This is a genomic window from Kribbella sp. NPDC002412 (genome assembly GCF_053592935.1).
Genome location: NZ_JBSFBL010000025.1, coordinates 55798 through 111867, shown reverse-complemented (window position 1 = coordinate 111867; position 56070 = coordinate 55798). Strand labels below are relative to the sequence as shown.

Sequence of the window (56070 nt, the reverse complement as noted above, 5' to 3'; positions counted from 1 at the left end):
CCGCGCCTGGGCGGTCACACAACGGAGCCGGCCACCTCGGGGGGCGGCTCGTGGTGAGGTGTCACGAGCCACACGGTGTCCTACCGCCCAGGACACTCCCCGCCTGGCCCGAGGTGTCGGCCAGGAGGTGGTTGGAACGGCTGGGCGGCGGCGATACAGGGGCTCAGCCGCCAGGCCCAGCCGGGTCGGTGGGCGGTGTGGTCCGGAGCTGAGGAGTGCTCCGGACCACACCTTGGGTTTCGTCCGGGGCTGAGGAGTGCCCCGGACCTTCCAGGTGCTGCTCCTGGACGTGAGGAGACTCCAGGGGCAGCGGACCGGGTCTGAGGAGGACCCGGAAAACTCAGGTTTTCAGTCGGTGCTGTCGAGTGGACCGAGTACGTCGTTGGTGACCCGGAGGCCGGCGAAACGCCTCCGCATCGCCTGCTCGTAGCGGGCCGCCAGCGGCGCCTCCGCGACGTACTGCGCGATCACATGCTCGCCGAACCAGACCCGCACCCTTCGGCGGTGCTGTCTCGACGTCATCTCCGCGATGGTCACTACCTCTCACCCCGTAACTCTCAGGCCTTGCAACCAGTTGGACTTACTGGTTGTCATGGCAGTAATGGTGCACGAGCCCAACGTGACCGCTCTAGGACCTGGACCGGACCTTTGCCGGACCTCTTCCGGTCCTCTCGCGGACATCTGGGGGACCGCACCTTGTCGTGAGGCATCAGTCGAGACAACGTCTGAACTGACGTGAACGGGAGGAACGATGGCGGGTAGGTACGCGCCAAAGACGGTCCTGGCGCACCTGATCCAGCGCCGGAACCAGACCTACTCCGAGATCGTCGCCGAGTTCGTCGAGCTGGGTGGAACCATCACCGAGCGGCACCTGCGTCGCCTCGCATCGGGCGAGCGCGCAGGGACCACTCCTCAGACCCGGCGCACCCTGCAGCGCATGTTCGGCAAGCCGGTCGAGGAGCTCCTCGCGCCGTACGTCCCCGAGCAGGCCGGCCAGGTGGTGCCGGCACCTGCCGCGAGTGGACGGATCACGACAGGTAATGAGATGGAGGTTCTCGACATGGCTGCCAGCCGAGCGAGGGCGTTTGCCCTCGCGGCCCAGTCCGGTCTCGGAAGCGAGGCCATGGAACAGGTGTACGACGATGTGCGCCACGTCGCGAAGGCATACCCGCAGCGCCCGCTGCCGGAGATCCTCGGCCAGCTGGTCGAAACCCAGGATCTGATCTTCGCCCTGCTGGAGAGCCGGCAACGTCCGGAGCACCTGCGGCAGCTGTACTTCCTCGGCGGTGTGACCGGTGGTCTGCTCGCCAAGGCCTCCCACGACCTCGGAAACCCGCACGCCGCCCTCACCCAGGCGCGGACCGCGTTCCTCTGCGCCGACAACGCCGACCACCACGGCCTGCGCGCCTGGGTGCGCGGCCTGCAGTCGCTGGTCTCCTACTGGGCCGGCAACCCGCACGACTCGGTCCGGTACGCGCAGCTCGGCGCCGGGTACGCCGAGCAGGCCAACAGCACCACCAGCGTCTGGCTCCCGGTGAGCGAGGCCCGCGCCTGGGCGGCGCTGGGCAACCCGGAGGCCACCCGCGCCGCCCTCGAGCGCGCCGAGAACGCCTGGAACACGGTGCGCAACGACGACCTGGACGACATGGGCGGCCTCTGCACCTTCGGCCGCAACCGCCAGCTGTACTACGCGGCCGACGCGCTCGCCTGGCTGCCCGGCGAGGTCGACCAGGCCGAGCGGTACTCCCGCCAGGCCGTCGACGCCTACAACGACCAGAACCACCCCGAGTGGGCCTTCGGCGACGCCGCCGGCAGCCAGGCCGCGATGGCCATCACCCGGATCGTCAGCGGTGAGCTCGACGGCGCCGCGGACGCGATCGCGCCGGTGCTGGGCCTGCCCGCCGAGCGCCGGATCAACGGCGTGGTGCACTCGGCCCGCCGGGTCCACCAGGCGCTGCGCCAGTCCGGCCGCGCCGACGACGCCCGGGAGCTGCAGGAAGAGATCGAGATGTTCACCCGGACGCCGATGCAGGCGTTCCCCCGGTAGTTTCGGCCAGATGGATTCGCTGATCGGTGACCTGACCACGCTGCGCGAGTTCCGGACATCCGATCTCGAGGACTACCTGGCCATCGTCAGCGACGACCGCGTGACGTCGTGGCTGTCGTTCGACAGCCGGGACCGGGCCGCGGCCGAGAAGGCGCTGACCGCGATCGTCGAGCGGGCAGCGCAGGAGGACCGGCCGGACTACTTGCTCGCCGTCACCCGCCGGGACGACGACAAGCTGGTCGGCTTCGCCCGGCTCGGGCCGACCGGAGTGCGGGCGGTGCACCTCGGCTACGCGATCCACGCGGACTACTGGGGCCGCGGCTACGCCACCGACGCGTCCCGGGTGCTGCTCCGGTTCGCGTTCGGCCCGCTCGGCAAGCACCGGGTCAGCGCGGCGATCGGCCCCGAGAACGAGGCCTCGATCGCGGTGGTCAAGCGGCTCGGGTTCAGCTACGAGGGCCGGATCCGGCACCACGTCTTCACCAATGGGGACTGGCGTGACTCGTTGCTCTACTCGCTGCTGGAGCACGAGTACGCCGATCGTTCACCTGGCGGCCGCCCGAAGCCTTGACTTCATTTGTCATGACCAGCAAGGTTGCGCGTCATGTCGAAGCAGCAGGTGCCGGAGTGGGCCGATCCGGAGGTGCCGGAAACGGCACTGGACGCGCAGGGGGTGTCCCGGCGGAACCTGATCCGCGGCGCCGGGCTGCTGGGAGCGGGCTTCGCCGCGACAGCCGTCGGTACGACGGAAGCGGCGGCCACCCCGGCATCGGGCAGTGACCCCGACCTGGTCTACCTGGTCGGCGACCACCATGTGCACAGCCGCTACAGCCATGACGCGAAGTACGACTTCAGCCAACTTGCGCAGCGCGGCGCGCAGTTCGGGCTGGACTGGATGGCGTTCACCGAGCACAGCAACTTCGGCCACGCCGCCAAGGGCGCCGCGGCGGAGAACGCCGAGGTCCTGAAGGCCCGGGCCGAGAACCCGCGGATGCTGATCTTCCAGGGCCTCGAGTGGTACATCCCCGCTGCCGAGCACGGCACCGTCCTGGTCGCACCCGGCCCGAACAACGTGGCCTTGCTGCAGCAGTTCGAGCGCGAGTACGACGGCAAGCTGACCGGGCGCGCGGACAGCAACCCGGCGAACGAGCAGCACGCCGTCAAGGCCCTGCAGTGGCTCGCAGCCCAGAAGCGGAGCGGGTACGTCGACGACGTACTGGTGCTCGCCAACCACCCACTGCGGCTGGGCATCGACGCCCCCTACGAGCTGCGCGACTGGCGTGACACCGGCGTCTGCATCGGCATGGAGGGCGCACCCGGCTCGCAGGGCGACGCTGACCCGGCATGGGTCGCGTACCGCGGAGCGACCAACGCCCAGCGTGGTGAGTACGTCAACGCACCGAGCGCCAACAGCTTCCCGGGCTACCCGGCCGATGCCTACCGCACGTACGGCGGCTTCGACTGGGCGACGGCCACGGTCGGCGGTCTGTGGGACTCCCTGCTCGCCGAGGGCAGGCTGTTCTCGATCACGTCGAACAGCGACAACCACCGGACCATCTGGGACACCTGGAAGGACGGGGAGTTCCCGCCCGGCGAGAACTTCGACAGCCTCGGCTGGAAGCCGTCGCCGACGGACTCCGGTGTGCCGCAGCCGGGCAGCGACTTCTGGCCGGGACAGTTCAGTCGCACGCATGTGGGCGTGACGCGCTACGGCTACCTCGAGGTGATGGCCGCGCTGAGGGCCGGCCGGGTCTGGGTCGACCACGGTCAGCTGGTGGACGGCATCGACGTACGGCTCGCTCCGGTTGGCGCATCACAGCGTGGTGTGACGCTCGGCGGGCGCCTGCGGGTGCACCGGGGTCAGCGGCTGGAGCTGCGCGTCACGGTGACGACTGCGTCCCGGCCGAACTTCCACGGCGTCCTCCCGAAGCTGGCACATGTGGACGTGATTCGTGGCGTCGTGACCGGGCCGACGGCAGCCAGAGACAGCTGGAAGGCGCCGGACACCCGAGTGGTCGAGCAGGTCGACGTACGGCGGAAGTCCGGCACCTACACGCTGCGCATCCCGCTGGGTAAGGCAGAGCGGTCGCACTACGTCCGGGTGCGAGGCAGCGACGGCAAGCGGAACGGGCCCGGGTACCTGGGCAGCCGCATCGACCCGGCCGGGCCGATCCAGCACCCGACCAACGACGGCGACCCGTGGCTGGACACCTGGCTCTACACCAACCCGATCTTTATAGACGTGGTGTGACACTGGGGGTATGGCCGCCACCATCGCAGGACCGCTGGATCCGTTGAGGGACGGGTTGGCGCGGATGATCATGACGAAGGTGGCCGGGCCGAACCCGGCCGCTGAGCGGAGCCGCGTGCACAACACCCCGGGACCACGCTGGTTCGAGCCGGACCGGCCGATCCGCCGGGTGCATGGTGATGCCGCGATGTTCGCCGGCGGGCTCCGGGCATTGCTGCTGCAGTCGCTGCACCCACTGGCAATGGCCGCGGTGTCGGCGCACTCCGGCTACCGAGGCGATCCGTGGGGACGGCTGCGCCGTACCAGCTACTTCCTGGCGATCACGACGTACGGCGCGATCCCGGACGCCGAGGAGGCGATCGCACGGGTCCAGGGCGTCCACGAGCGGGTGCGTGGGACCAGTCCGGACGGTGTGAAGTACCGCGCGTCCGACCCGCATCTCCTGAAGTGGGTGCATGTCGCCGAGGTGGACAGCTTCCTGGCCGCCCACCAAACGTACGGCGCGCAGCCGCTCGACGCAGCCGAGCAGGACCTGTACGTCGAGGACGCGGCACTCGTCGCCCGCAAGCTCGGTGTGATCGACCCACCGACCACAGTGGCCGAGCTGCGCGACGTGCTGGACGCGTACCGCCCGGAGCTGCGAGGGACCACGGAGGCCCGTCAGGCGGCCCGCTTCATGCTGATTCACCCGCCGGTGCCGATGGTCGCGCGACCGGCGTACGGCGTCCTCACAGCGGCCGCGGTCGGCCTGCTGCCGTGGTGGACGCGGTGGCCGCTGCGGCTGCCGTACCTGCCCTTGGCCGAGGCAACCGTCGTCCGCGCGGCCGGCGAAGGGCTCACGCGGACGATTCGATGGGCACTGACGTCGCCCATCCTGGGGAATATCGAGGCTTAGCGGCCGACTCGCCGGTAAGTTGTTCTCGTGCCGCTGCGTCCGCATCGATCACTCCCGTTGGCCACGCCGGCGGGAGTTGAGGTGCTGACCCGGATCCTGACCCAGGGCCCGATCCCGCGGGTGGAGATCGCGCGCCGGACCGGGCTGTCCCAGGCGGCGGTCACGAAGGCGGTCGCGCCGCTCATCGAGGCCGGGTTCGTCACCGATCAACCGGCCACACCGGCGGAGGCGGACAGCCAGCTCGGCATCGGCCGCCCGGTCAGCCCGCTGACCGTGATCCGCAACAGCGTCTCGGTGATCGGGCTGAAGGTCACACCCACAGCGCTGATCGGCGTCACCACCGACTTCACCGCCGGGATCCTGACCGTGCAGCACCGGCCGCTCGACGACACCGCGCCGGAGAGCGTGATCGAACAGCTCGCGGTGCTGGCCAAGGAGCTGATGTCGGACGAGGTCGAGGCCGGTCCGCTGATCGGGATCGGCGTTGCGGTGTCCGGCGACGTCGACGCGCTGCATGGCGTGGTGCGGCACTCGCCGCTGATGGGCTGGCGGGACGTCTCGGTCGCCGACCTGCTCGGCCGGCGGCTCAAGGTCCCGATCCTGGTCACGAACGACGTCCGCGCGCTGACCGTGGCCGAGCAGTGGTTCGGGGTCGGGGTGGACGCCGACTCGTTCGCGGTCGTCACGATCGGGTCCGGGATCGGCTGCGGCCTCTACATCAACGGCGAGGTCGTGTCCGGGGCGTACGGCGTCTCCGGCGAGCTCGGCCACCTTCCGCTGGCCCCGGGTGAGCTGGTCTGCACCTGCGGACGGCGGGGCTGTGTGGAGACAGTTGCCTCGTCGGACGCGATCCTGACCCGGACGCGGGAGACGACCGGTCGGCCGGACCTCGATCTGGCCGGGGCGATCAAGCTCGCGCACGAGGGCGACGAGCATGCCCGGGAAGCATTCGACCGGGCCGGCGAGGTGATCGGCTCGGCCGTGTCCGCGATGGTCAACCTGGTCGGGCCGGAGCTGGTGGTGATCGCCGGCGAGGGCGTCGCCGAGTACGACCTGTACGAGGAGCGGATGCGGCGGGCGTTCGCCGAGCACGCGTTCGGCGCGGCCGGGGACTGCCGGCTGATGCTGCGCTCGCACACCTTCGACGACTGGGCCCGCGGCGCGGCCGCCACCGTGATCCGCTCCTACGTCCGGGGCGAGCCACCCTTGCAGCGCTGACAACGCTGAGGGGTTGGGCCCGCGAGCGAGTACACGGACCCAACCCCGTCGCGGGCGGTCAACTGCGGGCGGCGGCCAGGATCTTGCGCCAGACCTTCTTGTAGGACTCCAGGCCGTCGGCCGCGAGCGGGCCTGCCGGGCCCGCGGTGATGGACACGCGCTCCGGGATGGTGCCCCAGACCGGGATGCCTTCCTCGGCGTACTGCTGCATCGCGTCCTGGTAGCTGCGGGTGTACGTCCGGGCCGAGCAGATCACCAGGCCGACCGGGATGTGGTCCGGCACCAGGTCCAGCACCGCTTTCACCCGCGGTGTCTCGACGCCGCCGATCCGGGTCGGCAGCACCACGATCCGGGCCCGCTCGAGCGCCTTGTTCAGCAGCCGCTCGTGGGACGGCGGCATGTCCACGATGCCGATGCCTTCCGGCGGCACCTTGTCCAGAGCCTTGTTCAGCAGGCGCTCGGTCGGCGCCTCCGCGACCTCGACGCGGGCCAGGTGACTGTCCTCGGAGTCCCCGACCCAGTCGGCGGCGCTGCCTTGCGGATCGGCGTCGACCAGAGTGGATGTGCGACGGTTGGAAGATGCCAGCGCGGCCAAGTACACCGACGTGGTTGTCTTCCCGACCCCGCCCTTCAGTGCAGCTGTCACGATGATCATGGGACCGACGCTACCTGGTTTTGTCCGAAATCCGGCGTGTCGTCGGCGTTGCTCCGCCGATCTCGTGATAGTTGCCCCCGGCTCCGACCAAGTTGAAGGACGCTTCAGGCCGCCGGAATCCTTTCGGCCACCCCGCGCCTCTTACACCTGTCCCCGGCACCCGGCCGGGCCGGACCAGGAGGCCGTCATGACCGTCCCCATTGCCGTCGCCGTCGTTGCCGGAGTAGTGCTGCTGTGCACCTGCAGCTTCGTCGTGCTGCGTCGCCGGGGCCGGGCCCGTGGCTGACCCGGCCTGGCCCGACGACCGGCTGATCGTCGCCGCCCAGGACGGTGACGTCGACGCGCTCACCGCGTTGGTCGCCGGCTCGCACCCGACCGTACGGCGCTTCGCCCGGTCCCTGTGCGCCACCCCCGAGGATGCCGAGGACGCAGCCCAGGAGGCGCTGATCGTCCTGTACCGGAAGATCGGAATGCTCCGGGCCACCGGAGCCTTGGCGTCGTGGATGTTCCGCATCGTTCGCAACGAGTGCCTGCGGCGGGCGCGGCGGATGCTGCGGGACCATCCGCCGGTCCGGGACGTTGCCGTGCAGTCGGCGGAGGACGAAGTACTGCGAAGCCTGGAAGCGGGTGCGATTGCGGCAGTCATCGCGGCGCTGCCCGCGGACCAGCGCAGTGTGCTGATCATGCGCGACGTGCAGGGCTACAGCGGGCGGATGGTTGCCGACTCGCTCGGTCTCAGCTTGGCCGCGATGAAGTCCAGGCTGCACCGCGCCCGCGCGGCGGTCCGGGAGGCTTTGGACACCACCGGAGGACAGCCATGAACGACGGCTTCGCGAGCACATCGCTGCCTCGTCACCTGCTGCGCGGCGCCCTCGGCTTCGGCGGGCTGATCGGATCGGTCGCCCTCCTGCCCGTGGCCGGACCGATCAGCCTGCTGCTTCTGCCGGTCGGTGTCGTCGCGTTGCGCGGATGCCCGATGTGCTGGGCGATCGGCCTGGCCCAGACGATCTCACGCGGCAGGCTGCAGCGCGCCTGCGACGACGGCCAGTGCAGGCTGACCGTCGCCGCTCGCGAGTAGCGCAGTCAGACTGCCGGTCTGCGGATCACCTCGATCAGGGAGCTGAGGCCGTCCGGCCCGTGGCCGGCCGCGTCGGCGCGGGCGAACAGCGCAGCCACCGCGCGCGGCACGCCCGCGTCGAGGCCGAGCTCTTCGAACGCCTGCACGACGTGTTCGGCGCCGACTGCCTGCATGTGCAGGTTGTTCTCGCCGCCTGGGTACTCACCCTTCTCGAGCTCCGCGGTGAGGATGCGGAGGAAACCCATCGGCCCGTCCTCGGCCAGGTCGCGCAGCATGGTCTCGGCGTACGGCCGGACCTGCTCGGCGCCACCGACCAGCGCGGTCGAGTAGAAGTAGCTGACCAGCGTGCTCCAGAAGATGTTGAGCATGGCCTGGTAGTAGAGCATCGCCAGCCCGGGGTCGGTGCCCATGTGGTCGGCCCGGCCCAGCATCTCGAGCGTCTCCCGGTGCGCGTCGACCGGCTCCGACGGGCCGCTGTAGAAGACGTACGCGCCCGGCCGGCCGATGCCCGGCGGCGGGACCATGATGCCGCCCGTCACGAGCGTGCCGCCGCGCTCGGCGACGGACTTGCTCGCCGACCGCAGCCGCTCCGGGCTGTCCGAGCTGAGGTTGACCAGCACCTTCCCGGTGAGGTCCACACCGTCCAGGGACTGGTCCATCGCGGTGTAGTCGACCTGGCTGATCACCACCAGGTTGCTCGCGGCCACCGCTTCCGCCGCGGTCGCCGCCTCCACCGCACCGGCCGCGACCAGCTTGGCGGCCTTGCCCGCGGTCCGGTTCCAGACGGTGGTCGGGTGGCCGGCGGCGAGGAAGACCTCGGCCATGGTGGATCCCATCGCGCCGAGGCCGATCACTGTGACTGCTTCTCGAGAACTCATGCGCCGATCGTGCGCAACCGCGCTACGGGTTTACTACGGTTATGTACTTCGGCGTGCTGGGACCCCTGGTGGTCCGGACGGATGCCGGTGCGCCGGTCGCCGTACCCGACACCAAGGTCCGCACGCTGCTGCTCGACCTGCTGGCCCATCGCGGGCAGCCGGTGTCGGCGGACCGCCTGATCGAGGACCTCTGGGGTGACCGCCCGCCGCGCAACGCCACCGGGACGCTGCAGGCCCGGATCTCCCAGCTCCGTACGGCGCTCGACCGAGCCGAACCGGGCAGCCGCGCCCTCGTCGCCCATGGCCCGGCCGGCTACACCCTGACCGCGGAGGTTGTCGACAGCAACATCTTCGAGGAGCTCGTCGCCGCCGGCCGGCTCCGCGCGGCACTCGACCTCTGGCGCGGTCCCGCGTACGCCGACGTGCCCGACCACGAGTTCGCCCGCGCCACCCGCGACCGCCTCGAAGAGCTCCGCCTCTCCGCGACCGAGGACCTCCTCGAGCAGACCGACGACCCCATCGCCGAGCTCACCGAGCTGGTCAGCCGCCACCCACTCCGTGAGCGGCTCCGCGCCATCTACCTTCGGGCTCTCTACCGGGCAGGACGACAGGACGACGCACTGCGCTCTTACGCCGACCTGCGCGAGCAGCTGGCTGAGGAGCTCGGCGCCGATCCCGGACCCGAGCTGATCGAGCTGCACGCCGCGATGCTGCGCCACGACCCGTCCCTGCAGCCGTCCAGACTTCCCGCCCCACTCAACGACCTGATCGGCCGCGACGAAGCGGTCGAGAACGCGACTGCACTGCTCCGGCGGCACCGCCTGCTCACCTTCGTAGGACCAGGAGGTGTCGGTAAGACCCGGCTTGCGCTGGAACTCGGTCGAAACCACCTCGGCGAGACCCGCTTGGTGGAACTCGCTCCACTTCGCCAGGACGACGTGCTGGACGCGCTGGCAACTGCAGTAGGTCTCCGGGACGAGTCGAACGACCTGCTGTCCCGCCTGATCGAGTCGCTCGGGGCGAGACCGGTCCTACTGATTCTCGACAACTGCGAGCATCTGGACGTCGCAGACCTCGTGCAGCGGCTGCTGAGCGGCATACCGGGTCTGCGCATCCTTGCGACCAGCCGGGAGCCGCTGGGGCTTCCCGGTGAGCGCGTCCTGGATGTCGAGCCGCTGGAGCTGCAGTCGGCGGCCGACCTGTTCACGGCGCGCGCTGGGGTCGAGGACTCGGAGGCGGTCAGAGCGATCTGCCGGCGGCTGGACGGCATACCGCTCGCGTTGGAGCTTGCGGCGACGCGCGTACGGGCGCTCGGTGTGCAAGGACTGGCGGCCCGATTGGACGATCGCTTCCGGCTGCTGTCCGGTGGTCGCGGCGTACCTGAGCGGCAACGGACGCTGCGGGCAACGATCGACTGGAGTTGGGACCTGCTGGACGACAACGAGCGCGTCATGCTGCGCCGACTGGCCGTGCACGCGGGCACCTTCTCGTTGGAGGCGGCTACTGCGGTCAGCCAGCAGGATGTGCTGCTGCCCCTTGTCGACAAATCTCTAGTGGTCGCGAGTGCCGGCCGCTACAGGCTGCTGGAGTCGGTCGCGGCCTACAGCCTCGAGCGACTCACGGAAGCCGGTGAGGTTGAGGCGACCAGGCAACGTCATGCCGAGTACTACCTCCAGCTGGCCCAACGCGCCGAGCTGCGCGGACCAGAACAACGCGACTGGCTCCATCGTCTGGACCTGGAGGCAGCCAACTTCCGGGCCGCCCTGGACGCAGCACCATCACTGAAGCTCGTCAACGCACTCGCTTGGTACTGGTACCTCCGCGGCCGACTGGGTGAGGCAAGACGGTCCATCGCGGCGGCACTCGCCGTACCCGGTCAGGACCCGGTGGACCGAGCGACTGCGACCGTCTGGCAAGTCGGGATGACCGCGACCGATGCCAAGGGCTCCAATCTCGCCGCAGCCGCCGACGATGCGCTGGCGCTGGCCGGCAACGATCCGCACGCGTTGTGGTTCCTGACCACGACGCAGTGGGCGTACGGCGATGCCGCCGTACTGATGCCGCGCATCGACCAGGCCATCGAGGCGTTCACCAAGCAGGGCGACCGGTGGGGACTGGCCGCCGCGCTCAGCACGCGGGCGCAGCTCAACATCGTGCACGCGGACCTCAACGCGATGGTGCGAGACGGTCGTCGCAGCCTGGAGCTCTTCGACGAGCTCGGCGACGCGTGGGGCCGGCTGCAGGCGACGTACTCGTTGATCGTGGCCGCGGAGATCAGCGGCGACTACCCGACGGCCGAGGGCTACCTGACGGACGCTGTGCAGCAGGCGGAGGAGCTCGGCCTGTGGACGGAGGTGTCCTTCCGGACCTCCGGGCTCGGCCGGATCGCCTACCTGACCGGGGACTACGACCGCGCCGACGCGCTGCACGAGCGGGCGCGGCGGCTGGCCGTCGAGCAGTCCAACAGGTCAGCCGAGGAGTACGCCGAGGTCGGCCTCGGACTGTCCGCGCGCCGCCAGGGCCGGCTCGACGAGGCCGAGGCCCGCTTCACCAAGTGGCTCGACTGGCTCACCCAGGTCGGCGGCACCCCGGGCATCGCCTTCGTCCTCGCCCAGCTCGGCTTCATCGCCGAGCAACGCGGCGACTTCACGAAGGCACAAGCCCTCCACCAGCGCGGTTACGAGGCGGCTGTGCAGGTCGGCGACGAGCGAGCGATCGCGCTCGCTCTGGAGGGCCTGGCGGGCGCGGCCGACGATGCCGGCCGCGCCGTACAACTGCTGGCCGAGGCCGAAGCGCTGCGGGCCAAGGTGGGGGCGCCGCTCCCGCCGGCCGAGCGCTTCGACGTCGAGCGGATTACTTCCCGAGCCAGGCGTCGACCTTCGACTGGTTCTCCTTGACCCACTTCTCCGCGGCCGCGTCCGGGGTCAGCTTGTCGACGGCGATCGACCGGGCCACCGCGTTCTGGTCGTCGTTGGTCCACTGGAAGTTCTTCACCAGGTCGTACGCCGGGCTGCCCGAGTCGGCGAACTTCTTCGACACGATCTTGTCCAGGTCGTACGGCGGGTAGTCGCAGGCGACCTTGGCCGGGTCCGCGTCGCACCCGGCCTGGTAGGCGGGCAGGTTGACCTTGACCAGCTTCATCTCGTTGAAGAACCACTGCGGCTCGTAGAAGTAGGCGAGCAGCGGCTTCTTGTTCTTCTCGGCGTCCCGGAAGGCCTGGATCAGCGCGGTCTCGCTGCCGCTCTGCACCACCTTGTAGTTCAGTTTCAGGTTCTTCACCAGCGCCTCGTCGTTGGTCACGTACGACGGGTCGCCGTCCAGCAGCTGGCCCTTGCCGCCGGACTCCGACGTCTTGAACAGGGCGGCGTACTTGTTCAGGTTCTGCCAGTCGGTGATGTCCGGGTGCTGCTGCGCCATCCACGGCGGCACGTACCAGCCGATCACGCCCTTGACGCCGGTGGAGCCGGCCTCGACCGCGACCTTCTGCTCCTCGATGTACTTCTTCTTCAGGTCCTCGTGACCCCAGTTCTCCAGCACGGCGTCCACCTCGCCGGTGCCGAAGCCCTGCCAGGAGATCTCCTCCTTGAGGTTCTTCTTCACCACCTTGCAGCCGAGGTCCTTGGTCGCGATGTAGGCCACCACGGCCGCGTTCGCCTCGTACCCGACCCACGGGCTGACGGCCAGGTTGAAGGTGCCGCACTCCTTCCCGTCGTCGGCGGCCGGCTGCTGCGAGCCGACCTTCTCGCCACCGCACCCGGCCAGCGCGAGTGCCACGGCCGTCAGAACGCCGGCGTACCGGAGCTTCTTCACCGCTTATCTCCTCTACTTTGGAAACTTTGGGTACGGCGGGCCGCCGCCTGCGTCACCCGGTCGAGCAGTACTCCGAGGAGGACGATAGCCAGTCCGGCGGCCAGCCCCTTGCCGTACAGCTCGCTCTGCGCGAAGCCCGCGGCCACGTCGTACCCGAGCGCGCCCGCGCCGACCAGGCCGCCGACGACCACCATCGACAGCACGTAGATCAGGCCCTGGTTGACCGCCAGCGTGATCGCGCGCCGGGCGACCGGCAGCTGCACCTTGCTGATCACCTGCCAGCTGCTCGACCCGACCGAGTTCGCCGCCTCCACGGTCGCCACCGGCACCGCCTTGATGCCGTCCGCAACGATCTTGGTGGTGACGGGTACGGCGAACACGACGGCGGCCGCGATCGCGGTGAACCGGCTGGTGCCGAACAACGCCAGGAACGGCACCAGGTACACGAACGGCGGCATCGTCTGCCCCGCGTCCAGCACCGGCCGGATCCAGGTGTCGACCCGATGGTTGCGTCCGGCCCACACCCCGAGCGCGAGCCCGACCGCGACCACCACGACCGTCGCGAGCAGAGTCGACGCAAGCGTGACCATCGCGTCGTGCCAGACCCCGGTCGCGACCAGCAACAACAGGCAGACCGTGGCAGGGAGGGCTCCACGCCAGCTCCCGAGTACGGCGGCCAGCGCGACGACGACCGCGGCGACGAGCCACCAGGGTGAGCCGGTCAGCAACGCCTCCAGCGGGTTCAGCAACCCGGTGGTGACTGCGTCGCGGACGCCGTACGTGAACCCGCCGAAGGTGTCCTGCACCCAAGCGGTCGCGTCCGACGTGATCACCGCGATCCGCGAGCCGATGTTGACGGACGTCGGGAACTCGGCCGCCCACACGTAGGTCCGGGAGAACCAGACCGCGATCAGGACACCGACCGCTCCCGCGCCGAGCAGGACCTTCCGGCGGACGCTCGCCGTACGCCACGGCCGGTCGCCGGCCGCGGTGGTGACCCGGTCGAGCACGATCGCGATCACGACGATCGCCAGGCCGGCGTTGAACGCGACTCCGACGTCCAGGGTCTGCAGGGCCTTCAGGACGGTCTGGCCGAGGCCGGGCGCGTCGATCAGGGCGGCCACGGTCACCATCGACAGCGCGGCCATGATGGTCTGGTTGATGCCGACGACGACCGTGCTGCGGGACATCGGCAGCAGCACCTTGGTCAGCGTCTGGCCCCGGGTCGACCCGAGCGACCGGGCCGCCTCGACGCTCTCCGCCGGGACGGACCGGATCGCGTGCGCAGTCAGCCGGACCGCCGGCGGCGCCGCGTAGATCAGAGTCGCGATCGTGGCCGCGGCCGGGCCGATCGCGAAGAACAGCGTCAGCGGCGCGAGGTAGACGAACGTCGGCAGCGTCTGCATCAGGTCGAGCACGAGCGTCGCGACCTTGAAGGCCCGGTTCGACAACCCGGCCCAGATCCCCAACGGGATCGCGACCAGCAGGGACAGCAGCACGGCCGCGATCGTCAGCGCGAGCGTGTCCATGCTCTCCTGCCACAACCCCTGCAGCCCGACGAACCCGAGTCCGCCGGCGGTCAGCAGCGCGACCTTCCAGTTGCCGAACGCCCACGCGAGGTACGCCGACACCGCGACCACCCCGAGCCAGCCGATGACCGGGACGGGCCGTCCGTACGACGCCTGCGAGAGGACGTTCTGCAGCAGCACGACGAACTGGTCGACGACCACCCGGATCCCGTCGAAGACCGGGTTGCCCTGCCCGATGTCGTCACGGTGCTCGGTCAGCCAGCGGTGGAACGCGGTCGTCTCCTGACCGCCGAGGGCGAGCGTGTCGATCCCGCGGAGCACGAAGTACGCCGCGACCCAGACGACGAGCAGGACGCCGACGATCACGCTGCGCCGTGGTCGCCGTACCTCGATCTCGACCGAGCCGGTGATCGACGCCATCAGTTCGTGTCCGCGACGACCGCGAGGATTTCCTCGTCGCCGATCACACCGAGCAGCGTGCCGTTCGAGACCACCTTCACCGGGCGGTCCGCCTCCAGCACCAGCCGGGTCGCCTCCCGGACCAGCACGTCCGGACCGAGCTCGGGCCCGTCCAGCGGCTCCTCCGGCCGCGGCGTGCGGACGATCCAGCGCAGGGTCAGCACGTCGGCCCGCGGCACATCGCGGACGAAGTCGCGCACGTAGTCGTCGGCCGGTGCCCCGACCAGCTCGTCGCCGGTGCCGAGCTGGACCGCGCCGCCGTCACGCATCAGCAGGATCCGATCACCCAGACGCAGCGCCTCGGCCAGGTCGTGGGTGATGAACACCATCGTCTTGCCGACCTCGCGGTGCAGCCGGACAACCTCGTTCTGCATCTCGCGCCGGATCAGCGGGTCGAGCGCGGAGAACGGCTCGTCGAACAGCAGCACGTCCGGGTCGTTGGCGAGCGCTCGCGCCAGACCGACCCGCTGCTGCATGCCGCCGGACAGTTGCTCGGGGTAGAGGTGCTCGTTACCGGCCAGGCCGACCAGGTCGATCACTTCCTGGGCACGGCGGCGGCGATCGGGCTTGCTCTCGCCGCGGATCTCCAGGCCGTAGGAGACGTTGTCGATCACCTTGCGGTGCGGGAGCAGGCCGAAGTGCTGGAACACCATCGAGAACTTGCTCCGGCGCAGCGCCCGCAGCCGCTTCTCGTCGGCGGCGCGCAGGTCCTCGCCCTCGAAGATCAGGCTGCCGGCGGTCGGTTCGATCAAACGCGTGAGACAGCGGACCAGGGTGGACTTGCCGGAGCCGGACAGGCCCATCACGACGAACACCTCGCCGGGCGCGACGTCGAAGCTGAGGTCGCGGACGGCCGCCGTACAGCCGGTTCTGGCGTAGAGAGCGGAACGGTCCAGGGCGGCGAGGTCGGGCCGGTGCGGCACCCGCTGCGCCTTCGGGCCGAACACCTTCCACAGCCCCTGGATCGACAACAGCGCGTTGCTGTCCTGCACCTCGGGATACTCGAGCTGAGCGGTCACAGGTTCACCCTCGCATCCCCGCAAGCGGAATCATCGTGAACCGCGACTGTATCCAACCCGCAGGCCCCCGGTGCGGCCGCGGGTGTCTGTTCCGTCAGGAAAGCCCCCAGTAGCCGCGAGACTGGAACGACGCCGCACGCGAGGAGGATGCCCATGCCTGACGTTCCCGCCGAGGATCCGGCCGCCGTGCCTGCACCACCCGCCGTGCGGGCGCAGATCCTGTCCACCGAGCACTGGAGCCTGCTGGCCACCCGCAGCCTGGCCTGGAGCGAGAGCTTCAGCCGCGCGAGCTGGTTCGTCACCGTGGTGTCGGCTGCGGTCGTCGCACTGGCTCTGGTGGCGCAGAGCACCGACTTCGGCGTCGGCTTCCGGGTGTTCGCGCTGCTGATCGTCCCGTTGCTGGTGGTGATCGGGCTGGCCACGGTGATCAGGCTGGTGCAGCTGAACAGCGAGGACGTCGAGCTGGTGGTCGGGATGAACAAGCTGCGACGCGGCTACCTCGACATCGCGCCCGAGCTCGAGCACTACTTCATCACCGGGCATGGCGAGGACGTCGCCGGAATCATGCGGACGTACGGCTCCCGGCGGACGCGGATCCCGGCCACGCAGTACCTGTCGAGCATCGCGCTGCTCGTCGCCGTGATCGTCGCGGCCCTGGTCGGCGCGCTGGCCGGCCTCGTCGCCGATGCGTTCGAGGCCGGCCTCACGGTGTCCGTCGTGATCGGGATCGTCGCCGGGGTCGCCGCCCTCGCGACCATCGTCCTGCTCGTCGTCCGCTACGTCCGCCGGACCTGGGTCGGGCGGCCCTAGGGCTGGTACGGCGGAGCCTCGCCCCAACCCCAGTGCGGAACAGGTGCCTGCGGTGGCGGCGTGGCGCCGGGCTGGGAGTTGGCGAGGGCGATCCGCGTGCCCCACTCGACGTACGCGACGAAGGCGGACCGGAACTCGGGGTCGTCGGGCAGGCCGGCCGGGTCGGCACTGGCGGCGATCAAGGCGGCCCAGCGCGAGCGCTGCTCCTCGGTGAGGCCGAGGTTGAGGTGGTGCTTCAGCATCGCCGGGTAGCCGCCGAGCTCGTCGGTGTAGCGGCTGTGCCCGCGGAAGACCTCGCCGAGCCAGATCGCCACGTGCTCCCGGTGGTTCTCACTCATGTGCGCGAACACCGGCGCCAGCAGCGGGTCGGCCAGGACCTTGTCGTAGAACACCTCGGTCAGGCGGCGCAGGGCCGCGTGTCCGCCGGCCCACTCGTACAGCGTCGGAGTCGTCATGTAATTATGTAATCAGATCCGGAGGGCATCGGCGATGGTTCGCAGCACCGGGTTCATCGCGGTCTCGTCGTCCTCGATGTCCCAGAGCACGTTCTGCAGGATCCGGCCCGCGGTCCAGCCGAGCGCCCGGTCGCGGTCGATCCCCGTCACCTCGAGCATCAGGTCGAACCGGTCTTGGATCGCTTGCTCCAGCTGGCCGGTCGCGACCAGGTCGTCCCACCGGTTCCACAGCACCGGGAAGACCTCGAACCCCGGGTCGCCGGCGAGTGGCTTCGGGTCGATCACCAGCCACGGCTGCCGCTGCGCGGCCATCACGTTGTAGTAGTGCAGGTCCCAGTGCAGCAGCCGGTCACCGGACTCCGGCAGCAACTCGGTCACCTGTGCGACGAATCGCCGTACCAGCTGTCGCTCGGCCGAGTCGCTCAGCAGCGGGATCAGGGCCGGCGCGTCCTCGACCATCTGGTGCGCGACGTCCGCCAGCCGACGGACTCCGGGCGGCGCGGGCACTGCGCTCAGCCGGGTCAGCAGCTCGGCCAGGATCCGGGTCGCCTCGACGTGGTCGGGAACGTCGTCGAGGGTCCGCGGCTCGAGTCGCTCGAGCAGGAGGGTCGACGTCGTCGGGTCGTCCTCGAGCACCTCGACGACGTCGTCGCGGCTCCAGGTCCGCAGCGCGAGCGCCTCACTCTCGCTCTCGTCGTTGACCGGCTGGAGCTTGAGCACCGCCTCGGCGCCGTCCGGCCGTACGACGGGCAGGATCAGCGAGGCCTCGCCGTTCAGCGGCGGCCCGGTGACCGTCAACTGCCACCGATCCACGTACTCCGCCGCGGCAGCCGGCAACCCGGCCAGCCACTCGGGCGACGTCCTGCCGTGGTTCTTCACCAGCTTCGCGGGAATCTCGATCATCACGTGCACAGTAGGTGCTCCGGAGCAGATCTGCTTAGGTTTTCCCTTGACGTCCTCCCCGCCCCGAAGTGCGAGGATTTCAACTACTACGCGGAGGTAGCGTGTTGAGGTACACGCTTCGGCGAGACCCGCGAGGGTGTCTCTCGGCGTGCGCTGACGGCCCGTCCGGCCGCGATGTTGACTGCCGCGTTCACGTCCGCGTTCGCCTGGTGTCCGCAGGTCACGCACCGAAAGACCGCTTGGCTCTCACGGTTTGCCGGTGCGCAGTGCCCGCAGACGCTGCAGGTTTGCGATGTGTACGCAGGATTCACTTTCTCCACCCGTCCCACAGCCTTCTCCTCAAGGCGCCGGACGAGCAGTCCCCAGCCGCTGGCGAGGATGCCGCGGTTGAGCCCGGCTTTGGCCCGGCGACGGTTCGGCAGGTAGGAGCCGGGCCGGTCTGGGTCGGGCTTCGGTTTCGGTCGCCTGGTCATCCGGCCGACCCGCAGGTCCTCCACCCGAATCACGTCGAACCGACGCGCGAGCTCGGTGCTCGTCTTCTCCACCCAGTCCTTGCGACGGTCGCGGGCACGAGCGTGCAGTTTGGCCATCGCAGCCTTGACTCGCTCGCGCCGTTTGGAGCCGCGACGGCAGCGGGACAGGCGGCGTTGCAGGTTCTGCAGCCGTGCCTGCTCGATCTCCGACAGACCGGGACAGGTCCGAAGCTCACCAGTGGACAGCGCGGCCGACACGGTGACGCCGCGGTCGACGCCGACGACCTCACCATTGCTTGGACTGGGTACCGGGGGCGGGGCTGCCGCAAACGCGATGTGCCAGCGCCCGACCCGGTCGCGAGTGATGCGATACGACTTCGCCGCAGGAACGGCGCGGGACAGCCGGATCCGCACCCAGCCGACCTTGGGCACCAGCACCTGCGCCCACTTCCGGCTCAGTCCCGTGACACGTGCGGCCTGGCTACCGACGACGCGGAACCCTTCATGCACTCCAGCTTTGCGCCAGGTCGGACGTCCGTGCGTGCCCGCGTAGAAGCTCTTCGCCGCCTGGCGAAAGTCACGCAGTGCCTGCTGCTGCACCGTCTGCGACCCCGCCCGCAACCAGTCGAACTCGGCTCGCGCCGCGGTCAGTTGCCGGCACTGCTCCGCGTAGGTCGGCGTCGCGCCTTTGTCGCGGGACCACATCGACCACTGCTCAAGAGCCAGGTTCCACACGTACCGAGCGTGCGCGCACTGCCCCAGAAGCACGGCCTGCTGCGCGTATGTCGGATACAGCCGGAACCTGGACATGCCACTAGCCAATCAGCCAGAACCGACAATCCCTGTCCTCGAAAGGAGGCCGTCGCACGGTTGCCCTCACGTCGAAGGATGGAGCACCCGGCGACAAGCACAAGTGAACGAGATGGAGACTAGGGACCGGCGGGTGCAGCGGGTTGTGGTGGGCATCTATCTGGGGATTCCGGTGGTGCTGCTGGGGGTCGGGGCCTGGATCAGTACGGCGGGGTCGCCGGCGGTGTGGATCGGTTGTGTGGTGCCGGCCGGGATGCTGGTGCTCGGGTGGGTGCTGCGCCGGCGGCATCGGTACCAGCCGCGGTGGTGGGCCGGGATCGGTGGGCTGTTCGGCGCGGTCGGCGGGTTGTTCGTGACGCTGTTCCCGTTGGCGGTCGGGGTGTGGTGGCCGGTCTTCCTGGCGCTGCCTGCGTTGCTGGCGGGGATCGTGGCCGGTGCTGCGCTGGGCCGGTACGCCGATCGCGTTCTGCTGGTGCCCGTCGTACCTGAGCTGGCGGAGACGCCGTACGAGCTGATCTTCCGGCTGCGCGGGTTGCAGCTGACCGCGGTGCTGCTCGGCGCGGACAGCTTCACGATCCAGAGCCGGCCGGTCCTGCGGTCGCAGAAGATGGAAGACCTCGGCAAGACCTACCCGTTGAGCAGCATCACCGGCGTCTTCGAGGTCGCACTCAGCGGCGTGGAGCGCCTCAAGTTCCCGATCCCGCTGCCGCACCCACCCGTGGTCACCGAGGGCCCCGCCGTCATCCTGCAGGCCTCCGGCGACGACTGGGTCCTCCCCACCAACCAGGCGACCACGCTGATCGACCTCCTCAACCGTCGCAGGTCCACCGCATAGCCAGCCCCCACCCAATATCCGTGTACTGCGCCCCCGGGAACACGTCGTCGTACAACTCCCGGAACTGCGCGCGAGACAAGTACCGATCACTCGCCAGGTGGTCGAGCCACGGCCGGCTATGCCAAAACCGAAACTCGAACCAAGCATCCCGCCACCCCAACTCGGCCACGCGCCGCGGAAACCCACGCCACGCGCCGATCACGTACAGCACCCGCGGCGGCGTCGGGTAGAGATCGCACACGTTGTCCACCACCGCGACCGTCCCACCCGGTCGCACCAACGACTTGAGGTGCTCGAGCCCACCCCGGTAGTCCGGCAGGTGATGCATCATCGTGTGGCTGTACACGAGGTCAAACCCCCGCTCCGCCACCGCAAACACATCCGCGACCCGGTACTCGACATTTCCCCGCGCCCGCTTGGCCTGCGCGATCTCGATCATCGGCGTACTGAGATCCACCCCGAGCACCCGATCAAACTGCTCAGCCAACCGCACCGCGGCATGCCCCGACCCACACCCCGCATCCAAAGCCCGCCCACCCCGCAACCCCAGCCCAGCCACCCACTCGGAGTTCTGCCCGGGCTGCAGGGATATAAAGCGGTCGTAGCCGGCAGCAAAGCGATCGAATGACGCAGGATCAACCATGGCCGGTACGACGCGGCGAACGCCGTACTGGTTGAGATCTTTGCACCGGATGGACCGGGTGCCACGCTGCAAAGATGTGGGCAAGACGAGTACTGGCGACGCTCATGACAGCGTCAGTGGTGGGGGTCCAACTCGTCGGCGCACCTGCGGCGCAGGCGGCTCCGGATCCCTTGCTCCAAGTGACGGACGTGACGCTCGGCCCGGTTTCGGTCGCCGTGTCCGGTCTCAACACGGTGCCGGTTCGGATCACGGTGACGGGCGGTTACGCCTCCACGGACCCGAACGACGCGAACATTCCTCTGGTGGTTCATCTCGAGCGGACCGGCGGCACCGGCCGGCTGGCGCGGATGATCTCGACCGACCTGCCGCGGGTCGCCGGCACCACCCAGGACGGTGTGTGGGCCGGGCCGGTCAACGTCCCGTCCACGGCGCATGGCGTGTTCAAGGTGACGGGTGTGGAAGCCGGCGCTTTCTTCCCGGTCCCCGACATGACCGATCCGACGCCGTTCGACGGGCCGACGCTGTCGGTCACCGGGTCCCACCTGCCGAGGCTCACCGCGAAGGTGAATCCACCGGTCGTGCCGTTCGGATCCGGATTCTCGATCACCTGGGCGGTGACGGACTCGGCGACCGGCAAGCCCTACGGGACCAGCATCGCCGTACTGCTGGCCAGTGACGCCGGGTGCCTGGAAGCCTTCGGCCCGAACACGCTGCGGACCAGCACGAGCGGCCTGCTCACCAAGGCCTATCCCGCATCGGCAGCCGTCGACAACCAGTGTCTCCTGATCCGGAACGGGCCGTTCAACATCGCCGGCCTGGGCCTCATCGTCGCCCGGCCTGGGATCGTCTCGGCGGTGCCGTCCGCGACCAGCGCCCCGGTCGGCACGATCGTTCCGGTCAACGGCAACGTGCTCGGCCCGCCGGTCGGGTGCCTTGTGCTCCTGCAACGTCTGACGGGCGCGACCCAGTGGCGTGGGGTCAGCACCGGAAGCGTCCGGCAGAGCGGCCGGTTCACCGTGCCCGCCCAACCGGCGTACCAGGGGTTGATCCCGTACCGGGTCTACTTCGCGACCTGCGGCAGGTACCAGACCGGAGTGAGTCGGACGTTCTACATTCGCGGTCTGTGAGCGCGCGTCAGGAGGCCGAGGCCTCCCGCTCCTTGCGGGCGGTCTCGGCCTTTTCGGCCTGCCAGCCGTCTTCGTTCTTGCCCAGGCGCCAGTAGCCGGAGAGGGAGACGCGGTCGCGGGGGAGGGCGCGGTCGGTGAAGAGGTTCTTGCGGATGCGGAAGACGAAGCCGGCTTCGCCGTGGACGAAGATCTGGGGCTCACCGGGCGGGAAGTCGAGCGCCTCTACCGCCGCGACCAACGCGTCACCGCGGCCCGAGGAGCTGCCGGCGCGGTGGAACCAGGACACGTCCAGGTCGCCGGATCCGCTGAACTTCTGCTCCTCGGTCTCGTCCTCCACCTCGAGCAGGACGGTCGCCCGGGCACCCGGCGGCAACTGCTCGACCGCGGCGCCGATCGCCGGCAGCGCGCTCTCGTCGCCCACCAGCAGGTGCCAGTCGGCCGCGGCGTCCGGCGCGTACGCGCCACCCGGGCCGTTGAACCACAGCACGTCACCCGGCTGCGCCGCCGCGGCCCAGGGCCCGGCCACGCCCTCGTCGCCGTGGTGGACGAAGTCGATGGTCAGCTCGCGGCTGTCCTCGTCCCAGTTGCGCACAGTGTAGGTCCGCATCGTCGGCCACTGCTCGGACGGGTACGTCTCCCGGATCACGCCCATGTCCAGCGGCTCCGGGTACTCGACGCCCGGCTTGCCGAACAGCAGCTTCACGTAGTGGTCGGTGAAGCCGTTGTCCACGAAGTCGTCGGAGCCGAGCACGACCCGGATCATGTGCGGGGTGATCCGCTCGGTACGGCGGACGACCGCGCGCTTGCAGACGCGGTTGCGGCGAGGTGCGGGGCTGGTCACGGGACCACGGTCCTCTCGGAGTACGGCGGGCGGCCCGGTCAAGGCCAGCAAGTTAGGACTACCTAACTCAGGCTAGCTCACCTGTCCCAGGCCGCCGTACCGTCGTCTCAGAGACCGCGGATGTAGAACGCCTTGCTCACCGCGGACTGGAAGTTCTGGCAGGCCGGGAAGTACACCCGGTACGGGATGAGTCCCTTGTACGCCGGCTGCGCGTTGACCGTGAACCGGCCGCTCAGCCGGACCGCGTTCGAGCTCACCGATCGCCACTGCGTCGCGCCGTACAGCCGCTGCAGCCAGACCTTGCAGTTCGCCGGACCGCCACCGACCGAGCCGTTGACCGGTACGACGGTCCCGACCGGAGCGCTCGCCTTCGACGGAGCCGCCGTCACGTACGTCGACCGCGCCACTCCGAGCCCCTTCCCGGTGATGTCGGTCGGCTTGCCGGTGATCCGCAAGCAGTTGACCCACGAAGCGTCGGCTGCCGTGTAAGCCTTGGTCACGATCCCGTCCGTCCCCGTCCGGACGACGTCACCGCCGGCGTCCTCCGCGCACCCGTTGTCGATCGCCAGCAGCACGGTGATCCGGGTCCCGTACGGCCTGCCGGTCGCGGAGTCCGTGACCGCCCAGCGGATCGAGTACGGCGACCCGAGCGGCACGATCCGCGGCGACACCGCGGCGGTGATCTTCGGCAGGTGGAAACCGCTGACAGCCAGCGCCGGACCGTCGTACGGCGTCGGCTCGCTGAAGTCACCGGGGAAGGGGTACTGACCGAACTGCACACCGGTGACCTTGAACGTCCCGTTCGCGGTCGACGGCACGTACACCGGCCCCTCCCAGACACCGTCCGCCACTGTGCCGGACTTCAGCGGGAGGAGGCTCGACCACAGGGTCCGCGGCCACGCCGTACCGCCCTGGCGCTCGAGGATGACGAAGAGCGTGGTGCTGCCGCCCGTCTCCCCGGTGTACTTCGCTTTGACCGTCAGCTTCACCGGCGCGAGATTGAGCCCGGACACCGCGACCGTCGGACTGCCCAGGTCGACATCCGTGATCGCCAGCGCCGGATCCGGCGCCGCCTGCGCGGCCGGCATCGCGGTCAGCAACAGCCCCACCAACGGCGCTGCGAACAGCGCCGCCATCACTCGTCTGATCACAGTCGGCTCACGTCCCTCGGATGTAGAAGACCTTGCTCAGGCCTGCCTGGTAGCGATGACAGGTCGGGAAGTACACGCGGTAAGGAATCAGCCCCCGGTACGCCGGCTGCGCGGTCACCGTGAACCGCCCACTCTGCCGTACGCTCCCCGAACTGACCCCGCGCCACTGCGTAGCGCCGTACAGCCGCTGCAGGACCACTGGACACCCGTGCGGTCCACCGAGCACGCCGCCGTTGACCGGCACGAGCGCGCCGACCGGCGCGCTCGTCTTCGACGGCGCCGCCGACACGATCCCGGGCCGGGCCACGAACAGCCCGAGGCCGTTGATGTCGAACGGCTTGCCGCTCAGCCGCAGGCAGTTGAGCGCGTCGGCCCAGCCGGCCTGGTACGACCGGGTCACGAGCCCGTTCGTGTCGGTGCGGCCGAGGTAGCCGCCGACGTACTCCGCGCACTCGTTGTCGACGCCGAGCAGCACCGGGATCCGGGTCCCGTACGGCTTACCGGTCGCTGAGTCGATGACCGCCCAGCGGATCGAGTACGGCGACCCGAACGGCACCGCCTTGGGAGTCACGGACGCGGTGATCTTCGGCAGGTGGTACCCGGCCACGGTCACCGTCGGGCCGGCGAACGGCGTCGGATCGAGCGGACCGGGAGGCACGTACCCGAAGGGCATCGCGTACACACCGGTGACCTTGAAGGTGCCGTTCGCGGTCGACGGCACGTTCAGCGGCCCTTGCCAGACGCCGTTCTGCGTCGTGCCCGAGATGCGCTTGAGGTCGGTCGAGAACAGGTACCGCAGCGGACCGGTCCCGCCGGTGCGCTCGAGGACGACGTACAACGTCAGGTTCGCGTCGCCCGGCTCGCTGGAGTTGTACCCACCCGTCACGGTGGCGGTGATTGGCACCAGGTTCAGCCCGGAGACGGCGACCGACGTACGGCTCAGGGTCACGTTGGTGACCGTCAGATTCGGATCCGGTGCGGCTTGGGCGGTCGGCACCAGTCCGAGGAACAGCAGTGGCGCTGTGAGGAGCGCCGCCATCACTCGTTTCGCCCACATGCAGGCAGCGTGACAGTGGCCTGTCACGCTGCCAAGAATTCTTCCGGATCACTGCTCGATCGGGCTGATCCGGTAGACCACTTAGATTCCGCGGATGATGAACGCCTTGCTCGCGCCGGCCTGGAAGCGGTTGCAGGTCGGGAAGTAGACCCGGTAGGCGATGTTGCCCTTGTACGCCGGCTGCGCGTTCACCGTGAAGCGACCGCTCTGCCGCACCTCGCCCGTACTGACCCCGCGCCACGCACTCGCGCCGTACAGCCGCTGCAGCACGACCTTGCACTTGTACGGCGCACCGGCGACCGAGCCGTTGACCGGGACCACCGTGCGACGAACAGCCACTGCCCGCCGATGTTGTACGGCTGCCCCGTCAGTTGCAGGCAGTTCAGCGCGTCGGCGTCTGCCGCCCTGTAGGACTTGGTCACGATGCCGTTGGTGTCGGTCCGGACCCACACCGCCTCACCGCCGGTGGACTCCGCGCACGCGACGTCCACGCCGAGCAGCGCCCGGATCCGGCTGCCGTACGGCTTGCCGGTCGCGATGTCGGTGATCGCCCAGCGGATCGAGTACGGCGACCCGAACGGCACCACCCTCGGCGACACCGACGCGGTCACCTTCGGCAGGTGGGTCCCGGTCACCGTGAGGCTCGGGCCGTCGAACGGCGTCGGGTCGACCGGCGTGCCGCCGATGGGCGCGCCGAACGGACCGGTCATCACGCCGGTCACCTTGAACGTGCCGTTCGCGGTGGACGCCGCGTTCAGCGTCCCCGTCCACACGCCGTCCTCGACGGTGCCCGCGGTGCGCTTCAGGTCGGTCGAGAAGATGCTCTCGAGCGGCCCGGTCCCACCGGTGCGCTCGAGGACCACGTTCAGCACGATGTTCTCGTCGTCGGGATGACCCGAGCTGTAGCCGCCCTCGACCGTGACCTGGACCGGGGCGAGGTTGAGCCCGGAGACCGCGACCGCGGTCTTCCCGAGCGTCACGTCGCTGATCTTCAGGTACGGGTCCGGGCTCGCCTGCGCCGCCGGCGTCCCACCAGGCAACAGCCCCACCAGTGGCGCGACCAGCAGCGCCGCCATCACTCGTTTGATCCGCATGCGCGGAAGCCTGACAGCGGTCTAGTGCGGAGCCAAGCGACTTGTCCGAACACTGCGCGATCGGGTCGCGCGAATAGACCGGTTCAACCCGCGGCAGGCCAGTGTTCACCCGCCGGCCACACACCCACCGTGTCACGGACGGTTACGGTTCGCACCCTGGTCCGGTGAGCCAGGTCTTCGGTACGCCGCGATACCCGGCCTACACCGTGGATCGCAAGGACACCTTCGGCCGGCCGATCTCGGTGGACCTGCGCACTCCGGAGAGCAACTCGGTGCTGTTCACCGGGCCGCCCGGGATGGGCAAGAGCCTGGAGCTGGACCGGGCCGGCGCGCTGGCCAAGCGCCAGGGCTGGCTCGCGATCCGGGCGGACGCCGCGCCCGAAGAGCCGCTCGAGTACCGGTTGTCCCGCTACCTCACCGACAACCTCGACACGATCAAGAAGCAGTACGGTCGTGGCGCCGCACGGGAGCTGGGCAAGATCGCCAAGGAGCTCGCGCCGCCCAAACGCAAGGGCCGCCAGCATGGCGTCGAGGGCCGGTTCGGGCCGTCGCCGTTCGCACAGGCAGTGATCAAGACGCAGTGGGAAGCGGGCGACGACCCCCAGCTGCGCAAGACGCTGACCCAACTGGCCGAGCAGCTCGGGGAGATCGCGGCGAACCGCAAGCCGCCGGAGCCCGTGATGCTGCTGGTCGACAACCTCGACGTCGCCTCGCAGCGGGACCTCGCGGTGGTCACGCAGCTGTCCGAGCACCTGGAGCGGATGAAACGGCCGGTGTTCCTGATCGCGGCGGGTGGCGAGATGTCGGCGACCCGGCTGATGGCGGCTTCCGCCGGCGAGGGCAGGATCGCGACCGGCGTGACCAGCCGGTTCGACATCCGCGAGGTCGGCCCGCTGTCCGATGCGGAGCTCCGCCCCGCGCTCACCGAGCCGCTGGACGACGCGCGGATCCCGTACCAGGCCGAGGCGATCGACCGGCTGGTCAGGTCGGCGAACGGCGATCCGGCCCGGCTGCGCAGCCTGGCCGAGACCGCGCTGCCGATGGCCCAGCAGTCCGGCGGCGTGACTGTCGACGTGGCGAAGACTGCAACGGTCGTGGTGAACGACCAGTCGCGGCACGTCTACCAGGCCGCCTGGAACAACTGCACCGACACGCAGAAGGATTTGGTTGCGAAGGTCGCCGTCCACGGTCCGCACGGCATGGCGCTCCCCAGTGAGGGCGGGCTGGCCTCGATCGGCCGCTGGCAGGAGCTGGACGCGGACCGCCAGCACCTGGTTGCCTCAGGCATCCTTCGGGAGGGCGGTGGCCGGCTCGCGGTCGCCAACCCGGGCATGCAGGACTGGGTCCAGACCCGCGTCGGCCAGTCCGCGGCCCACCTCGGCGTCGCGCCGCTGACCGCCCCCGGCCAGGCCGCCGCGGTCGAGTCCACGCGGCCCGGTACGACGACCCGCACCTACAAGGGCATGTCGTTCGAGATCAAGAACTAGCGCTACCGCCGGGCCCGCTCCGGATTGCTTGGCTTCGGAATGCGGAGGGCCGGGTTGCCGCGGTGCCGGCCTGCGGGTGCCTGCGACGCGCGAGCGGCGCCGCGCAGCATCCAGAGGGCTAACAGGACCGCAGCGATCAAGCCGGCGACACCGGCGTAGTCGGTCAAGCTCATGAGATCTCTTTCATCGGCGGGTGCTCTGTTCCCTCTCCGTCCCCACCCCACCGCCCCGGTCAGGGGGCGGCGAGGTTCCGCGAACTTCTGACCGGGAGGGACGCGGGTTCGGCGAGTCCGTGATGGCACCGATGTGCCGTGGCCTGGGTGTGCCAGGAGGTGGGATCGCCTCCGCGTCGGCGGGCCTGGTTAGGTGGGCGCACGAGAGGGGGTCAAACGATGGAGAACGGCGCGTTGCTGGACGCCCGCGAGGAGCAGGCGTACCGGTTGCTGGTCGGACTGTCCGCGGCCAGGCCGTCGGAGCTCGCCGAGGTGGCCGAACTGCCGCAGCACGAGGCGGACGAGGTCCTCCAACGGCTGCACGCGAAGGGGCTGGTCACGGTCCAGCACGCCGACGGCCCGGTGTTCCGTCCGCTCCCACCCGACGTCGCGCTCGGTACGACGCTGCTCCGCCGGCAGGAGTCGCTGGAGGCGGCCCGCAAGACCGTGGCCGCGTTGAGCGAGGAGTTCCGGGCGAGTGCGAGCCGCCGGGACGCGCACCACCTGGTCGAGGTGATCGTCGGGGCCAACGCGCTCCGCGAGCGCCTGCGCGACCTGCAGGAGTCGGCCCGCGAGGAGATCCTCTGGTTCTGCCGCGCCAACCCGCTCGCGATGCCCGGCGCCGAGAACACCGAGGAGTACGGCGCGCTGAGCCGAGGTGTCCGGTATCGCGCGATCTACGAGCGCGCCCTGCTGGAGACGCCCGGTGAGCTCGACACCATCGCGGAGGGCATCAGCTGGGGTGAGGAGGCCCGCACGCTGCCGACCCTTCCGGTCCGGCTGGCGATCGTTGACCGGGCGACGGCGGTCTGCCCGCTGGTCCGGGACGACGAGGTGGGCATCGGCGAACCGACGGCCGCGGTGATCGGCCGCGGCCAGTTGCTGGACGCTCTGCTGGCCCTCTTCGAGAGTCACTGGGAACAGGCGACCCCGGTGAAGATGCACGCGGACGCCGCCGGGGAAGTCGAGGGTCTCGACGACTCCGAACGCTTCCTGCTGTCGTTGCTGGTGGCCGGTGTGCCGGACAAGTCGATCGCGTCCCAGCTGGGGATCAGCCGCCGTACCGTCCAGCGCCGGCTGGACCGGATGATGGTCCTGGCCGGTGTGGACACCCGGACCGGGCTGGCCTTCCAAGCGGCCAAACGCGGCTGGATCTGAGCCGGGGCAGCCCCCGCTGCCCCGGCTCGGTCCTGCTACTTGACGCCGTACGCGCGGATGACGGTCTGCGTCACCGCGGCGCCGGTGCCGTCCGTCGCACGGACCTTCAGCGAGACGGTGCCCTGCGCGGACGGGACCACGGCCAGGTAGTGGCCGAGGGCACCTACTACGGCGAGCTTCTTCCAGCTCTTGCCCTCGTCGTACGACGCCCAGGCCTGCAGCGCGGTCGACCGGGCTCCTCCGGTGACGTTGAAGCCGACCGCGTGGGTGCGGGCCGCGACCCGGCCGGTCAGGTCGACCGGAACCGTGTAGCCGACCTGCAGCAGCGACAGCGGCGTCGCCTTGTCCTCAGCCGTCTTCTTCGACCGGAACTCCCACGAGGTCTGCGTCCGGCTGCCCCAGTTCCACTCGCCCTCGGTGTCGGCCCGCTCGGTCGACAGGTCGAGCTTGTACGACGCGTCGCCGCTGGTGGTGATCACATCCGCCCAGGCGTTGGGCAGCTCCGCGATGGCCTCGCCGTTGCGGGACAGCACCGCGGACGACGCCGTGGTCTCGCCGATCGTGTAGTGCCCGGAGGCGTCCACGAACGACGGGATCCGCAGCGACAGCCGGTCACCGGTCCGGGTCGACGGCGTCCCGGCGATCGCCGCCGGACGGACGACCGGGCCGAACCAGGTCTCCGACAACTGACCGCCCGGGTAGCTGCGCGGGTCCTCGACGAGTCCGCCGCGGAGCGGGTTCATCTCGTCCCAGGTGTAGAGGTGGTGCACCCGGTGCTGCCAGAGCGAGTCACCGGACGTGACCCACTCCTCGCGCACCTTCGGCGTCTCGACGAACCGCTGCGAGTCGTTCCAGGCGTACTCCTGCCACGGCCGCCAGCCGAAACGCTGCTCCTTGGCCCAGTTGAAGCCGCCGTTGTCGGCGTACCGGGTGGTGATCCGCGCGCTGTTCGCCGGGCTCACCTTGTAGGTGATCTTCGCCGGGATGAACCCGTTGGAGACCTGGTTGACGTCGTACAGGTACGGGCTGGAGGTGGTCAGCGTGAGGTCGATCGTGGCGCTGCCGCGCTTCGCCCGCTCGATCAGCTTCTGACCGTCGTTGAACCCGGTGACCATCGCCGGGATCGGCTCCCGGTCCCCGATCGGGCGCCACACCGTCCAGGCCGACCAGTCCGCCGGCCGGACCAGGATGACGGCCGCTGCACCCGCCTTGGCGGCTGCGGCGATCTGCTCCTGCTCGCTGCCGTTGCCCCAGCCGTCCTCACTGGAGTTGATCACGGCCAGCGCGCCCTTCACGCCCTGCAGCGTGGAGTCGGCGTAGACCATCGGCAACCGCCTCGTCTTGCCGTCGTACGACGGTGAGCGGTGCAGCAGGTTGATGTCGAGCGGACCGGTGACACCCTGCACCGTGGCCTGGACCAGCGGCGCGACCAGCTGCCAGCGGGACGAGAACTCGAACGTGCCCTCCTGGACCGGCTTGGTCGCGGTCACGTTGACCTGCTTGACCGTGCTGAAGTGCATGACGCCGTGGCTGATCGACCGGCCGTTGCCGTACACCCGGTGTACGTAGTAGCTCAGGATCGCCTGCTGCTCCGACGGCTTCGGCGTCTCGATCGTGATCGGGGCCGCCTTGCGGGCGTCGATGACCACCTCGGTGTCCTTGCCGACCACGACGTTCGGGTCGGTGAACAGGCTGGCCTGCTCGTTCTGCGGGTCGTAGTTCTCGACCAGCCCGTGCAGCAGGTAGGTGCCTTCCTCGACCTCGGCGGTGATGCTGTCGTTGTCCGGGATCCAGGCGAGCACGTCCGACCGGGAGTTGTCACCGAACAGCGCGACCACCGGGACCGGCGACGGCTGACCGTCCAGGCCGACACCGCGCAGGGTGATCTTGTACTTCTTGCCCTGCCGCAGCGCGCCGACCGCGGTCTGGACGACGACCCCGTCGGCGCCGGTGGCAACGATCCGGCCGCTGTGCAGGCCGCGGTCGAGCTTGGCCGCGTCCAGGTTCACCGGCACGTCGACGCTGCCGTTGGCCGGGACGGTGACAGTGGCCGGGACACCGAAGGCGTCGGTCTCCGGCTTGCCCGCGTCCAGGTTGGTCACCGTGGTGGACAGGCTGAGGGTGACCGGGCTGTCGCCCGAGTTCCGGTAGGTGATGGTCCGGGTGCTCGCGTCGGTCAGCGTCTGCAGGCCGAAGTCGGCCACCGCGCTGGCGGTGACCTGCTGCGACGTCGCGCGTGCGAGGTCGACCCGGCCGGCGCCGTTCGCGTAGACGGACTGGTCCGGCTGCGACTTCGACGTGCTCACCAGCGCGTCCTTCAGCTGGCCGGCCTTCCAGTCCGGGTGCTGCTGCGCGAGCAGGGCGGCCGCTCCGGCCACGTGCGGCGCGGCCATCGACGTACCCGAGGCTGCCGTGTAGAGGTTGTCCACCGGCTCGCCCATGGCGGTCCCGGCGGCGCGGGCGGCGACGATGCCGACACCGGGAGCAGAGATCTCCGGCTTGAGGCCGGCGTCGCCGAGACGCGGTCCACGGCTGGAGAACTCCGCCAGCGCGTCGTTCCGGTCCACAGCGGCCACGGTCAGTGCGGACGCCGCGGCTCCCGGCGTACCGACCGACTCGTCGCTGCCGTCGTTGCCGGCGGACACGACGAACAGGGTGCCCGTCTGCGCGGTGATGTCGTTGACAGCCTGGCTCAGCGGGTCGAGACCGTCGGTCGGGCCACCGCCGAGGCTCATGTTGACCACCTTGGCGCCCTCGGCAGCCGCCCACTCCATCCCGGCGATGATCCAGGAGTCGTAGCCGTAGCCGTCGTCACCGAGCACCTTGCCGACCAGCAGGTCGGACTTCGGCGCGACGCCCTTCCGGGTGCCGCCCGCGCCCGCTCCGGTGCCGGCGATCGTGGCGGCGACGTGCGTGCCGTGCCCGAAGTGGTCGGCCGGACCGGTCGCGCTGCCGGAGAAGTCCTGCGCCTCCTGCACCTTGCCGGCCAGGTCCGGGTGCTGGGCGTCCACGCCGGTGTCGAGTACGGCGACCTTGACGCCGGACCCCTCGTACCCGGCCTGCCACGCGGCGGGCGCGCCGATCTGCGGGACGCTCTTGTCGAGCACCGCGCGCACCTTGCCGTCGAGCCAGATCTTGCTGACGCCGCTGTTCAGCGAGCGGGCGCCGGCGGCCGGCTTCAGCGACTTCCACAGCTCGGGCAGCTGGTCCTTCGCCGCGTCGACAGCCCGGCCGCCGATCGAGCTGAGGTCGCGCTTGGCCGTCGTGCCGGCCAGCTCCTGCGAGCTGCGCAGGCCCTGGTCGTACTTGACGATCAGCGGGAGCTGCTGGGCGGCAGAGTCGCCGTACCCGTCCGCGATCAGCTCCTCGACGTCGAACAGGTCGGCGTCCAGGAGGCCGGTCGAGATGTACGGGACGGCGTCGGCGGGCAGCACCCGGAGGCCGCCGTCGACCTCGATGGTGTGGAAGGTGACCCGCTCGCGGCCGGCCGCGGGGGTGACGGTCGCCGCCTTCTTGCCGGCGCCCGCGTCGCTCACCTCGACGACGTCGCCGGTGATCAGCGTGACCTTGGTGGTGGGGCCGGCGTTCCCGGTAGGTGTCGGTGGTGGCGGTCCGGCGGCGGCCGGGGTCGCCGTGACCGCGCCGAGGGTCAGCAGTGCCGCGAGGGTGGCGGCAGTGATCCGGTGGGGGGACATCATTCTCCTTAGAGGCTGGGGGCAGGCGCACCTCTCTTCCGGAGAGTTTGCAATCTGGTCACGAAGATCCGCCCTGTCCATCACTGCCGTCCCTGCGACATGGCACAAGCACGCCACGAACCGGCACCATCGTCCCCATGACCGAACAGCAGGTGGCACGCAAGAGGGTCCTCAAGTGGGCCTGGGTCGGCACGTTCCTCGTCGGCGCAGTGCTGTACCTCCTCGTCCTGGCCGTCCTGACCGACACCGGCAACCCGAACCTCGTCCCGACCATGATCCTGCTCGGGGCGCTCGTCGTACCCCTCACTTTCGTCACGTTCGCGGCCGGCCGCTCCGGGCGCTGGCTGATCGACGGCCCGACGCTCGGCGGCTGCCTGCTGTTCGGCGGCGTCGTCGGCGTGGTGGTCGCCGGCCTCCTCGAGTACGACGCGATGCGCCGGCTCGGCACGCTCCCGATGGTCGGCGTCGCTCTGATCGAGGAGGCCGCGAAGCTCCTCGTGCCGGCCGCCCTGGTGATTTTCTTCGGCCACCGCTACCGGACGTCGCTAGGCACCGGCATCATCATCGGCGTCGCAGTCGGCACCGGCTTCGCCGTACTGGAGACGATGGGCTACGCGTTCGTCGCACTACTGCAGTCCAACGGGAACGTCGGCGCCGCCGAGGAGACCCTCTTCATCCGCGGCCTGTTGTCACCAGCCGGCCACGCCGCCTGGACCGGCCTGACCTGCTGGGGCCTGTGGCGCTTCGTCACCGACCCGACCGGCAAGCACTTCGCCGGCTTCTTGGGGATGTACGCGCTCGCGGTCGCCCTGCACACCACGTGGGACGGCATCGGCGGGTGGGTCACGTACGTCGTGGTCGGCGCGATCTCGATCGGCCTGCTCCTGTACGGCCTCAAGCGCGCCCAACGAGTGGACAACCGAGTCATGGCGTCGTGAGAAGGCGAAGAAGATCGTCCGCGACATGAACAGCGACTTCTCCCAGTGGGGCATCGAGGACCTGAAGAAGGAACTGGGCGACACGCTGTGGTACGTCGCGGTGATCGCAGGCTATTTCGGTGTTTCGCTCGAGGACGTTGCCCAACTCAACATCGCAAAACTGGGCGACCGGCAGCAACGAGCAATGCTCGGAGGCAGCGGCGACAACCGGTAGGCGGATCTCCCGGGTCGCAGAGGGCTGACTCACGAACCAGCGCCGACGGGGCGGGCTCACGACCACGAGCCCGCGACACGACCGGCCGGTCGACGAGGGCAACCTTCTCTGCACCAAGGGGTGCTGACCGGACCCGGCGCCAGGCAACGGGGAGTACCGCCGCGGACCAAAGGCCGGCGGAGTCGCCGGCGAAGGTCACCGGTGGGGGTGACGATCAGCCATTCAGCGGCCTCGATCAGGGACAGACTGTCGGCGCGGGCGAGGGCGGCCAGCATCCGGGCGGCTTCGGCCGGGGTGATGCGGTGCCGGTCGATCAGGATGCCTTCGGCGATGGCGATCGTCTTGTCGTGGTCGAGGTCCATCGTGCGGACTCACTCCCCGGGCGAGGGCGGTTCGGGTTCCGCAGAGCCTCGTCGTGGGGCGGTGGAGCCCCAGCGGATTCACGTGTCGCCGGTGGCTAGTCCTGTTCCCGCCGCTGTTCATTGATACGCAGAGCTTCGGCGAGTTGGTCTTCCAAGATGATGATCCGGCAGGCGGCCTCGAGGGCGGTGCCCTGGTCGACGAGTTCACGCGCGCGAGCTGCCAGGCGGAGCTGGTAGCGGGAGTAGCGGCGGTGGCCGCCCTCAGAACGTTGCGGGGCGATCAGCTTCGCCTCGTCCAGGCTCCGCAGGAACCCTGGCGTGGTGCCGAGCATTTCCGCGGCCCTGCCCATCGTGAAAGCCGGGTAGTCATCATCGTCGAAGTTGGCCGGCCCGGCCGGGGTTGAACTCATCGGGGTCTCCGTGTGCAGTCTGGGGTCATCGAATCTCCATGCCGAAGGGCCCCGGTGCCGAAGCACCGGGGCCCATGGGTTGTGGATTGGCACCATCTACCGGCCGTGAGGCCGGTCTTGCATGTCCGCAGCGCGCCACGTGAAGGCCGTCACTGCGGGGATCGCTGAATGCGTAACCGAAGACCACCTTCCCATCCGATGGAACTACGGCACCCGCCCGGCGAAGTACTGGCCCTGGCGGGCGATCCGACGGTGTAATCCCTTCCCTTCTCTCTCGAACAACAACTACCTACTGCTACTTCAACTACAAACAGCAACTACTACTGCGGGTACGGAACTGCGCACTACCTACTGCGACTACGAAACTGCGACTTCCGACTACAACTGCGAACTGCAACAGCTACTTCCATCCGTCAAGCCTGGAACCCTCTCCGACCGCTGGCTCCAGTGACTCTGACCGGATCCTGGCGGGAAACCCGAGCCCCTTCGCTGATCGGCCCGGCGGAATCCGCCGTCGTACGCACTTCACAATCACACTCTTGGACAGGACGGTAGCTGTCCACGTCAGCTTCGCTGTTCTTCTCTGTCGACACGAGAAACTCTACACACCGCACCCAGCAATGTCTAATCCCGCCACCACAGATATTGAGCCTGTCGCGGGACAGCTTTCGAGGTGCTGCGAGGAGCCAGGCAGAGGGCCTGGCTATGCCATGCGCTTTGACGTGACCGGCACGGATGAGCTCCGAAGTCATGAGGTCTGGATGGTGGGCACCCTTCGAGCGTGACCTGGACCAGTTCGCCGGTGTCGCGGTTAGAGAGCTTGGAGCCGGTAGGCCGTGCCACGCTTCATGTAGCGGCGGTCGTTCTCGCTCGCGGTGCGCTTGCCACTGCATTCCGTCGTGGGTGAATTGTTCTTCCAGTCCGACGGCTTCGGTCGCGGCCAGCAGGTCGCGGAAGTACAACCACTGGTTCGTCACATGGTCGACGAGCAACGGGAGCATTGGCTGCCGGGCCTGGGTCCGGTCGGCCATCCGCTCGTTGATCCGCCGGCGCTTGAGGTGGGTGCGGCGGACCTCGGCCTTCCGAACCGGGCAGGGAGCGACCCAGTGCGCCCACAGTGCCGGATCCTCGCGTGGGACTTCCACGGGCCGGCTCAAGAACCACCAGCCGGCGACAGCACAGGGCAGTCAATGAAGCGCGGCAGCGCGTGCAGCCGAACGGGCGGGATCGGCGGCGAAGCATGCGACGGAGGGGGCGGGCGTAGCGGCTGCGTGCGTAGACAATCCGTCCACAGTGGACCTACTGTCCACACATGAACCCTGAGCAGCTTGCGCCGATCGGCGCAGCGTTGGCGCGGTTGTTGTCGCCGCACGCGGAGGTCGTGCTGCACGATCCGGCAACTGACGAGATCGTCGCGGTCTGGAACCCGCTGTCCGGCCGTGAGCCGGGCGATCCCTCGCTGCTCGGCGAGCTCAACGAACTGTCCCCGACCGACCCGGACGTCTACGGGCCGTACCCGAAGGTGCTCCCGGACGGCCGCCGGCTGTCCAGCATCAGCGCGATCATGCGGGACGCCGACGGCAAACCGGCGTACGTCTTCTGTGTCAACGTCGACCGCACCGCCTTCGAGGAGGCGAGCCGCCTGCTGGCCGCCTTCGCTGCGCCGGCGCACGGTCAGCCGCGGGTCCTGTTCGAGCACGACTGGTCGGAGACGCTGAACGAGATCGTCGCAGAGTACGTGCGCGACCGCGGTGTCGCCGTGGACCGGCTCACCCGCGACGACCGATTCGAACTGCTCAACCGGCTCGACGCAGCCGGCGTGCTGAGCCAGCGACGGTCGGTCCCGGCCGTCGCCCGCGCCCTGCGGATGTCCCGCTCCGCGCTGTACCAACTGCTCGCCCAGACCCGGAAGGAGCCCCATGCCGACCCTGCCTGACTTCCGGCTGGAGACGTACTTCGCGAAGTGGGAGTTCAACGCCCGCTACCACCTCACCGCCTCCGACGCACAAACCCACAGCCTCAGCGAGCTCCTGGAATTGGCCGACGACGACGGCCGAGAGCGCTGGGAGTCACTCACCCTCGGCTACACCGAAACCCGCGGCCTGCCTGCCCTCCGCGAGCAGATCGCCGCGACGTACGACGAGGCGGAGCCCGAGGACATCCTGTGCTTCGCCGGCGCCGAGGAAGCCATCTACCTCGCCATGCGCGCCCTCCTCGAGCCGACGGACCACCTCGTCGTACTGACGCCGAACTACCAAGCAGCCGAGACAGTCCCACTCGCGGTCTGCGAGGTAACCGGCGTCCCACTGCGCCCGGAAGACAACTGGGCCCTGGACGTCGACGCGATCGAACGCGCCCTGCGCCCGAACACCCGCATGGTGTCGGTCAACTTCCCGAACAACCCCACCGGCGCGGTCCCCACCCAAGAAGCCTGGCTGGACCTCGTCCGGCTGTGCGACGAGCGCGGGATCACCCTGTTCAGCGACGAGGTCTACCGCGGCCTCGAGCTCACCCGACCACCGTTGCCCCAAGCAACAGACCTCTCGGGTACGGCGCTCTCCCTCAACGTGATGTCCAAGGCATACGGTCTGCCCGGCCTCCGGATCGGATGGATCGCCTGCCGCGATCGCGCCGTACTCGACAGGCTCGAACGCGCCAAGCACTACACGACCATCTGCAACTCCGCACCGAGCGAGGTGCTCGCCCTGATCGCCCTGCGCGCCCGCGACCACCTGCTCGACCGCAACCGCCGGATCCTCGCCGAGAACCTGCCGGTCTTCACCGAGTTCTTCGCGCGCTACCCGGATCTGTTCGAGTTCACCCCACCCGACGGCGGCTGCGTCTGCTTCCCGCGCTACCTCGGCTTCGACGGTGTCGAAGCCATGTGCACCGATCTGGTCGAACAGGCCGGCGTACTCCTCCTGCCCGCCAGCATCTACAGCTCCGCCCTCACCGAGACCCCGACCGACCGCTTCCGCGTGGGCCTCGGCCGCAGCAACCCGACCGAGGCCCTGGCGGCCTGGTCCGACTGGCTGGAGAAGCGCGGATGACCCTGCCCGTCATCGGCCTCCCCCAGATCAGCAAGGCCGCCACACCGGACCTTGTCTTCACCGCGGTCCGCGACGCGTTGATCGCCCACGCCGAGGGCCGTACGGCGGTCCCCGCGCCCATGGTCCTCGACTTCCCACAGCATTCCGGCGACTGCCACGTGAAGGCCGGGTACGTCGAGGGATCGCCGTACTTCACGGTGAAGATCGCCAGCACGTTCGCCTCGGTCAACAACGGCCTGATGCTCGTGGTGGACGCGACCAACGGCACCCCGGCCGCGGCCCTCGCCGACGAAGGCAAGCTGACAGCCTGGCGTACGGCGGCCGCGGGAGCACTGATCACCGACGCGATGACCCCGCCTGAGGTGGACGAGGTCGCCGTACTCGGGACCGCCGAGCAAGCCCTCCTGCAGGTGCTGTGGTTGCGGCACCTCCGGCCGCTGCGACGCGTGAAGGTGTGGGGCCGGCGACCAGAGGCTGTGGACAAACTCTGCGCCGCCTTCGCCCAGGAGGGCCTGGACGCCCGGCCCGACGCCCTGGACGGCGCACCCTGCGTGATCGCGACGACGTCGGCCCGCTCGCCGCTCCCGGTCGAGGCGTTCCGCACGGCCGTCCACATCACCGGCATCGGCACCGACATGCCCGGAAAGGGCGAGTTGCCACCCGAGGTGTTCGCGGGCGCCCTGATCGCCACCGACGACCACGCCCAATGCCTCGACCACGGCGACTACGGCAACGCGGTCCGCACCGGGGTAGTGCCCGACAACGCCGACATCGCAGTCGGCGCCGTACTCCGCGACGGCACGGACCGCACCCGCCGATCGATAGCCGACCTCACCGGAATCGGCGCCACCGACGCAGCCGTCGCCGCGGCGGTGGTGGGTGCCCTTCGATGACCGCGGGGTTCAGGGCCAGATCGAAGAGATCCATTCGGGGTGGTCGATGAAGGGGTTCCGGTTGTGCTGGTAGGTGGTGTAGATGACCTCGTTGCGGCGCTTCTCGAAGGCGTCCGGCGGGTCGGCGGCGGCCCAGGCCTTGAGGACTGAGAGCTTGCCCATGTAGGGGGCGCTACCGTTGCCGACCAGGTTGTTGAGCTCGAGGTTCGCGAAGCCGTCGTCGCCCTCGTAGCGGACCGCCATGTAGAAGATCATCCGGGCGACGTCGCCGCGGACCGCGGCGCGCGGCGCGAAGGAGTCGCCGTCCACGGTGCAGCCGGAGCACTCCGACACCGCCGAGCCGCCGTTGTCGAAGTCGAGGTTGCCGCGGGACGCGTTCACCGACACGTCCTCGGGGCGGAGGTGGTGGATGTCGGTGCCCGGACCGGTCGCCGTACCGAAGTCGCCGTGCGACTTGGCCCAGACGTGCTCGCGGTTCCAGTCGTTCGGGTCGCCGCCGCTGGTGCTCTTGCTCTGCGAGCGACCGGAGTAGATCAGGATGACGTTGTTGCTGTTGGCCGGGTCCTGGTCGGTGTCTTTGAGCGCGTTCCAGACCTGGTCGTAGGTCAGCTTGGTCTGGTCCGAGATGATCGTGTGCAGCGCCGCCTTCAGCGCGGCACCGGTCTTGCCCTCCGCGCCGGCGTAGTAGTCACCCGGATCCGGTCCCGGGTCGGACGAGCTGCCGCCGCTGAACGCCGTGGTGTCCTTCAGCCCGGCGTGCGAGAAGTAGGCGCTCAGCGCACCGGTCACGGTGATCTTCTGCCCGAGCAGCCCGGGGTTGCTCTGCAGTCCGTACGACGACCGGAACGCCGAGGTGATCTGGACGTACAACATCGACGACGTGCTGGTCTGCGACGCCGAGTCCGCCAGCGCGAGCGCGTAGTCGTTCGGGAAGTTGCTCCGCACAACGGTGCTGGTCGCGGTCGGCTGGCCGACGACGTACCCGGTGACCGTTGCCGTCGACCCGTCCTGGCGGCCGATCGCCGTACTCACGGTGATCGAGGTCGCGGCCGACGACGGCGTGATGCCGAAGCCGAGCAGCGCGAGCACGACGCTGACGATCAGGGTGGGACGTAGGACGCGAGAACGAAGCACGGCATCTCCCAGGGGCGGTTGGGGACCACTGCGTCGCGGTCAGTCTGCCCAGCCGGGCCGGCCGTCGAACATCCACGCGGCAAACGAGGAGTGAAGAGTTGAGTCGGTGGGGCGGTGAGCGAGTGAGTGTCGCTCGCCGCCCCACCTAGGTGTATGGGCCCCCATCAGGCCGCGACGAACTGCCGCGAGCTGCTCTGCCCATCCACCAGTGAGGCGCTACTGGCGGGCAGCACCTCACCGACACGGTGGCGTGGTGCGGACGCCGTTAACGGACCGTACTCAGTCCGGCACACAATGTCCACAGGTCAGAGCACCCGTCTCACCCTACTGACGAGTCACTGAACACGCAGTCTCTCACCGGGGCTTCTTCTTGGCGTTGAGGTAGGTGAGGCCGCCGAAGGTGTACATGGAGAGGCCGAGGGCTGCCATGAGTGCGATGACTGGCCAGTGCCACTGGGGTTCGAGGTGGAGGGCGAGGAACCAGGACTTGGTGGTGGTGTTGTCGGTGAGTTTGAAGATGGCGGGTACGACGGCCTGCGGGAAGAGTGGGATCGCGCCGAAGCCCAGGCAGTAGTTGGCCAGCGTTCGGCGCCAGCGGGGGATGTGGTCGTACTGGGCGGCCTTCTTGGCCTGTTCGGTGGTGGCGCGGCCGTGGCGGAACAGGGTGAGGAGCTCGGGGCCGCGCTGCTCGAGGCGGGTCGCTGCGAGTCGGCCCAGGTACCACCAGGCCAGTACGCCGGAGGCGACGCCGACCGGGACGCCCCACCAGGACCAGGCCAGGGCGGCGGCGAGTGCTGGGCCGGCGGTGACGGACACCAGGATGAGCATCACCCAGACGATGCCCATCGTCTCGCCCTCGTTCTCGCCCGAGTTGAGCGGGTTGCCGGACCGCTTGTGCGCATCGGTCGTCGGTACGGCGGCGAACACCGAGCAGGCGACGACCAGACCGGCCGCACCACCCAGGAGCGCCGGCAGCACGCTCAGGACGAGCGGCCACGCGCTGGCGGAACCGGACCACCACGTCAGGAGCAGGGTGATCAGCAACGTCGGCGGACCGAACACCAGCAGGAACGCACGCTGACGAGCCCTGACGTCGGGCCCCGCCGAGCCGGGTGTCATCAGCGTTGTCCACAACGCCGTACCGTCCGAGCCGTACAGGTTGGACGACATCGAGCCGGCCATCACTAGGGCTGCCGGACCGGCCCAGGGGAGCATGCCTTTCCAGCCGATGGCGAGCGGCATGAGGCAGAAGAACAGTCCGTAGCAAATCGCGAACACGGCCCGGTGCCCGTAGAGCAGGTCGCGCGTCCAGGACCGGAGCTCCTTGGCCCCGGCCGCGTCCCATGGACCCGTGGCCGTCAGCAGCCGTCGCGGCTTGCGGCCGGAGCGGGTGGCCGTCGTACGCCGTACCAGGAGAGCCGACCAGCCGACGAACATGACCACGGCGAGCAGTGCTAGACCGGCGAAGGCCAGCAGGACCGGCAGCCAGTCGCCACGCCCGGCGGCCCCCACTGCGACCAGACCCCAGCCTGACGGGGCAACCCGTGCCCCTCTCGCCATCGTGCCCTGCACGTCGGTGGACACGAAGGCGACGATCAGCGCCCACCCCTGCGCGGTGAACGCCAGAATGAACGCGTTGACGACAGCAGCGAGTACGGCGCCGGACCGCACCTGCAGGAGTACGCCGTACACCGCTACAGCGAGCCTGGACGCCAGGACGAAGCACAGGAGCTGCAGAGCCACAGCGGGCAGCGCGATCAGGGTTGCAGCGACGGACAGCTGAGCTCCGACGACCACCAGGCTGAGCAGGGCGAGCAGGCTGATGGCTGGGGCGACACCGGCCAGCGCGGCGGTGAGAAGTCCGGCGGACAGCGTGCGCGGGCTGAGCGGGAGCATGCTGAAGTACTCAGGCTTGAGCGTCTCGTCACCGCCACCGGCGAACAGCGGGCCGACGATCCAGCCCAGCATCCACACCGCCAGCGCGACGACGAGCAGGTCCATGTCGCCCCGGGCGGCCACCCAGATGGTCCCGCCGGCGAGCACCAGCCCGACGAACGCGCCGGTGCCGATCCAGCTGACCCGGTTCTGGTCCTTCAGGGCGTGCCGGAACGCGGCCAGCCGCATCCGGACCAGCGTCTGCGACGTCGCGTACGTCAGGCCGACAGCCACGACAGTCCCTCCGCACCGCGCGTCGAGGCGCCGACCAGCGACACGAACGCGTCCTCCAGGCTGCCGCCCGCCTGCACCTCGGAAACCGTGCCCGCGGCAACGACCTTGCCGTCGGCGATCACCGCCACCCGGTCGCACAGCTGCTCGACCAGAGCCATCACGTGGCTCGACATCACCACCGAGCCGCCGTCGGCGATGAAGCGGTTGAGGATGGTCCGGATGGTCGCGGCCGACACCGGGTCGACGGCCTCGAACGGCTCGTCCAGCACCAGCAGCCGCGGCGCGTGCAGCAGCGCGACGGCCAGGCCGAGCTTCTTCCGCATCCCGGTCGAGTAGCCGATCACCTGCTTGTCGTCCTCGTGGTCGAGCTCGAGCACCTCGAGGAGCTCCGTAGTACGGCGATCGACCTCGTCCGCCGGGAGTCCGCGGAGGAGGCCGAGGTAGGTGAGCACCTCACGCCCGGTCAGCCGCTCCGGCATCCCGAGCCCGTCGGGCAGCACGCCGACAAGCGCCTTCGCCTCCGTCGGCTGCGCCCAGACGTCGACGCCGAAGATCTTCGCCGTACCGGAGTCGGGGCGCAGCAGCCCCACCGCCATCGACAGCGAGGTCGTCTTGCCGGCGCCGTTCGGCCCCAGCATCCCGAAGAACGACCCCTTCGGCACCACGAGGCTCAACTCGTCGACCGCCCGCTGCTCCCCGAACACCTTGGTCAACCCGACCAGCTCGAACGCGTGCTCCATGCCGGTAACTGTGACACCCACCCCGCCACCCCGGCGTCCGCCCGCGGACCGATCCGCGGAGTCCGCCTCAGGTAGTGGTGCGGTCGACGGAGCGGGGGTCGGTGACGGCTCGGGTGCGGTAGATCGCGCCCTTGCGGGCGGCGGCGCGCCAGGGGCGGGCGTGGGCGAGCGGGACCTGGAGGGCCGGGTCGTCGCGGTCGATGGTGGCGACGGTGAGCTCGGACTTGCCGGCGAGCTGGGACGCGTACGTGCCGTCCGGGGCGATCAGGCCGGACGTCATCAGGTCGACGGTCTGGGCGGGCAGCGACATCGCGACCCAGTAGCAGTTGATCGCGGCGTACGCGCGGGCCTTCACCTCGAAGACCTCGTCGACCGGGTACGCCGACAGCAGCAGGCACTCCACGCCGAGCTGCTCGTACTGGCTGAACAGGTGCGGGAAGTTGACCTCGACGCAGATCATGCAGCCGAACCGGTAGCCGTCGACGTCGAACACGACCGGGTCGAAACCGGGCGCGTAGAAGTGGTTGATCTCGGTGTTCGAGCAGAACCGCTTGTCGTACCGGTCGACCAGCTCGCCGGCGTCGGAGATCACGTACAGGCTGTTGTGCGGCCGGTGCGGCGGCGTCAGCGGGTGCGCGGAACCGAGCACGACCCAGATCTTCAGCTCGGCGGCCAGCGCCATGATCTTCTCGAGCTCCTCGCGGACCACGTCCCAGTCGACCTGCGACCAGTCGGCGACCTGTTCCTTCGCGTACCCGCTCAGCATCCCTTCCGGGAACTGCACCAGCCGAGCCCGCCCACCCGCCGCCTTCCGCATCAGCGCCCGCACGGTCTTCCCGTTCACCCTGGCGTCGGCACCGATCACCGGCTGCGCAATCCCAACCCGAATCCCCGTCACCGCCCTACGGTCTCAGGCCCCACCCACAGAACTACGGACCGCCACGACCGGCTCGGCAGGGTGATGGTGAACACACCCCCGGAAATGCAAGAAGTCCCGGTCTTCTGACCGGGACTTGCTGTGCGCGAGGGGGGAGTTGAACCCCCACGCCCTTTCGGGCACACGGACCTGAACCGTGCGCGTCTGCCTATTCCGCCACCCGCGCGCTTGGATGCGTCTGAGAGTCTCGTCTGCAACCGAGAAGGAACAGTAGCACGGGTTCTGCGGAACGTTCACATTGCGGGTTGGGTCGAACCTCCCGATACGATCGATCGTCGTACCCGGTGTGTCCACACCCGACCGGTGGACAGGGCGTACGGCGTGCCTGCTGAGGGCGCCGGACGGCAAGCACGATCGTTGGCTACAACCGGCGACCGACCGTGGAGGAGGAGGCGTGCGACCGCTGCAGCGCTTCGAGCGACGCCTGGAAGGCATTGTGAGCGGTGTCTTCGCGCGTGCGTTCAAGGGCGACGTCGAGCCGATCGAGCTGGCGGCGGCGCTCAAGCGTGAGATCGACAACACCGCGCGGATCCTGTCCAGGGACCGCCGGCTGGTGCCGAACCACTTCACCATCGAGCTCGGCCCGGGCGACTTCGAACGGCTGAACGCCTACGGCCAGACCCTCAACCACGAGCTCGCGAACGAGCTCCGGGACCACGCGGACATCCAGCGGTACACGTTCTCCGGCCCGATCGAGATCGTGCTGACCCAGCAGGACGACCTGCCGACGGGTAAGTTCCGTGTGGTCAGTGCGACGGTCGGGACCCAACGGCCCCGTCCGCAGCCCCAGCCCTACCAGCAGGAGCCCTACGTGCCGCCGAACGACGGCCAGACGGTGCTGCAGAGCGCCCCACCGCCCCAGCAACAGCCACCGGCCCGCCGCGGCCACCCGCAGGTGATGCTCGAGGTGAACGGCCGCCGCCGGCCGGTCAACCCGCCGGGCGTCGTGCTGGGCCGTGGCACCGACGCGGACATCCAGATCAACGACCCGGGTGTGTCCCGCCGGCACGCCGAGATCCGGCTGATGCCGGAGGGCCCGGACGGCATCCGGGTGGTGCTGGTCGACCTGGGTTCCACCAACGGCACGCTGGTCAACGGCCGGCGGTCCACGGAGGCCGAGCTGGTCGACGGCTCGACCGTGCGAATCGGCAACACGACGATGACGCTGCGTCTGGCGGACGAGCCCTTCGCCCAGCCGCCGAGCAGCGGGTGGTGACTGACCTTCCATGTCGGAACTGACCCTGACCCTGATCAAACTGGGGTTCCTGGCCCTGTTGTGGATGTTCGTCCTCGCGGTGCTGTCCGTGATCAGGTCCGACCTGTTCGGCGCAAAGGTGGACAGCCGTACGGCGAGTGCCGTCGTACCGCAGAACACCCGGACGCCGAAACCCGCCAAACCGGTGAAGAAGCGCAAGGGCCTGCCCGGGTCGGTGTCGATCGCGGACGGACCGCAGGCCGGGGTCGGCGCGACCCTGGTCGACGAGCCGGTGATCATCGGCCGCGGCTCGGACTGCCAGATCAGGCTGGACGACGACTACTCGTCCACCCGGCACGCCCGGCTGTTCCTCTCCGAGGGCCAGTGGTGGGTCGAGGACCTCGGCTCCACCAACGGCACGTACCTGGACGGCCAGCGGGTGACCCGCCCGGTGCCGGCCGAGATCGGCGGCTCGATCCGGATCGGCCGGACGACGCTGAACATCGCGAAGTAGGCCTGCCTCGATGACCCTGTCGCTCGACTACGCCGCACTGTCCGACGTCGGACGGGTGCGCCGCAACAACGAGGACTCGGCGTACGCCGGTCCGAACCTCCTGCTGCTCGCGGACGGAATGGGCGGCGCCGCGGCCGGTGAGGTGGCCAGCGCGGCGGCGGTCCAGGTGATCCGGAAGCTGGACAAGCCGGGGATCAGCGGCGAGGACATGATCGAGGCGCTGGCAGGTGCGGTCCACCGGGCGAACGAGCGGCTGTCCGAGCTGGTCGAGGAGGACCCCGAGCGCGAGGGCATGGGCTCGACCGTCACCGCGCTGATGTTCGACGGGCAGCAGCTCGGGATGGCGCACCTGGGCGACTCCCGCGCGTACCGGATGCGCGACGGGCTGCTCTACCAGCTCAGCCACGACCACACGTTCGTGCAGTCCCTGGTGGACGAGGGCCGGATCTCCAAGGAGGAGGCCTTCACCCACCCGCACCGGAACCTGATCCTGCGCGTCCTCGACGGCCGGCCGGACTCGGATCCGGACCTGGAGATCCTCGACGTCCGCGCCGGCGACCGGCTGATGCTGTGCAGTGACGGCCTGCCCGACTACGTGAGCGACGAGGTGATCGCGGCCTCGATGGCCGACGGTACGCCGGACTCCGTGGTGGTGGAGCTGATCACGCACGCCCTGGAAGCGGGGTCCAACGACAACGTCACGTGTGTCGTCGCGGACGTGGTCGAGACCCAGCCGTCGAGCGGCGCGTCGCCGCAGCTGGTAGGCGCGGCCGCGGAGCTGGCTCAGGGTGGGACCGGTCGTGGTGAGCCGACGATCGTCGTACCGGGTGGTCATGGCGGTGGGCACGGTGGCGGTCACGGTCACGGTGGGGTTCTCGATCCGGAGGAGCTGCGGTACGCGCCGCGGGCGCCGAAGCGGTTCCCGTGGCTGCGGCGGATCGCCGTACTGGTGGTGCTCCTCGGTCTGATCCTCGGTGGCGGCTGGTTCGCGTACAGCTGGACCCAGAGCCAGTACTACGTCGGCACCGACGGCGACTACGTGGCGATCTTCAAGGGTGTGGACGACGACATCCCGGGGCTGACGCTGTCGAAGGTGTACGAGAAGCAGACCCTGCAGGTGGACAAGCTGCCGACGTACAACCGCGAGCAGGTGGAGAGCAACATCCAGGCCGACGACCTGCCCGGGGCGCGGACGATCGTGAGCGAGCTGCAGCGCGCCGCCGACGAGTGCGCCAAGCCCACGCCGACGCCGACCCCGAAGCCCAGTACGCCGGTGCCCAGTACGCCGGTGCCCAGTACGCCGGTGACGAGCGCGCCGCCGGCGACGGCCAAGCCGCCGACCACCACTCCGACGACCTCGCCGTCGCCGGGCACGGTCAACCCCGACGACTGTGACGGCGTCCGATGAGCATCGCGTCGACCTCCGTCATCCAGATCATCCCGCGCAGCCGGCGCGGGGTGGAGCTGTTCCTGCTGATCATCGCGGTCGTCGTCTCGGTGGGCGCGTACGTGAACATCGGCCTGACCGTCCAGGACAAGATCCCGGCCAGCACCGGCCTGTACGCCGCCGGCATCGGCCTGCTCGCCCTGATCGCCCACCTCGCGCTGCGCTTCCGGGCGCCGTACGCCGACCCCGTCCTGCTGCCGTGCGCCGTCGCGCTGAACGGGCTCGGCCTGGCGATGATCCACCGGATCGACCTCGGCCTGGCCGCTGTCGCGGAGGCGAACGGCCGGACCCCGAAGCCGCCCGCGGCGCCGCAGCAGATCACCTGGACCGCGGTCGGCGTCGTGCTGTTCCTGGTGGTGATCCTGGTGATCCGGGACCACCGCCGCCTGCAGGCGCTGACCTACACCGCCGGCCTGGCCGGTCTGGTGCTGCTCGTGCTGCCGCTGATCCCCGGGCTCGGCGTGAACCTGAACGGCGCCCGGATCTGGATCCGGCTGGCCGGGATGTCGTTCCAGCCCGGTGAGTTCGCCAAGGTCTGCCTGGTCGTCTTCTTCGCCGGCTACCTGGTGGTGAAACGTGACGTGCTGACCCTGGCCGGGCACCGGTTCCTCGGGCTCGACCTGCCGCGCGCCCGCGACCTCGGCCCGATCCTGATCGCCTGGGCGGTCAGCCTCGGTGTGCTGGTCTTCGAGAGCGACCTCGGGTCGTCGCTGCTGTTCTTCGGCCTGTTCCTGTTCCTGCTGTACGTGTCGACCGAGCGGGCCGGCTGGCTGATCATCGGCGGCCTGCTGTTCGCCGGCGGCGCGTTCTTCGCCTACCAGACCTTCGGGCACGTGCACAAACGGATCCAGGACTGGCTGGACCCGTTCTCGATCGACGGCGGCCAGGTGGCGTCCGGGCTGATGGGCCAGGCCTGGGGCGGCATCCTCGGGCGCGGTCTCGGCCAGGGCCGCCCGGAGATCACGCTGTACGCGCAGAGCGACATGATCATCTCCTCGTTCGCCGAGGAGCTCGGCCTGACCGGGGTGATCGCGATCATCCTGGTCTTCACGCTGATCGTGGAGCGCGGCCTGCGGACGGCGCTCGGCTGCCGGGACATCTTCGGCAAGCTGGTCGCGACCGGCCTGGCGATGTCGTTCGCGCTGCAGGTGTTCGTGATCGTGGGTGGCGTCACCGGCCTGATCCCGCTGACCGGTCTGGCCACGCCGTTCATGGCCCTGGGCGGTACGTCGCTGGTCGCGAACTGGGCGATCATCGCGCTGCTGCTGCGGATCAGCGACCAGGCCCGCCGGCCGCAGACGCCGGCCGCTCCAGTGTCCGACGAAACGATCGCGATGGCGGTGCAGAAGCAGTGAACTCAGCGATCCGGCGACTGGCTGTGGCGGCGATCATCCTGATGCTCGCGCTGATGGCGAACTCGACGTACCTGCAGGCCTTCCGGGCCAACGAGCTGAACGGGCGCAACGACAACCGCCGGGTGCGGGACTCGCAGTTCTCGGTCGACCGCGGCCCGATCCTGATCGGCAGCACGCCGGTCGCGCAGAGCAAGCCGTCGAACGACCGGTTCCAGTTCCAGCGCACCTACGCCTCCGGCCCGGTCTACGCGCCGGTGACCGGGTACTACTCCTACCTGTACGGCCGGGCCGGCATCGAGCTGACCCAGAACGCCGAGCTGAACGGCAGCGACCCGTCGATGGCGTTCCGCCGGGTGATCGACGTGATCACCAACCGCCGCCAGCAGGGCGCCAGCGTGACGCTGACCCTGAACGCCGCGGCTCAGCAGGCGGCGTACGACGGACTGGCCGGCAAGACCGGTGCGGTCGTGGCGATCGAGCCGAAGACCGGCCGGGTGCTCGCGCTGGCCACGCGGCCGTCGTACAACCCGAACGAGCTCGCCTCGCACGACCTGGAGAAGGCCAGCGCGGCGTGGAAGAAGCTGAACGAGGCCGAGGGCAAGCCGATGTCGAACCGGGCGGTCAAGGAGCTCTACCCGCCGGGCTCGACGTTCAAGCTGGTCACCGCCGCCGCGGCGCTGTCCAGCGGCAAGTACACGCCGGAGACCAAGGTGCACTCGCCGGCCGAGCTGCCGCTGCCGCAGACCACGGTCCCGCTGGTGAACGAGAACGGCCAGAACTGCGGCGGCAGCGACAACGCGACGCTGACCATCGCGCTGCGCTACTCCTGCAACACCGCGTTCGGCACCATCGGCATGGACCTGAAGGCGGACGCGCTGGCGGAGCAGGCGGCGAAGTTCGGCTTCGGCGAGCGGCAGCTGCCGGAGCTGGGCGCGGTCGCCAGCCAGTTCCCGGGCGACCCGAACGAGCCGCAGACCGCGCAGTCGGCGATCGGCCAGTTCGACGTCCGCGCCACCCCGCTGCAGATGGCGATGGTGTCGGCCGGGATCGCGAACAAGGGCGCGGTGATGAAGCCGTACCTGGTGCAGAACGTGAAGACGGCCGACCTGAAGACGGTCTCGGAGACCAAGCCGGAGGAGCTGCACCAGGCGGTCACCCCGGAGGTCGCGTCGCAGCTGACCCAGATGATGGTCGACGTGGTCGCGAACGGCACCGGCCGGCCCGGCCGGATCAGCGGCGTCGAAGTGGCCGGCAAGACCGGTACGGCGCAGACGTCGAAGGACCGCCCGCCGTTCGCCTGGTTCACCGCGTTCGCCCCCGCCAACGACCCGAAGATCGCGGTGGCGGTGATGATCGAGGACGCGAACATCCCGCGCAACGACATCGCCGGCGGCACCCTGGCCGCGCCGATCGCCAAACGGGTGATGGAGGCGGTGCTGGGCCAATGATGACGATACGGAATGATGCCGTGACAGCGCGTCTTTCCAACGGGGATCCACGTGTGGCGGCCGCTACCGTGGGCAAGTTGAGTGTGTTTCCGGACAGGTTGGAAGGCTGAGTCATGACATCGCAGGCACGTCTCGTCGGCGGCCGGTACGAAGAAGGCGAACCGCTCGGCCGCGGCGGTATGGCAGATGTCCGCAGGGGCGTCGACAACCGGCTCGGCCGGGCAGTCGCGATCAAGCGGCTGCGGGTCGACCTCGCCAGTGATGCCACCTTCCAGGCCCGGTTCCGGCGTGAGGCCCAGTCGGCCGCCTCGCTGAACCACCCGACCATCGTGTCGGTCTACGACACCGGCGAGGAGCCGGACCCGAACGGCTCCGGCGTCACCATCCCTTACATCGTGATGGAACTGGTGACCGGCAAGACGCTGCGGGACCTGATCCGCGAAGGCCGCAAGATCATGCCCGAGCGGGCACTGGAGATCACCTCCGGTGTGCTCGAGGCGCTCGACTACAGCCACCGGGCCGGCATCGTGCACCGCGACATCAAGCCCGGGAACGTGATGCTGACCCCGCAGGGCCAGGTCAAGGTGATGGACTTCGGCATCGCCCGGGCGGTCGCGGACACCTCGTCCACGATGACCCAGACCGCGGCCGTGATCGGCACCGCGCAGTACCTGTCCCCGGAGCAGGCCCGTGGTGAGACCGTCGACGCCCGCTCCGACCTGTACTCGACCGGCTGCCTGCTCTACGAGCTGCTGACCGGCCGGCCGCCGTTCGTCGGTGAGTCGCCGGTGTCGGTGGCCTACCAGCACGTCCGGGAGCAGGCGCTGCCGCCGTCCTCGTTCGACCCGGACATCCCGCCGGAGGTCGACGCGGTCGTCCTCAAGGCGCTGGCGAAGAGCCGCGAGGAGCGGTACCAGAGCGCCTCCGAGATGCGGCAGGACATCCACCGGGTGCTCGCCGGCCAGCAGGTGACCGCGCCGATGGCGGCGGTCGCCGAGACCCGCGCGATGACGAGCGCCTACTCGCCCGCCGCGGCGACCCAGGCGTTCCAGCAGCCCGGCGGCGACGACCTGCTGCCGCCGGACGACGGTCTCGACGAGGCGCAGGCGGCCCGGGCCCGGCGCAACCGCGGCCTCGCCTACTTCCTCCTCGGCCTGGCCATCGTCGCGGTCGCGGTCGGCGCGTACGCCCTGTTCACGAACATGAACAAGGACAACGGCGGTACGGCGAACCCGCCGGCCAAGGTCCAGGTGCCGGACGTGAGCGGCAAGTCGGCGGCGGACGCGACCACCATCCTGACCGACGCGGGCCTGAAGTTCGCAACCGGTCCGGCGCAGGCCAGTGACACGGTCGGCCGGGGGCTGGCGATCTCGCAGACTCCGCAGCCGAACACCGAGGCCGAGACGGGCTCGACGGTCACCGTGGTGTTCTCGTCCGGGCCGAGCGCGTTCCCGGTGCCCGACGTCCTCGGCAAGTCCGAATCCGCGGCGCGGAAGGCGATCGAGGGCACGAAGGCGAACTTCAAGGTCAAGGAAGACGTGAAGACGGAGAACAGCGCCGAGAAGGAAGGCACTGTGCTGGCGGTGAGCCCGGACCCGAGCGGTCAGTACCCGTCCGGCACCGAGTTCACCCTGACGGTGTCCAGCGGCAAGGAGATGGTCGAGGTCCCGAACGTCGTCACGATGACGCAGGACGACGCGACCAAGGCGCTCAAGGACCTGGGCTTCAAGGTCGGCTACGACCAGGGGCAAGACCCGGGCAAGCCCGACCAGACCGTGCTCCAGCAGAGCGTGAAGGGCGGCACCCAGGCCGCGAAGGGCAGCCTGGTCACGCTGACGATCAACCTGCTCCCGGAGAACACGCCGACGCCGACGCCCACGCCGACGGACTCGGAGACTCCGGAGGATCCGACCACCCCACCGATCACGATCGGCGGCTGAACCGAAGAAACCTCCCGCGGATTCCGCGGGAGGTTTCTTGTCGGGTCAGCTGACGACGGGCGCCAGGCCGGCGGAACGCGCGACCGCGTCCGGGTCGCCGCACATCACCAGCCAGTTGGCGAGCATCCGGTGGCCGCCCTCGGTGAGCACGGACTCCGGATGGAACTGGACGCCCTCGACCGCGAGGTCGCGGTGCCGGGCCGCCATGATCACGCCGGCCTCGGTCCGCGCCGTCACCTGCAGCTCGTCCGGCACGCTGTCCTGGGCGATCGCCAGCGAGTGGTAGCGGGTCGCGGTGAACGGCGACGGCAGCCCGGCGAGCACACCGGCGCCCTCGTGGAACACCTGGCTGGTCTTGCCGTGCAGCAACTCGTCGGCTCGGCCGACCACCCCGCCGTACGCGACGCCGATCGCCTGCAGGCCCAGGCAGACGCCGAAGATCGGGACCTGGCCGCCCTGCTCCCGGACGATGTCCACGCACGCGCCGGCCTCTTCCGGCGTACCGGGACCGGGGGACAGCAGGACACCGTCGTACGACGTGACGTCGTCGGGGGTGACCTCGTCGTTGCGCAGCACAGTGGTCTCGGCCTGCAACTGCTGCAGGTACTGCACCAGGTTGTAGACGAAGGAGTCGTAGTTGTCGACGACAAGGATCCGCGGCATGCGGACCATTGTGACAGCTAGCGGCCGGTCGCGGTCGGGCTGACCGACGGGGTGCGGTCGAAGCCGGGGACGGTGGCGCTCTGCAGGTCGAGGGTGCCCTCGTAGGCCGGCATCGCGATCGAGGACTCGTTCTTCACCTCGTAGCCGAGCTGGAACTTCACCACGTAGTCCTGCAGGTTCTCGATGTACTGCGAGTCGTCCAGCGCCTTCTGCAGCTTCTGCCGGTCGCCGATCGCGGTGATCTTGTACGGCGGCAGGTACGGAACGCCGTGCAGGACGACCGAGTTGCCGACGCACTTGATCCCGGTGGTGGAGATGACCCGGTGGTTCTGGATCGAGAGCGCGTCCGCCCCACCGGCCCAGAGCGCGTTCACCACGGCCTGGATGTCCTGCTGGTGGATCACCAGCCAGTCGGCGTCGACGTCCGGGTTCTCCTTCACCACCTCGGGTGGCGCGTCCTTCAGCGTGACGGTCAGTCCGGGACCGGTGACCGGCGTCGTACCGACCTGTTCGGACAGTTCCTTGAGCTGGGCGGACAGCTTCGGGTCGATCGAACCCTGCTGCGCCTGCAGCTTCTCGATGTCCTGGGTGAGCGCCGCGTGCTGGCGGACCAGGCTCGCGCTGCGACGGCTCTGTTCCTCCACCAGTCCGGCGAGCGTAGTGTTGCGGCTAGGGCGCAGGTCGGTGCCTCGGGCGTTGGTGGCGCTGGTCGCGAACAGCAGACCGGCGCACAGCAGCGCCAGCGGCGCCCCGACGCGCCACAGCGAAATACGCCTCAACCTACGCACCCGTGATCTCCATGTTGCTCTCTGCACTACGCTAACCCGGGACCGGACCCGACTACGGTCCGGGCCTGAGCTCTTAGCGCTCAGCTTATGCGTCCTTACAAGGAGTCCAGCCGTGCCCGAGTCGAGCAGTCGCAACAAGAAGAAGACCGAGAAGGTCAAGGCGGAGAAGACGCCGAAGAAGCCGCGCACCACCAGCCGCGTCTGGGTGGCGCCGCTGATGCTGGCCTGCTGGCTGCTCGGTCTCGCCTGGCTGGTCGTCTTCTACGTGGCCGGCCAGGACATCCCGGTGATGAGCGACCTGGGCAACTGGAACCTGCTGATCGGCATGGGCCTGATCGCCGTCGGCTTCGTCGTCTCCACCCAATGGATCTGACCCCACCACGACGCTGAAACCCCGCTCAGGGCGGTGAGCGGGGAGCTAATCACAGGGCTGAAGTTATCCACACCCGTATCCCCAACTGTGCACAGCATCCCGGCGACTTGTCCCCAGGTTCTCCCCGACTTCTCCACGACTCCCGGCGCAAACTCCGCAAAATCTGTGGATAACTCAGGTTTGAGCGAATCAGTTTCCACACCGTTCACGTAGCCGTGGCGCGGGCGTACCGTCGAAGGGCCCGATCAGCGGCCTGAGAGACGGGGAGGTCACGATGTTCGTTCAGGTCATTCAGGGGCAGGTGCAGGACGCCGAACAGGCGCACGCCGCGTTCGACAGGTGGGTGGAGGAGTTGGCGCCCGAGGCGACCGGCTGGCTGGGGACGACAGCTGGAGTCACCGAGGACGGGCGGTTCATCGCGCTGGCGCGGTTCGAGTCCGCCGAGGCAGCCCGGCAGAACAGCGAGTCGCCGGCGCAGGACAAGTGGTGGCACGAGTTCTCCTCGATGCTGACCGGTGACGCGACCTTCCACGACAGCGACGACGTCATCGTCGACGTGCACGGCGAGCCCGACACGGCCGGCTTCGTCCAGGTCATGCAGGGTGCCGGCAGCAACCCGGAGCGCGCCCGCGAGCTGATGGCCCAGGACCCGGAGATCTGGGCCGACTTCCGGCCTGACGTCATCGGCAGCCTCACCGCGATGTACGACGGCGGCGACTACACGATGGCCATGTACTTCACCAGCGAGGCGGAGGCCCGCGAAGGCGAGCAGAAGGAGCCGCCGCCGGAGTTGCAGGCGCAGATGGACGAGCTGCAGTCCCTGGCCGAGGGCCCGCCGGCGTTCTTCGACCTCAAGCAGCCCTGGCTGTACTCGCCGACGTCTACGTAGAGATATATGTAGACATCTACGCACCTCCTACGTATAGTTCTACGTAGGAGGAGAGAGAGTATGCCCAACAAGACGATCTACGTGTCGGACGACGACCTGCCGCTGTACAAGAGGGCGCAGGAGCTCGCCGGGAACCTGTCCTCGGCGATCTCCATCGCGCTGCGCAAGTACGTCGAGCTGGAGGAAGGCCGACTCGAGGGGTACGACGAGATCACCGTGCGAGTGGGCCGGGGCGCCGGCCGCAAACAGCGGTTCTCCGGCGTGCTGCTCGCCGAAGGCGGCCGTTCCAGCAAGTCCGGGTACGAGGCCTTCAAGGTCTACCGCAGCCGGACCGGGAAGTTCGTCCTGCACGCCGACCGCCGCAACCAGTTCGTCCAGGGAGCCGACGACGAGCAGTACCTGTCCGGCTGGCGTTCCTGGATCGGCAACTGGAGCACCGACCAGTCCTGGAGCATGGCCCAGGGCGAGGCCACGCTGCACGTGGTCGAGACGCTCGAGGAACTGCGCGACCTGATCCCCGACGACCTCTACGGGCTGGTCGAGGAAGCCGCCGACCAGCCTGCGGTGGAGGACCTCGACATCTGACCCCACCTCTCTGACCGAACAGCCCTGACCCACCGACCGCGCCTGGCGGCTCGGCTGGATCAGCACGCCCAAATCCTCTCCTCCACAGACCCTTCAGGCCACCTGGGTCAGGTTCACCCTGCCCAAAATCACCCAAGGAACCCTCATGTCATCAGCAATCGACGTGCGCGGACTGCACAAGTCGTACGGCGACAAGGTCGTGCTCGGCGGCATCGACCTGAACGTTGCCGAAGGCACCATCTTTTCCCTGCTCGGCCCGAACGGCGCCGGCAAGACCACCGCGGTGCAGATCCTGTCCACCCTGATCGCCGCCGACGCCGGCGAGATCCGGGTGGCCGGCCACGACCTGCACCAGGACCCGGAGGCGGTCCGCGCCGCGATCGGCGTCACCGGCCAGTTCTCCGCGGTGGACGGCCTGCTCACCGGCCGCGAGAACCTCATCATGATGGCCGACCTGCACCACCTCGGCCGCCGGGAGGCCCGGCGCCGGGCCGACGAGCTGCTCGAGCAGTTCGACCTGGTCGAGGCCGGCCAGAAGCTCGCCATGACGTACTCGGGCGGGATGAAGCGCCGGATCGACCTGGCCATGACCCTGGTCGGCACCCCGCGGATCATCTTCCTGGACGAGCCCACGACCGGTCTCGACCCGCGCAGCCGGCACAACATGTGGCAGCTGATCCGGCAACTGGTCACCGACGGCGGCGTGACCGTCTTCCTCACCACGCAGTACCTGGAGGAGGCGGACCAGCTCGCCGACCGGATCGCCGTACTGGATCACGGCCGGCTGGTTGCCCAAGGTACGGCGGAGGAGCTGAAGCGGCTCGTCCCCGGCGGCCACATCCGGCTGCGGTTCACGTCGCCGGACGAGTTCGCGCTGGCCGAGCAGGTGCTGCCTACCGCGGTGCCGAACAACGAGTCGCTGGTCCTGCAGGTGCCGAACGACGGCAGCGTGCACTCACTTCGGGCGCTGCTGGCCCGGATCGATGACGCCTCGCTCGAGGTCGACGAACTGACTGTCCACACCCCCGACCTGGATGACGTGTTCTTCGCCGTCACCGGTCAGCCGACTGTTCACGAGGAAGTGACGACCAAATGAGTTACGCACTCCAAGACACCGCCACCATGCTGCGCCGCAACCTGCGGCACGCGCAGCGCTACCCCGGTCTGTCGCTCGGCGCCCTCGGGATGCCGGTGGTGATGATCCTGCTGTTCGGCCTCGTCTTCGGCGACACCTTCTCGGCCGGTCTCGGCGGCGCGAACGGCTTCGACTACATCGACTTCCTCACCCCGGGCATCCTGCTGATGTCGATCGCATCCGGGACGATGTCGCCCGCGGTCGCCGCCTGCATGGACATGACCGAGGGGATCGTGGCCAGGTTCCGGACGATGGCGATCTTCCGGCCGGCCTTCCTGACCGGGCACGTGCTGGGCAACGT

53 protein-coding genes and 1 tRNA gene (1 of these 54 only partly in view) are annotated in these 56070 nt (G+C 69.4%); 29 read left to right on the top strand and 25 right to left on the bottom strand.

Annotated features, from left to right (window positions below; all coding sequences use genetic code 11):
- Positions 1-348 precede the first annotated feature (348 nt).
- A complete protein-coding gene (locus ACWCOV_RS21330) occupies positions 349-522 on the bottom strand; it encodes a hypothetical protein (protein ID WP_165553433.1) in 174 nt (57 codons plus the stop codon).
- A 229-nt stretch (positions 523-751) separates the two neighbouring features.
- Between ACWCOV_RS21330 and ACWCOV_RS21325 the strand changes: the two genes are divergently transcribed.
- The 5 genes from ACWCOV_RS21325 to ACWCOV_RS21305 all read left to right on the top strand — a co-directional run bounded on the left by ACWCOV_RS21325 (position 752) and on the right by ACWCOV_RS21305 (position 6411).
- The gene (locus ACWCOV_RS21325) at positions 752-2047 is read left to right on the top strand and encodes an XRE family transcriptional regulator (protein WP_449831024.1); all 1296 of its coding nucleotides are present in this window, start codon (positions 752-754) and stop codon (positions 2045-2047) included.
- 10 nt (positions 2048-2057) lie between these two features.
- Positions 2058-2618: a GNAT family N-acetyltransferase gene (locus tag ACWCOV_RS21320; protein ID WP_449831023.1), complete on the top strand. Its 561-nt coding sequence runs from the start codon at positions 2058-2060 to the stop codon at positions 2616-2618.
- 33 nt (positions 2619-2651) lie between these two features.
- The gene (locus ACWCOV_RS21315; protein ID WP_449831022.1) at positions 2652-4298 is read left to right on the top strand and encodes a PHP domain-containing protein; all 1647 of its coding nucleotides are present in this window, start codon (positions 2652-2654) and stop codon (positions 4296-4298) included.
- A gap of 10 nt (positions 4299-4308) precedes the next feature.
- Complete coding sequence (locus ACWCOV_RS21310) at positions 4309-5193, top strand: oxygenase MpaB family protein (RefSeq protein WP_449831021.1); 885 nt, start codon at positions 4309-4311, stop codon at positions 5191-5193.
- An 81-nt stretch (positions 5194-5274) separates the two neighbouring features.
- A complete protein-coding gene (locus ACWCOV_RS21305) occupies positions 5275-6411 on the top strand; it encodes an ROK family transcriptional regulator (RefSeq protein ID WP_449831020.1) in 1137 nt (378 codons plus the stop codon).
- Between the two features lie 58 nt (positions 6412-6469).
- Here the strand turns inward: ACWCOV_RS21305 and ACWCOV_RS21300 are convergent, their stop codons facing one another.
- Positions 6470-7066, bottom strand: a complete 597-nt coding sequence (locus ACWCOV_RS21300; RefSeq protein WP_449831019.1) for a ParA family protein — start codon at positions 7064-7066, stop codon at positions 6470-6472.
- Between the two features lie 278 nt (positions 7067-7344).
- Here ACWCOV_RS21300 and ACWCOV_RS21295 point away from each other — a divergent pair, with 278 nt between their 5' ends.
- Entirely contained in the window at positions 7345-7887 is a 543-nt protein-coding gene (locus tag ACWCOV_RS21295) for an RNA polymerase sigma factor (RefSeq protein ID WP_449831018.1), read from the top strand.
- Positions 7884-8144, top strand: a complete 261-nt coding sequence (locus ACWCOV_RS21290) for a hypothetical protein (protein ID WP_449831017.1) — start codon at positions 7884-7886, stop codon at positions 8142-8144. Before ACWCOV_RS21295 ends, ACWCOV_RS21290 begins: the two co-directional genes overlap by 4 nt.
- Positions 8145-8149: 5 nt before the next feature.
- Here the strand turns inward: ACWCOV_RS21290 and ACWCOV_RS21285 are convergent, their stop codons facing one another.
- Complete coding sequence (locus ACWCOV_RS21285; RefSeq protein ID WP_449831016.1) at positions 8150-9022, bottom strand: NAD(P)-dependent oxidoreductase; 873 nt, start codon at positions 9020-9022, stop codon at positions 8150-8152.
- A gap of 41 nt (positions 9023-9063) precedes the next feature.
- On the opposite strand from ACWCOV_RS21285, the gene ACWCOV_RS21280 reads away from it, so the two are divergent.
- Positions 9064-11919, top strand: a complete 2856-nt coding sequence (locus ACWCOV_RS21280; protein ID WP_449831015.1) for a BTAD domain-containing putative transcriptional regulator — start codon at positions 9064-9066, stop codon at positions 11917-11919.
- Here the strand turns inward: ACWCOV_RS21280 and ACWCOV_RS21275 are convergent.
- The 3 genes from ACWCOV_RS21275 to ACWCOV_RS21265 are packed head-to-tail and all read right to left on the bottom strand — an operon-like array spanning position 11876 to position 15839.
- Positions 11876-12832 (bottom strand): glycine betaine ABC transporter substrate-binding protein, encoded by a 957-nt coding sequence (locus ACWCOV_RS21275; protein WP_449831014.1) that lies wholly within the window; start codon positions 12830-12832, stop codon positions 11876-11878. The two genes, ACWCOV_RS21280 and ACWCOV_RS21275, sit on opposite strands and share 44 nt — an antisense overlap.
- A complete protein-coding gene (locus ACWCOV_RS21270; protein WP_449831013.1) occupies positions 12829-14781 on the bottom strand; it encodes an ABC transporter permease subunit in 1953 nt (650 codons plus the stop codon). Before ACWCOV_RS21270 ends, ACWCOV_RS21275 begins: the two co-directional genes overlap by 4 nt.
- Positions 14781-15839, bottom strand: coding sequence for a quaternary amine ABC transporter ATP-binding protein (locus ACWCOV_RS21265; RefSeq protein WP_449831012.1), 1059 nt, complete (start codon positions 15837-15839; stop codon positions 14781-14783). The genes ACWCOV_RS21270 and ACWCOV_RS21265 overlap by 1 nt, the downstream gene beginning before the upstream one ends.
- Before the next feature lie 153 nt (positions 15840-15992).
- Here ACWCOV_RS21265 and ACWCOV_RS21260 point away from each other — a divergent pair, with 153 nt between their 5' ends.
- On the top strand, positions 15993-16649 hold the full coding sequence (locus ACWCOV_RS21260) for a hypothetical protein (protein ID WP_449831011.1): 657 nt from the start codon (positions 15993-15995) through the stop codon (positions 16647-16649).
- On the opposite strand, the gene ACWCOV_RS21255 is transcribed toward ACWCOV_RS21260, so the two are convergent.
- The 3 genes from ACWCOV_RS21255 to ACWCOV_RS21245 all read right to left on the bottom strand — a co-directional run bounded on the left by ACWCOV_RS21255 (position 16646) and on the right by ACWCOV_RS21245 (position 19290).
- A complete protein-coding gene (locus ACWCOV_RS21255) occupies positions 16646-17104 on the bottom strand; it encodes a group II truncated hemoglobin (RefSeq protein ID WP_360537709.1) in 459 nt (152 codons plus the stop codon). The genes ACWCOV_RS21260 and ACWCOV_RS21255 overlap by 4 nt on opposite strands.
- A gap of 12 nt (positions 17105-17116) precedes the next feature.
- The gene (locus tag ACWCOV_RS21250) at positions 17117-18007 is read right to left on the bottom strand and encodes an aminoglycoside phosphotransferase family protein (protein ID WP_449831010.1); all 891 of its coding nucleotides are present in this window, start codon (positions 18005-18007) and stop codon (positions 17117-17119) included.
- Positions 18008-18093: 86 nt separating this feature from the next.
- Positions 18094-19290: an RNA-guided endonuclease InsQ/TnpB family protein gene (locus ACWCOV_RS21245; RefSeq protein WP_449831009.1), complete on the bottom strand. Its 1197-nt coding sequence runs from the start codon at positions 19288-19290 to the stop codon at positions 18094-18096.
- Between the two features lie 112 nt (positions 19291-19402).
- Here ACWCOV_RS21245 and ACWCOV_RS21240 point away from each other — a divergent pair, with 112 nt between their 5' ends.
- Entirely contained in the window at positions 19403-20125 is a 723-nt protein-coding gene (locus ACWCOV_RS21240) for a hypothetical protein (RefSeq protein ID WP_449831008.1), read from the top strand.
- On the opposite strand, the gene ACWCOV_RS21235 is transcribed toward ACWCOV_RS21240, so the two are convergent.
- Positions 20100-20768, bottom strand: coding sequence for a class I SAM-dependent methyltransferase (locus ACWCOV_RS21235; protein ID WP_449831007.1), 669 nt, complete (start codon positions 20766-20768; stop codon positions 20100-20102). The genes ACWCOV_RS21240 and ACWCOV_RS21235 overlap by 26 nt on opposite strands.
- A gap of 104 nt (positions 20769-20872) precedes the next feature.
- On the opposite strand from ACWCOV_RS21235, the gene ACWCOV_RS21230 reads away from it, so the two are divergent.
- The gene (locus ACWCOV_RS21230) at positions 20873-21895 is read left to right on the top strand and encodes a hypothetical protein (protein WP_449831006.1); all 1023 of its coding nucleotides are present in this window, start codon (positions 20873-20875) and stop codon (positions 21893-21895) included.
- Between the two features lie 7 nt (positions 21896-21902).
- On the opposite strand, the gene ACWCOV_RS21225 is transcribed toward ACWCOV_RS21230, so the two are convergent.
- The 4 genes from ACWCOV_RS21225 to ACWCOV_RS21210 all read right to left on the bottom strand — a co-directional run bounded on the left by ACWCOV_RS21225 (position 21903) and on the right by ACWCOV_RS21210 (position 26038).
- The gene (locus tag ACWCOV_RS21225) at positions 21903-22736 is read right to left on the bottom strand and encodes a siderophore-interacting protein (RefSeq protein WP_449831005.1); all 834 of its coding nucleotides are present in this window, start codon (positions 22734-22736) and stop codon (positions 21903-21905) included.
- Positions 22737-22843: 107 nt separating this feature from the next.
- Positions 22844-23887 (bottom strand): hypothetical protein, encoded by a 1044-nt coding sequence (locus ACWCOV_RS21220; RefSeq protein WP_449831004.1) that lies wholly within the window; start codon positions 23885-23887, stop codon positions 22844-22846.
- Between the two features lie 7 nt (positions 23888-23894).
- The gene (locus tag ACWCOV_RS21215; protein WP_449831003.1) at positions 23895-24944 is read right to left on the bottom strand and encodes a hypothetical protein; all 1050 of its coding nucleotides are present in this window, start codon (positions 24942-24944) and stop codon (positions 23895-23897) included.
- 188 nt (positions 24945-25132) lie between these two features.
- Entirely contained in the window at positions 25133-26038 is a 906-nt protein-coding gene (locus ACWCOV_RS21210; RefSeq protein WP_449831002.1) for a hypothetical protein, read from the bottom strand.
- Between the two features lie 164 nt (positions 26039-26202).
- On the opposite strand from ACWCOV_RS21210, the gene ACWCOV_RS21205 reads away from it, so the two are divergent.
- Entirely contained in the window at positions 26203-27525 is a 1323-nt protein-coding gene (locus ACWCOV_RS21205; RefSeq protein ID WP_449831001.1) for an ATP-binding protein, read from the top strand.
- A gap of 2 nt (positions 27526-27527) precedes the next feature.
- Here the strand turns inward: ACWCOV_RS21205 and ACWCOV_RS21200 are convergent, their stop codons facing one another.
- Complete coding sequence (locus tag ACWCOV_RS21200) at positions 27528-27698, bottom strand: hypothetical protein (RefSeq protein WP_449831000.1); 171 nt, start codon at positions 27696-27698, stop codon at positions 27528-27530.
- Between the two features lie 219 nt (positions 27699-27917).
- Between ACWCOV_RS21200 and ACWCOV_RS21195 the strand changes: the two genes are divergently transcribed.
- A complete protein-coding gene (locus ACWCOV_RS21195) occupies positions 27918-28895 on the top strand; it encodes a helix-turn-helix domain-containing protein (protein ID WP_449830999.1) in 978 nt (325 codons plus the stop codon).
- A gap of 35 nt (positions 28896-28930) precedes the next feature.
- Here the strand turns inward: ACWCOV_RS21195 and ACWCOV_RS21190 are convergent, their stop codons facing one another.
- Positions 28931-32590, bottom strand: a complete 3660-nt coding sequence (locus ACWCOV_RS21190; RefSeq protein WP_449830998.1) for a S8 family serine peptidase — start codon at positions 32588-32590, stop codon at positions 28931-28933.
- Between the two features lie 137 nt (positions 32591-32727).
- On the opposite strand from ACWCOV_RS21190, the gene ACWCOV_RS21185 reads away from it, so the two are divergent.
- Positions 32728-33528, top strand: coding sequence for a PrsW family intramembrane metalloprotease (locus ACWCOV_RS21185; protein ID WP_449830997.1), 801 nt, complete (start codon positions 32728-32730; stop codon positions 33526-33528).
- 25 nt (positions 33529-33553) lie between these two features.
- Complete coding sequence (locus ACWCOV_RS21180; RefSeq protein ID WP_449830996.1) at positions 33554-33742, top strand: MazG nucleotide pyrophosphohydrolase domain-containing protein; 189 nt, start codon at positions 33554-33556, stop codon at positions 33740-33742.
- 56 nt (positions 33743-33798) lie between these two features.
- Here the strand turns inward: ACWCOV_RS21180 and ACWCOV_RS21175 are convergent, their stop codons facing one another.
- Both ACWCOV_RS21175 and ACWCOV_RS21170 read right to left on the bottom strand, forming a co-directional pair.
- The gene (locus ACWCOV_RS21175; protein ID WP_449830995.1) at positions 33799-34104 is read right to left on the bottom strand and encodes an ANTAR domain-containing protein; all 306 of its coding nucleotides are present in this window, start codon (positions 34102-34104) and stop codon (positions 33799-33801) included.
- A gap of 95 nt (positions 34105-34199) precedes the next feature.
- Positions 34200-34514 carry a helix-turn-helix domain-containing protein gene (locus tag ACWCOV_RS21170; protein WP_449830994.1) on the bottom strand — a complete coding sequence of 105 codons (315 nt, stop codon included), beginning with the start codon at positions 34512-34514 and terminating at the stop codon, positions 34200-34202.
- A 1312-nt stretch (positions 34515-35826) separates the two neighbouring features.
- Between ACWCOV_RS21170 and ACWCOV_RS21165 the strand changes: the two genes are divergently transcribed.
- Genes ACWCOV_RS21165 through ACWCOV_RS21155 form a run of 3 tightly spaced genes read left to right on the top strand, consistent with a single transcriptional unit; the run spans position 35827 to position 38457 of the window.
- Positions 35827-36450 carry a helix-turn-helix transcriptional regulator gene (locus ACWCOV_RS21165; protein WP_449830993.1) on the top strand — a complete coding sequence of 208 codons (624 nt, stop codon included), beginning with the start codon at positions 35827-35829 and terminating at the stop codon, positions 36448-36450.
- Positions 36434-37564, top strand: a complete 1131-nt coding sequence (locus ACWCOV_RS21160; protein ID WP_449830992.1) for an aminotransferase class I/II-fold pyridoxal phosphate-dependent enzyme — start codon at positions 36434-36436, stop codon at positions 37562-37564. The genes ACWCOV_RS21165 and ACWCOV_RS21160 overlap by 17 nt, the downstream gene beginning before the upstream one ends.
- A complete protein-coding gene (locus ACWCOV_RS21155) occupies positions 37561-38457 on the top strand; it encodes an ornithine cyclodeaminase family protein (RefSeq protein ID WP_449830991.1) in 897 nt (298 codons plus the stop codon). Before ACWCOV_RS21160 ends, ACWCOV_RS21155 begins: the two co-directional genes overlap by 4 nt.
- A gap of 9 nt (positions 38458-38466) precedes the next feature.
- Here the strand turns inward: ACWCOV_RS21155 and ACWCOV_RS21150 are convergent, their stop codons facing one another.
- The 5 genes from ACWCOV_RS21150 to ACWCOV_RS21130 form a co-directional block, all read right to left on the bottom strand.
- Positions 38467-39591, bottom strand: a complete 1125-nt coding sequence (locus ACWCOV_RS21150; protein WP_449830990.1) for an endonuclease — start codon at positions 39589-39591, stop codon at positions 38467-38469.
- 354 nt (positions 39592-39945) lie between these two features.
- A complete protein-coding gene (locus ACWCOV_RS21145) occupies positions 39946-41760 on the bottom strand; it encodes a hypothetical protein (RefSeq protein ID WP_449830989.1) in 1815 nt (604 codons plus the stop codon).
- Positions 41745-42521, bottom strand: a complete 777-nt coding sequence (locus ACWCOV_RS21140; RefSeq protein ID WP_449830988.1) for an ABC transporter ATP-binding protein — start codon at positions 42519-42521, stop codon at positions 41745-41747. Before ACWCOV_RS21140 ends, ACWCOV_RS21145 begins: the two co-directional genes overlap by 16 nt.
- Positions 42522-42567: 46 nt before the next feature.
- On the bottom strand, positions 42568-43398 hold the full coding sequence (locus tag ACWCOV_RS21135) for a carbon-nitrogen hydrolase family protein (protein WP_449830987.1): 831 nt from the start codon (positions 43396-43398) through the stop codon (positions 42568-42570).
- 121 nt (positions 43399-43519) lie between these two features.
- A tRNA-Leu gene (locus tag ACWCOV_RS21130) sits at positions 43520-43603 on the bottom strand.
- Between the two features lie 228 nt (positions 43604-43831).
- Between ACWCOV_RS21130 and ACWCOV_RS21125 the strand changes: the two genes are divergently transcribed.
- The 6 genes from ACWCOV_RS21125 (at position 43832) to pknB (ending at position 51336) form a co-directional block, all read left to right on the top strand.
- A complete protein-coding gene (locus tag ACWCOV_RS21125) occupies positions 43832-44653 on the top strand; it encodes an FhaA domain-containing protein (RefSeq protein WP_449830986.1) in 822 nt (273 codons plus the stop codon).
- Between the two features lie 10 nt (positions 44654-44663).
- Complete coding sequence (locus ACWCOV_RS21120; RefSeq protein WP_449830985.1) at positions 44664-45146, top strand: FHA domain-containing protein FhaB/FipA; 483 nt, start codon at positions 44664-44666, stop codon at positions 45144-45146.
- 10 nt (positions 45147-45156) lie between these two features.
- On the top strand, positions 45157-46554 hold the full coding sequence (locus tag ACWCOV_RS21115; protein ID WP_449830984.1) for a PP2C family protein-serine/threonine phosphatase: 1398 nt from the start codon (positions 45157-45159) through the stop codon (positions 46552-46554).
- Positions 46551-47948 (top strand): FtsW/RodA/SpoVE family cell cycle protein, encoded by a 1398-nt coding sequence (locus tag ACWCOV_RS21110; protein ID WP_449830983.1) that lies wholly within the window; start codon positions 46551-46553, stop codon positions 47946-47948. The genes ACWCOV_RS21115 and ACWCOV_RS21110 overlap by 4 nt, the downstream gene beginning before the upstream one ends.
- A complete protein-coding gene (locus ACWCOV_RS21105; protein ID WP_449830982.1) occupies positions 47945-49396 on the top strand; it encodes a peptidoglycan D,D-transpeptidase FtsI family protein in 1452 nt (483 codons plus the stop codon). Before ACWCOV_RS21110 ends, ACWCOV_RS21105 begins: the two co-directional genes overlap by 4 nt.
- Positions 49397-49509: 113 nt before the next feature.
- On the top strand, positions 49510-51336 hold the full coding sequence (gene pknB, locus ACWCOV_RS21100; protein WP_449830981.1) for a Stk1 family PASTA domain-containing Ser/Thr kinase: 1827 nt from the start codon (positions 49510-49512) through the stop codon (positions 51334-51336).
- Between the two features lie 45 nt (positions 51337-51381).
- Here the strand turns inward: pknB and ACWCOV_RS21095 are convergent, their stop codons facing one another.
- Together ACWCOV_RS21095 and ACWCOV_RS21090 are read right to left on the bottom strand one after the other, a co-directional pair.
- Positions 51382-51999 (bottom strand): aminodeoxychorismate/anthranilate synthase component II, encoded by a 618-nt coding sequence (locus tag ACWCOV_RS21095; protein WP_449830980.1) that lies wholly within the window; start codon positions 51997-51999, stop codon positions 51382-51384.
- Positions 52000-52016: 17 nt separating this feature from the next.
- Entirely contained in the window at positions 52017-52787 is a 771-nt protein-coding gene (locus ACWCOV_RS21090; protein WP_449830979.1) for a DUF881 domain-containing protein, read from the bottom strand.
- Positions 52788-52899: 112 nt separating this feature from the next.
- On the opposite strand from ACWCOV_RS21090, the gene ACWCOV_RS21085 reads away from it, so the two are divergent.
- From ACWCOV_RS21085 to ACWCOV_RS21065, 5 genes are all read left to right on the top strand, one after another.
- On the top strand, positions 52900-53160 hold the full coding sequence (locus tag ACWCOV_RS21085) for a cell division protein CrgA (protein ID WP_449830978.1): 261 nt from the start codon (positions 52900-52902) through the stop codon (positions 53158-53160).
- A gap of 274 nt (positions 53161-53434) precedes the next feature.
- Positions 53435-54049, top strand: coding sequence for a hypothetical protein (locus ACWCOV_RS21080; RefSeq protein WP_449830977.1), 615 nt, complete (start codon positions 53435-53437; stop codon positions 54047-54049).
- A 60-nt stretch (positions 54050-54109) separates the two neighbouring features.
- Positions 54110-54634, top strand: coding sequence for an EXLDI protein (locus ACWCOV_RS21075; protein WP_449830976.1), 525 nt, complete (start codon positions 54110-54112; stop codon positions 54632-54634).
- A gap of 145 nt (positions 54635-54779) precedes the next feature.
- Complete coding sequence (locus tag ACWCOV_RS21070) at positions 54780-55730, top strand: ATP-binding cassette domain-containing protein (RefSeq protein WP_449830975.1); 951 nt, start codon at positions 54780-54782, stop codon at positions 55728-55730.
- Positions 55727-56070 carry the beginning of an ABC transporter permease gene (locus ACWCOV_RS21065; protein ID WP_449830974.1) on the top strand. The gene runs 439 nt beyond the window's last position, so the window shows 344 of its 783 coding nt (coding positions 1-344); the start codon lies at positions 55727-55729; its stop codon lies off the right edge, out of view. Before ACWCOV_RS21070 ends, ACWCOV_RS21065 begins: the two co-directional genes overlap by 4 nt.

Coding starts and splice junctions, on each gene's coding strand:
- ACWCOV_RS21310 (WP_449831021.1), top strand. CDS start 4,309: ATGGCCGCCACCATCGCAGGACCGCTGGATCCGTTGAGGGACGGGTTG.
- ACWCOV_RS21325 (WP_449831024.1), top strand. CDS start 752: ATGGCGGGTAGGTACGCGCCAAAGACGGTCCTGGCGCACCTGATCCAG.
- ACWCOV_RS21075 (WP_449830976.1), top strand. CDS start 54,110: ATGCCCAACAAGACGATCTACGTGTCGGACGACGACCTGCCGCTGTAC.
- ACWCOV_RS21260 (WP_449831011.1), top strand. CDS start 15,993: ATGCCTGACGTTCCCGCCGAGGATCCGGCCGCCGTGCCTGCACCACCC.
- ACWCOV_RS21070 (WP_449830975.1), top strand. CDS start 54,780: ATGTCATCAGCAATCGACGTGCGCGGACTGCACAAGTCGTACGGCGAC.
- ACWCOV_RS21300 (WP_449831019.1), bottom strand. CDS start 7,066: ATGATCATCGTGACAGCTGCACTGAAGGGCGGGGTCGGGAAGACAACC.
- ACWCOV_RS21320 (WP_449831023.1), top strand. CDS start 2,058: ATGGATTCGCTGATCGGTGACCTGACCACGCTGCGCGAGTTCCGGACA.
- ACWCOV_RS21290 (WP_449831017.1), top strand. CDS start 7,884: ATGAACGACGGCTTCGCGAGCACATCGCTGCCTCGTCACCTGCTGCGC.
- ACWCOV_RS21155 (WP_449830991.1), top strand. CDS start 37,561: ATGACCCTGCCCGTCATCGGCCTCCCCCAGATCAGCAAGGCCGCCACA.
- ACWCOV_RS21190 (WP_449830998.1), bottom strand. CDS start 32,590: ATGTCCCCCCACCGGATCACTGCCGCCACCCTCGCGGCACTGCTGACC.
- pknB (WP_449830981.1), top strand. CDS start 49,510: ATGACATCGCAGGCACGTCTCGTCGGCGGCCGGTACGAAGAAGGCGAA.
- ACWCOV_RS21235 (WP_449831007.1), bottom strand. CDS start 20,768: ATGGTTGATCCTGCGTCATTCGATCGCTTTGCTGCCGGCTACGACCGC.
- ACWCOV_RS21095 (WP_449830980.1), bottom strand. CDS start 51,999: ATGCCGCGGATCCTTGTCGTCGACAACTACGACTCCTTCGTCTACAAC.
- ACWCOV_RS21330 (WP_165553433.1), bottom strand. CDS start 522: ATGACGTCGAGACAGCACCGCCGAAGGGTGCGGGTCTGGTTCGGCGAG.
- ACWCOV_RS21215 (WP_449831003.1), bottom strand. CDS start 24,944: ATGTGGGCGAAACGAGTGATGGCGGCGCTCCTCACAGCGCCACTGCTG.
- ACWCOV_RS21185 (WP_449830997.1), top strand. CDS start 32,728: ATGACCGAACAGCAGGTGGCACGCAAGAGGGTCCTCAAGTGGGCCTGG.
- ACWCOV_RS21245 (WP_449831009.1), bottom strand. CDS start 19,290: ATGTCCAGGTTCCGGCTGTATCCGACATACGCGCAGCAGGCCGTGCTT.
- ACWCOV_RS21255 (WP_360537709.1), bottom strand. CDS start 17,104: ATGACGACTCCGACGCTGTACGAGTGGGCCGGCGGACACGCGGCCCTG.
- ACWCOV_RS21170 (WP_449830994.1), bottom strand. CDS start 34,514: ATGAGTTCAACCCCGGCCGGGCCGGCCAACTTCGACGATGATGACTAC.
- ACWCOV_RS21175 (WP_449830995.1), bottom strand. CDS start 34,104: ATGGACCTCGACCACGACAAGACGATCGCCATCGCCGAAGGCATCCTG.
- ACWCOV_RS21195 (WP_449830999.1), top strand. CDS start 27,918: ATGGAGAACGGCGCGTTGCTGGACGCCCGCGAGGAGCAGGCGTACCGG.
- ACWCOV_RS21110 (WP_449830983.1), top strand. CDS start 46,551: ATGAGCATCGCGTCGACCTCCGTCATCCAGATCATCCCGCGCAGCCGG.
- ACWCOV_RS21120 (WP_449830985.1), top strand. CDS start 44,664: ATGTCGGAACTGACCCTGACCCTGATCAAACTGGGGTTCCTGGCCCTG.
- ACWCOV_RS21165 (WP_449830993.1), top strand. CDS start 35,827: ATGAACCCTGAGCAGCTTGCGCCGATCGGCGCAGCGTTGGCGCGGTTG.
- ACWCOV_RS21080 (WP_449830977.1), top strand. CDS start 53,435: ATGTTCGTTCAGGTCATTCAGGGGCAGGTGCAGGACGCCGAACAGGCG.
- ACWCOV_RS21250 (WP_449831010.1), bottom strand. CDS start 18,007: ATGATCGAGATTCCCGCGAAGCTGGTGAAGAACCACGGCAGGACGTCG.
- ACWCOV_RS21210 (WP_449831002.1), bottom strand. CDS start 26,038: ATGCGGATCAAACGAGTGATGGCGGCGCTGCTGGTCGCGCCACTGGTG.
- ACWCOV_RS21160 (WP_449830992.1), top strand. CDS start 36,434: ATGCCGACCCTGCCTGACTTCCGGCTGGAGACGTACTTCGCGAAGTGG.
- ACWCOV_RS21230 (WP_449831006.1), top strand. CDS start 20,873: ATGACAGCGTCAGTGGTGGGGGTCCAACTCGTCGGCGCACCTGCGGCG.
- ACWCOV_RS21240 (WP_449831008.1), top strand. CDS start 19,403: ATGGAGACTAGGGACCGGCGGGTGCAGCGGGTTGTGGTGGGCATCTAT.
- ACWCOV_RS21280 (WP_449831015.1), top strand. CDS start 9,064: ATGTACTTCGGCGTGCTGGGACCCCTGGTGGTCCGGACGGATGCCGGT.
- ACWCOV_RS21315 (WP_449831022.1), top strand. CDS start 2,652: ATGTCGAAGCAGCAGGTGCCGGAGTGGGCCGATCCGGAGGTGCCGGAA.
- ACWCOV_RS21270 (WP_449831013.1), bottom strand. CDS start 14,781: ATGGCGTCGATCACCGGCTCGGTCGAGATCGAGGTACGGCGACCACGG.
- ACWCOV_RS21115 (WP_449830984.1), top strand. CDS start 45,157: ATGACCCTGTCGCTCGACTACGCCGCACTGTCCGACGTCGGACGGGTG.
- ACWCOV_RS21285 (WP_449831016.1), bottom strand. CDS start 9,022: ATGAGTTCTCGAGAAGCAGTCACAGTGATCGGCCTCGGCGCGATGGGA.
- ACWCOV_RS21200 (WP_449831000.1), bottom strand. CDS start 27,698: ATGAGCTTGACCGACTACGCCGGTGTCGCCGGCTTGATCGCTGCGGTC.
- ACWCOV_RS21180 (WP_449830996.1), top strand. CDS start 33,554: ATGAACAGCGACTTCTCCCAGTGGGGCATCGAGGACCTGAAGAAGGAA.